General features: G+C 61.3%; 58 protein-coding genes (1 of these 58 cut by a window edge). 31 read left to right on the top strand and 27 right to left on the bottom strand.

Translation table 11 applies throughout. The features are described from left to right. Together AC1DJO_RS03300 and purB are read left to right on the top strand one after the other, a co-directional pair. Positions 1 to 91, top strand: partial view of a hypothetical protein gene (locus AC1DJO_RS03300; RefSeq protein ID WP_477969033.1) — the 3' portion only. 395 nt of this gene lie to the left of the window's left edge; 91 of the gene's 486 nt are visible here — the last part of the coding sequence; its start codon lies beyond the left edge, outside the window; it ends in the stop codon at positions 89 to 91. A 65-nt stretch (positions 92 to 156) separates the two neighbouring features. Then, positions 157 to 1458 carry an adenylosuccinate lyase gene (gene purB / locus AC1DJO_RS03295; RefSeq protein ID WP_112387269.1) on the top strand — a complete coding sequence of 434 codons (1302 nt, stop codon included), beginning with the start codon at positions 157 to 159 and terminating at the stop codon, positions 1456 to 1458. A gap of 29 nt (positions 1459 to 1487) precedes the next feature. Here purB and AC1DJO_RS03290 read toward each other — a convergent pair whose 3' ends face one another. Next, the gene (locus tag AC1DJO_RS03290) at positions 1488 to 2048 is read right to left on the bottom strand and encodes a low affinity iron permease family protein (RefSeq protein ID WP_477969031.1); all 561 of its coding nucleotides are present in this window, start codon (positions 2046 to 2048) and stop codon (positions 1488 to 1490) included. A 78-nt stretch (positions 2049 to 2126) separates the two neighbouring features. Next, positions 2127 to 2924: a DUF2189 domain-containing protein gene (locus AC1DJO_RS03285; RefSeq protein WP_310300008.1), complete on the bottom strand. Its 798-nt coding sequence runs from the start codon at positions 2922 to 2924 to the stop codon at positions 2127 to 2129. Positions 2925 to 3088: 164 nt separating this feature from the next. Between AC1DJO_RS03285 and AC1DJO_RS03280 the strand changes: the two genes are divergently transcribed. The 7 genes from AC1DJO_RS03280 to AC1DJO_RS03250 all read left to right on the top strand — a co-directional run bounded on the left by AC1DJO_RS03280 (position 3089) and on the right by AC1DJO_RS03250 (position 8666). Then, positions 3089 to 3643 carry an RBBP9/YdeN family alpha/beta hydrolase gene (locus AC1DJO_RS03280; protein ID WP_477969029.1) on the top strand — a complete coding sequence of 185 codons (555 nt, stop codon included), beginning with the start codon at positions 3089 to 3091 and terminating at the stop codon, positions 3641 to 3643. 122 nt (positions 3644 to 3765) lie between these two features. Then, the gene (locus AC1DJO_RS03275) at positions 3766 to 6021 is read left to right on the top strand and encodes a sensor domain-containing protein (RefSeq protein ID WP_477969229.1); all 2256 of its coding nucleotides are present in this window, start codon (positions 3766 to 3768) and stop codon (positions 6019 to 6021) included. Between the two features lie 228 nt (positions 6022 to 6249). Continuing rightward, a complete protein-coding gene (gene purC, locus AC1DJO_RS03270; RefSeq protein WP_112387266.1) occupies positions 6250 to 7014 on the top strand; it encodes a phosphoribosylaminoimidazolesuccinocarboxamide synthase in 765 nt (254 codons plus the stop codon). Between the two features lie 18 nt (positions 7015 to 7032). Further along, positions 7033 to 7275, top strand: coding sequence for a phosphoribosylformylglycinamidine synthase subunit PurS (gene purS / locus AC1DJO_RS03265; RefSeq protein ID WP_112387265.1), 243 nt, complete (start codon positions 7033 to 7035; stop codon positions 7273 to 7275). 19 nt (positions 7276 to 7294) lie between these two features. After that, complete coding sequence (locus AC1DJO_RS03260) at positions 7295 to 7552, top strand: hypothetical protein (RefSeq protein ID WP_112516161.1); 258 nt, start codon at positions 7295 to 7297, stop codon at positions 7550 to 7552. Continuing rightward, a complete protein-coding gene (gene purQ / locus AC1DJO_RS03255; RefSeq protein WP_112516160.1) occupies positions 7549 to 8220 on the top strand; it encodes a phosphoribosylformylglycinamidine synthase subunit PurQ in 672 nt (223 codons plus the stop codon). Before AC1DJO_RS03260 ends, purQ begins: the two co-directional genes overlap by 4 nt. A gap of 47 nt (positions 8221 to 8267) precedes the next feature. Next, complete coding sequence (locus tag AC1DJO_RS03250) at positions 8268 to 8666, top strand: hypothetical protein (protein ID WP_477943041.1); 399 nt, start codon at positions 8268 to 8270, stop codon at positions 8664 to 8666. On the opposite strand, the gene AC1DJO_RS03245 is transcribed toward AC1DJO_RS03250, so the two are convergent. After that, positions 8667 to 8921 (bottom strand): DUF1127 domain-containing protein, encoded by a 255-nt coding sequence (locus tag AC1DJO_RS03245; RefSeq protein WP_477969027.1) that lies wholly within the window; start codon positions 8919 to 8921, stop codon positions 8667 to 8669. Between the two features lie 81 nt (positions 8922 to 9002). Here AC1DJO_RS03245 and AC1DJO_RS03240 point away from each other — a divergent pair, with 81 nt between their 5' ends. The 5 genes from AC1DJO_RS03240 to AC1DJO_RS03220 all read left to right on the top strand — a co-directional run bounded on the left by AC1DJO_RS03240 (position 9003) and on the right by AC1DJO_RS03220 (position 15676). Continuing rightward, positions 9003 to 10421, top strand: a complete 1419-nt coding sequence (locus AC1DJO_RS03240; protein WP_310300024.1) for an aminotransferase-like domain-containing protein — start codon at positions 9003 to 9005, stop codon at positions 10419 to 10421. 131 nt (positions 10422 to 10552) lie between these two features. Continuing rightward, a complete protein-coding gene (locus AC1DJO_RS03235) occupies positions 10553 to 11128 on the top strand; it encodes an acyloxyacyl hydrolase (RefSeq protein WP_112387259.1) in 576 nt (191 codons plus the stop codon). A 127-nt stretch (positions 11129 to 11255) separates the two neighbouring features. Then, positions 11256 to 13490 carry a phosphoribosylformylglycinamidine synthase subunit PurL gene (gene purL / locus AC1DJO_RS03230; protein ID WP_477969024.1) on the top strand — a complete coding sequence of 745 codons (2235 nt, stop codon included), beginning with the start codon at positions 11256 to 11258 and terminating at the stop codon, positions 13488 to 13490. A 21-nt stretch (positions 13491 to 13511) separates the two neighbouring features. Continuing rightward, positions 13512 to 13745: a BolA/IbaG family iron-sulfur metabolism protein gene (locus AC1DJO_RS03225; protein WP_112387257.1), complete on the top strand. Its 234-nt coding sequence runs from the start codon at positions 13512 to 13514 to the stop codon at positions 13743 to 13745. A gap of 119 nt (positions 13746 to 13864) precedes the next feature. Then, on the top strand, positions 13865 to 15676 hold the full coding sequence (locus AC1DJO_RS03220; protein ID WP_112387256.1) for a hypothetical protein: 1812 nt from the start codon (positions 13865 to 13867) through the stop codon (positions 15674 to 15676). Here the strand turns inward: AC1DJO_RS03220 and AC1DJO_RS03215 are convergent. After that, positions 15673 to 16830 carry a hypothetical protein gene (locus AC1DJO_RS03215; RefSeq protein ID WP_112387255.1) on the bottom strand — a complete coding sequence of 386 codons (1158 nt, stop codon included), beginning with the start codon at positions 16828 to 16830 and terminating at the stop codon, positions 15673 to 15675. The two genes, AC1DJO_RS03220 and AC1DJO_RS03215, sit on opposite strands and share 4 nt — an antisense overlap. 157 nt (positions 16831 to 16987) lie before the next feature. Between AC1DJO_RS03215 and AC1DJO_RS03210 the strand changes: the two genes are divergently transcribed. The 4 genes from AC1DJO_RS03210 (at position 16988) to AC1DJO_RS03195 (ending at position 20369) form a co-directional block, all read left to right on the top strand. Next, positions 16988 to 17212, top strand: a complete 225-nt coding sequence (locus AC1DJO_RS03210) for a hypothetical protein (RefSeq protein WP_112539238.1) — start codon at positions 16988 to 16990, stop codon at positions 17210 to 17212. 158 nt (positions 17213 to 17370) lie between these two features. After that, on the top strand, positions 17371 to 17706 hold the full coding sequence (grxD, locus tag AC1DJO_RS03205) for a Grx4 family monothiol glutaredoxin (RefSeq protein WP_112539239.1): 336 nt from the start codon (positions 17371 to 17373) through the stop codon (positions 17704 to 17706). Positions 17707 to 17847: 141 nt separating this feature from the next. Further along, positions 17848 to 19053, top strand: coding sequence for a multidrug effflux MFS transporter (locus AC1DJO_RS03200; RefSeq protein WP_477969227.1), 1206 nt, complete (start codon positions 17848 to 17850; stop codon positions 19051 to 19053). A gap of 35 nt (positions 19054 to 19088) precedes the next feature. Continuing rightward, positions 19089 to 20369, top strand: a complete 1281-nt coding sequence (locus AC1DJO_RS03195) for a multidrug effflux MFS transporter (RefSeq protein WP_477969022.1) — start codon at positions 19089 to 19091, stop codon at positions 20367 to 20369. A 56-nt stretch (positions 20370 to 20425) separates the two neighbouring features. Here AC1DJO_RS03195 and AC1DJO_RS03190 read toward each other — a convergent pair whose 3' ends face one another. The 3 genes from AC1DJO_RS03190 to AC1DJO_RS03180 form a co-directional block, all read right to left on the bottom strand. After that, complete coding sequence (locus AC1DJO_RS03190; RefSeq protein WP_310300036.1) at positions 20426 to 20590, bottom strand: hypothetical protein; 165 nt, start codon at positions 20588 to 20590, stop codon at positions 20426 to 20428. Between the two features lie 111 nt (positions 20591 to 20701). Next, complete coding sequence (locus AC1DJO_RS03185; protein ID WP_112387250.1) at positions 20702 to 20911, bottom strand: cold-shock protein; 210 nt, start codon at positions 20909 to 20911, stop codon at positions 20702 to 20704. Positions 20912 to 21120: 209 nt separating this feature from the next. Then, a complete protein-coding gene (locus tag AC1DJO_RS03180; protein ID WP_112387249.1) occupies positions 21121 to 21357 on the bottom strand; it encodes a DUF982 domain-containing protein in 237 nt (78 codons plus the stop codon). Between the two features lie 193 nt (positions 21358 to 21550). Here AC1DJO_RS03180 and AC1DJO_RS03175 point away from each other — a divergent pair, with 193 nt between their 5' ends. Continuing rightward, positions 21551 to 21679, top strand: coding sequence for a hypothetical protein (locus tag AC1DJO_RS03175; protein WP_310300038.1), 129 nt, complete (start codon positions 21551 to 21553; stop codon positions 21677 to 21679). A gap of 115 nt (positions 21680 to 21794) precedes the next feature. On the opposite strand, the gene AC1DJO_RS03170 is transcribed toward AC1DJO_RS03175, so the two are convergent. The 5 genes from AC1DJO_RS03170 to AC1DJO_RS03150 form a co-directional block, all read right to left on the bottom strand. Further along, on the bottom strand, positions 21795 to 22619 hold the full coding sequence (locus AC1DJO_RS03170; RefSeq protein ID WP_477969020.1) for an inositol monophosphatase family protein: 825 nt from the start codon (positions 22617 to 22619) through the stop codon (positions 21795 to 21797). A 30-nt stretch (positions 22620 to 22649) separates the two neighbouring features. After that, on the bottom strand, positions 22650 to 23534 hold the full coding sequence (ttcA, locus tag AC1DJO_RS03165; RefSeq protein WP_477969018.1) for a tRNA 2-thiocytidine(32) synthetase TtcA: 885 nt from the start codon (positions 23532 to 23534) through the stop codon (positions 22650 to 22652). Positions 23535 to 23592: 58 nt separating this feature from the next. Then, the gene (locus AC1DJO_RS03160; protein WP_112387246.1) at positions 23593 to 24522 is read right to left on the bottom strand and encodes a glutaminase; all 930 of its coding nucleotides are present in this window, start codon (positions 24520 to 24522) and stop codon (positions 23593 to 23595) included. Between the two features lie 72 nt (positions 24523 to 24594). Then, positions 24595 to 25212: a 30S ribosomal protein S4 gene (gene rpsD, locus AC1DJO_RS03155; protein WP_112387245.1), complete on the bottom strand. Its 618-nt coding sequence runs from the start codon at positions 25210 to 25212 to the stop codon at positions 24595 to 24597. 199 nt (positions 25213 to 25411) lie between these two features. After that, on the bottom strand, positions 25412 to 25939 hold the full coding sequence (locus AC1DJO_RS03150) for a MarR family winged helix-turn-helix transcriptional regulator (protein WP_112516300.1): 528 nt from the start codon (positions 25937 to 25939) through the stop codon (positions 25412 to 25414). Between the two features lie 99 nt (positions 25940 to 26038). Here AC1DJO_RS03150 and AC1DJO_RS03145 point away from each other — a divergent pair, with 99 nt between their 5' ends. Beyond that, positions 26039 to 26374: a cupin domain-containing protein gene (locus AC1DJO_RS03145; protein ID WP_477969016.1), complete on the top strand. Its 336-nt coding sequence runs from the start codon at positions 26039 to 26041 to the stop codon at positions 26372 to 26374. Positions 26375 to 26380: 6 nt separating this feature from the next. On the opposite strand, the gene AC1DJO_RS03140 is transcribed toward AC1DJO_RS03145, so the two are convergent. The 6 genes from AC1DJO_RS03140 to AC1DJO_RS03115 form a co-directional block, all read right to left on the bottom strand. Continuing rightward, positions 26381 to 27895 (bottom strand): helicase HerA domain-containing protein, encoded by a 1515-nt coding sequence (locus AC1DJO_RS03140; RefSeq protein WP_477969014.1) that lies wholly within the window; start codon positions 27893 to 27895, stop codon positions 26381 to 26383. A 97-nt stretch (positions 27896 to 27992) separates the two neighbouring features. Next, positions 27993 to 29180 carry an MFS transporter gene (locus AC1DJO_RS03135; RefSeq protein WP_477969225.1) on the bottom strand — a complete coding sequence of 396 codons (1188 nt, stop codon included), beginning with the start codon at positions 29178 to 29180 and terminating at the stop codon, positions 27993 to 27995. A gap of 83 nt (positions 29181 to 29263) precedes the next feature. Continuing rightward, positions 29264 to 30067 carry a glutamate racemase gene (gene murI, locus AC1DJO_RS03130; protein ID WP_112387242.1) on the bottom strand — a complete coding sequence of 268 codons (804 nt, stop codon included), beginning with the start codon at positions 30065 to 30067 and terminating at the stop codon, positions 29264 to 29266. Further along, complete coding sequence (locus tag AC1DJO_RS03125) at positions 30048 to 30878, bottom strand: RNA methyltransferase (protein WP_112387241.1); 831 nt, start codon at positions 30876 to 30878, stop codon at positions 30048 to 30050. The genes murI and AC1DJO_RS03125 overlap by 20 nt, the downstream gene beginning before the upstream one ends. Before the next feature lie 56 nt (positions 30879 to 30934). Further along, a complete protein-coding gene (locus AC1DJO_RS03120) occupies positions 30935 to 32929 on the bottom strand; it encodes an FUSC family protein (RefSeq protein ID WP_477969012.1) in 1995 nt (664 codons plus the stop codon). A 73-nt stretch (positions 32930 to 33002) separates the two neighbouring features. Next, positions 33003 to 33527, bottom strand: a complete 525-nt coding sequence (locus tag AC1DJO_RS03115) for a hypothetical protein (RefSeq protein ID WP_477969010.1) — start codon at positions 33525 to 33527, stop codon at positions 33003 to 33005. 189 nt (positions 33528 to 33716) lie between these two features. On the opposite strand from AC1DJO_RS03115, the gene AC1DJO_RS03110 reads away from it, so the two are divergent. The 3 genes from AC1DJO_RS03110 (at position 33717) to AC1DJO_RS03100 (ending at position 36177) form a co-directional block, all read left to right on the top strand. Continuing rightward, entirely contained in the window at positions 33717 to 34931 is a 1215-nt protein-coding gene (locus AC1DJO_RS03110; protein WP_477969008.1) for an NADP-dependent isocitrate dehydrogenase, read from the top strand. 75 nt (positions 34932 to 35006) lie between these two features. Next, a complete protein-coding gene (locus tag AC1DJO_RS03105) occupies positions 35007 to 35450 on the top strand; it encodes an N-acetyltransferase family protein (RefSeq protein WP_477969006.1) in 444 nt (147 codons plus the stop codon). An 88-nt stretch (positions 35451 to 35538) separates the two neighbouring features. Continuing rightward, entirely contained in the window at positions 35539 to 36177 is a 639-nt protein-coding gene (locus tag AC1DJO_RS03100; protein WP_477946954.1) for a glutathione S-transferase family protein, read from the top strand. Here AC1DJO_RS03100 and AC1DJO_RS03095 read toward each other — a convergent pair. The 3 genes from AC1DJO_RS03095 to recA all read right to left on the bottom strand — a co-directional run bounded on the left by AC1DJO_RS03095 (position 36169) and on the right by recA (position 41063). Then, on the bottom strand, positions 36169 to 37020 hold the full coding sequence (locus tag AC1DJO_RS03095; protein ID WP_477969004.1) for an AraC family transcriptional regulator: 852 nt from the start codon (positions 37018 to 37020) through the stop codon (positions 36169 to 36171). The genes AC1DJO_RS03100 and AC1DJO_RS03095 overlap by 9 nt on opposite strands. A 133-nt stretch (positions 37021 to 37153) precedes the next feature. Continuing rightward, a complete protein-coding gene (gene alaS / locus AC1DJO_RS03090; protein ID WP_477969002.1) occupies positions 37154 to 39817 on the bottom strand; it encodes an alanine--tRNA ligase in 2664 nt (887 codons plus the stop codon). A gap of 160 nt (positions 39818 to 39977) precedes the next feature. Beyond that, positions 39978 to 41063: a recombinase RecA gene (gene recA, locus AC1DJO_RS03085; RefSeq protein WP_112387234.1), complete on the bottom strand. Its 1086-nt coding sequence runs from the start codon at positions 41061 to 41063 to the stop codon at positions 39978 to 39980. Between the two features lie 241 nt (positions 41064 to 41304). Between recA and AC1DJO_RS03080 the strand changes: the two genes are divergently transcribed. Together AC1DJO_RS03080 and AC1DJO_RS03075 are read left to right on the top strand one after the other, a co-directional pair. Then, a complete protein-coding gene (locus tag AC1DJO_RS03080; RefSeq protein ID WP_477969000.1) occupies positions 41305 to 42249 on the top strand; it encodes a carbohydrate kinase family protein in 945 nt (314 codons plus the stop codon). 30 nt (positions 42250 to 42279) lie between these two features. Continuing rightward, positions 42280 to 43206: a pseudouridine-5'-phosphate glycosidase gene (locus AC1DJO_RS03075; RefSeq protein WP_477968998.1), complete on the top strand. Its 927-nt coding sequence runs from the start codon at positions 42280 to 42282 to the stop codon at positions 43204 to 43206. A 36-nt stretch (positions 43207 to 43242) separates the two neighbouring features. On the opposite strand, the gene cckA is transcribed toward AC1DJO_RS03075, so the two are convergent. After that, a complete protein-coding gene (cckA, locus tag AC1DJO_RS03070) occupies positions 43243 to 45849 on the bottom strand; it encodes a cell cycle histidine kinase CckA (RefSeq protein WP_112539254.1) in 2607 nt (868 codons plus the stop codon). 277 nt (positions 45850 to 46126) lie between these two features. Between cckA and AC1DJO_RS03065 the strand changes: the two genes are divergently transcribed. Continuing rightward, positions 46127 to 47245: a flagellar biosynthetic protein FliO gene (locus AC1DJO_RS03065; protein ID WP_477968996.1), complete on the top strand. Its 1119-nt coding sequence runs from the start codon at positions 46127 to 46129 to the stop codon at positions 47243 to 47245. A gap of 76 nt (positions 47246 to 47321) precedes the next feature. Here AC1DJO_RS03065 and dksA read toward each other — a convergent pair whose 3' ends face one another. After that, complete coding sequence (gene dksA, locus AC1DJO_RS03060) at positions 47322 to 47741, bottom strand: RNA polymerase-binding protein DksA (protein ID WP_112387229.1); 420 nt, start codon at positions 47739 to 47741, stop codon at positions 47322 to 47324. 275 nt (positions 47742 to 48016) lie between these two features. Between dksA and AC1DJO_RS03055 the strand changes: the two genes are divergently transcribed. The 4 genes from AC1DJO_RS03055 to AC1DJO_RS03040 all read left to right on the top strand — a co-directional run bounded on the left by AC1DJO_RS03055 (position 48017) and on the right by AC1DJO_RS03040 (position 51903). Beyond that, positions 48017 to 48511, top strand: coding sequence for a SixA phosphatase family protein (locus tag AC1DJO_RS03055; RefSeq protein WP_477968995.1), 495 nt, complete (start codon positions 48017 to 48019; stop codon positions 48509 to 48511). Between the two features lie 76 nt (positions 48512 to 48587). Beyond that, the gene (locus AC1DJO_RS03050; protein WP_477968993.1) at positions 48588 to 50063 is read left to right on the top strand and encodes a YcjX family GTP-binding protein; all 1476 of its coding nucleotides are present in this window, start codon (positions 48588 to 48590) and stop codon (positions 50061 to 50063) included. Further along, positions 50060 to 51142 (top strand): YcjF family protein, encoded by a 1083-nt coding sequence (locus tag AC1DJO_RS03045; RefSeq protein WP_477968991.1) that lies wholly within the window; start codon positions 50060 to 50062, stop codon positions 51140 to 51142. The genes AC1DJO_RS03050 and AC1DJO_RS03045 overlap by 4 nt, the downstream gene beginning before the upstream one ends. 212 nt (positions 51143 to 51354) lie before the next feature. Beyond that, the gene (locus AC1DJO_RS03040) at positions 51355 to 51903 is read left to right on the top strand and encodes a hypothetical protein (protein WP_112387226.1); all 549 of its coding nucleotides are present in this window, start codon (positions 51355 to 51357) and stop codon (positions 51901 to 51903) included. A gap of 53 nt (positions 51904 to 51956) precedes the next feature. On the opposite strand, the gene folK is transcribed toward AC1DJO_RS03040, so the two are convergent. The 3 genes from folK to folP are packed head-to-tail and all read right to left on the bottom strand — an operon-like array spanning position 51957 to position 53702. Further along, the gene (gene folK / locus AC1DJO_RS03035; RefSeq protein WP_477968989.1) at positions 51957 to 52475 is read right to left on the bottom strand and encodes a 2-amino-4-hydroxy-6-hydroxymethyldihydropteridine diphosphokinase; all 519 of its coding nucleotides are present in this window, start codon (positions 52473 to 52475) and stop codon (positions 51957 to 51959) included. Then, the gene (gene folB, locus AC1DJO_RS03030; RefSeq protein ID WP_112387225.1) at positions 52465 to 52836 is read right to left on the bottom strand and encodes a dihydroneopterin aldolase; all 372 of its coding nucleotides are present in this window, start codon (positions 52834 to 52836) and stop codon (positions 52465 to 52467) included. The genes folK and folB overlap by 11 nt, the downstream gene beginning before the upstream one ends. After that, positions 52833 to 53702 (bottom strand): dihydropteroate synthase, encoded by an 870-nt coding sequence (folP, locus tag AC1DJO_RS03025; RefSeq protein ID WP_477968988.1) that lies wholly within the window; start codon positions 53700 to 53702, stop codon positions 52833 to 52835. The genes folB and folP overlap by 4 nt, the downstream gene beginning before the upstream one ends. A gap of 100 nt (positions 53703 to 53802) precedes the next feature. On the opposite strand from folP, the gene AC1DJO_RS03020 reads away from it, so the two are divergent. Continuing rightward, a complete protein-coding gene (locus tag AC1DJO_RS03020) occupies positions 53803 to 54429 on the top strand; it encodes a DUF922 domain-containing Zn-dependent protease (RefSeq protein WP_477968987.1) in 627 nt (208 codons plus the stop codon). A gap of 285 nt (positions 54430 to 54714) precedes the next feature. On the opposite strand, the gene AC1DJO_RS03015 is transcribed toward AC1DJO_RS03020, so the two are convergent. Beyond that, a complete protein-coding gene (locus tag AC1DJO_RS03015) occupies positions 54715 to 55035 on the bottom strand; it encodes a 2Fe-2S iron-sulfur cluster-binding protein (protein ID WP_112387222.1) in 321 nt (106 codons plus the stop codon). Positions 55036 to 55166: the final 131 nt, after the last annotated feature.

The raw sequence follows: 55166 nt of genomic DNA, 5'->3' as shown, positions 1-55166 counted from the left end.
GTTCTCGGTGCTCGGCGTCCGGCTGTTCCTGCCCTTCGGCCTGATCTGCCTACTCGCCACCAGTTTCGCGCTGGCGAAACGCATGCGTTGAGATTGCCGCCCGTCTTTGCTACAGGGGCGCCAGCAAGTTTTGTCTACCAACGAAAGCAGTGAGCCATGATCCCGCGTTACTCCCGCCCAGAGATGGTCGCCATCTGGTCGCCCGAAACCAAGTTCCGCATCTGGTTCGAGATCGAAGCCTTCGCCTGCGATGCGCTCGCCGAACTCGGCGTCATCCCCAAGGACGCGGCGAAGACCATCTGGGAAAAGGGCAACGCGGCGGTATTCGACGTCGCGCGCATCGACGAGATCGAAGCCGTCACCAAGCATGACGTCATCGCCTTCCTGACCCATCTGGCGGAGTTCGTCGGCCCTGACAGCCGTTTCGTGCATCAGGGCATGACGTCGTCCGACGTGCTGGACACGACTTTCAACGTCCAGCTCGTCCGCGCCGCCGACATCCTGCTTGCCGGTGTCGATCGCGTGCTGGCCGCCCTGAAGACCCGCGCTTTCGAGCACAAGGACACGGTCCGCATCGGCCGCAGCCACGGCATCCATGCCGAGCCGACGACGATGGGCCTGACGCTTGCCCGCTTCTATGCCGAGATGGACCGCAACCGCGCCCGCCTCGTCGCTGCCCGCGCCGAAATCGCCACCGGTGCGATCTCGGGTGCCGTCGGCACCTTCGCCAATATCGACCCGCGCGTCGAAGAACATGTCTGCGCCAAGCTCGGCCTGACGCCGGAGCCGGTCTCGACGCAGGTCATTCCGCGCGACCGCCACGCGATGTTCTTCGCCACGCTCGGCGTCATCGCCTCGTCGATCGAAAACATCGCCATCGAATTCCGCCACATGCAGCGCACCGAAGTTCTGGAAGCCGAAGAGTTTTTCTCGCCGGGCCAGAAGGGCTCGTCGGCCATGCCGCACAAGCGCAACCCGGTCCTGACCGAAAACCTGACCGGCCTCTCGCGCCTCGTGCGCATGTCGGTCGTCCCGGCGATGGAAAACGTTGCCCTCTGGCACGAGCGCGATATCAGCCATTCGAGTGTCGAGCGCGCCATCGGCCCGGATACGACGATCACCCTGGATTTTGCCCTCAACCGCCTTGCCGGCGTCGTTGAGAAACTGGTTATCTATCCTGAGAATATGGAAAAGAACCTCAACAAGTTCCGCGGACTTGTTCACTCGCAGCGCGTTCTGCTTGCCCTTACGCAAGCTGGCGTCTCCCGCGAAGACGCTTACCGCCTGGTACAGCGCAACGCCATGAAGGTCTGGGAACAGGGCAAGGACTTCCTCGAGGAGCTGCTCGCCGACCAGGAAGTACGCGCCGCCCTCTCCGAAGAGCAGATCCGCGAGAAGTTCGACCTCGGCTATCACACCAAGCACGTCGATACGATCTTCAAGCGCGTCTTCGGCTGATACGGACCACCTGCAATGCAAATGGCGCCTCAGGGCGCCGTTTTTACTTTCTGCTTGCGGCTCTTGGCAGCTGCCGGTTTGCGCCCGGCCGCCTTGGGAGACGCCGATCTCTTGACAGCAACACCAGCCTTCTTGTTGGCAGCGACCGCAGCCTGCTGCCGTTTCGAGCTCTTACCGCTTTTGTCTTCATCGGCAAGCTTGACCTCCCCTCCATCCTCCTGCGCGTTGCGCCTGCCCTTCGCCGCCTTGGCAACCAAGCGGTCGAGATGCTTCAGATCGTCCTCGTCGAGGTTCTCGATCCCGATGAAGCGGTTCTCGGCATGGCTGGTCAGGATTATCTCGTCGAGCTTCGCCTGGATCGCCCGCGTATCGCGCGTCTGGGCGTTCTGCAGCACGAAAACCATGAGGAAGGTGACGATGGTGGTGCCGGTGTTGATCACCAGCTGCCACGTCTCCGAATAGTCGAAAACCGGGCCAAGCCCGGCCCAGACAAGAACGGAAATGACGGCAAGAACGAAGGTGACGGGCGCGCCCGCCAACTCCGAGATCTTCGTCGCGAAATGCGCAAAGAGTTTTTTGGCACCTTCCATGCGCTGCCTCCCTCAAAGATGTCGCAAGACAACTCGGAGGAAGGTCGCAAAGTTCCGGTGACGTCCTAACCGGCCAGATCAGGCCGGCGCGACGAGCTTTCTATAGAGATGCCAGCTCGCATGTCCGAGGATCGGCATCACGAGCGCCAGTCCGGCGAACAGCGGAATGCTGCCGATGACGAGCAGCACCGCTATGATGAGCCCCCAGAAGAACACCGGCACCGGATTGGCCGCCGTTGCCCGGATCGAGGCGCCCATGGCAGCCACCAGACCGACATCGCGGTCAAGTAGCATAGGGAACGTCACGACTGTCGTCGCCAGCACGACGATGGCAAAGACGAGCCCCAGCACATTGCCCCAGAGCATCAGCTGCATGCCTTCGGGTGTTCCGAAGATCTGCGCCGAGAATGTCTCGACCGAGCGCGGGAAGACGTCGCCGAAGAGATTGCTGTAGAGTGTCTGTGCCGCAACCAGCCAGACGACAAAGAAGGCGAAGAGCAGCAGCCCGCCCGCAATGATCGAGGGCAGCGCCGGAGAATGGCGGACGTCGAGCGCATGGGTCCAGGACGTATCAAGCCCGGTTTCGCGGCGGCGGCTGATCTCATAAAGGCCGATCGCCGCGATCGGGCCGATCAGCGCGAAGCCTGAAATCAGCGGGAAGATCATCGGCAGCAAATTGGCGCTCGATGTCGCGACGGCCAGAAACACACCGGCGACCGGATACATCAGACACAGGAAGACATAGTGAGACGGCTTTTCGCGAAAATCGTCCAGTCCGCGCTTCAGCGCGTCGAAGACGTCTGCAATGCTGATCTTGTTGATGGCGGGATGCGCATAGGCTTCGCCTGCTCCCGTCATGACATGGAATGCCGTCATGGCTTTCTCCTCCGTGAGCCGTACACCGGCGGCGGAAGAAGCATCGGCTTTGAAGGGCCGACACGAAATCCGCAACCGGCAATGGCCAAACCATAACAAATTTTGCCGCCTTTGTCCCGTCTTCCCTTGACAGACGGGTCAAGCTTTCTCACATCGGCGGCATCATGAAGGTTTCAGACGCAGATATTCTCATCATCCCCGGTTACACCAATTCCGGCCCCGATCACTGGCAGAGCCGCTGGGAAGCAAAGCTCAGCACGGCGCGCCGTGTCGAACAGGCGGAATGGTCGAAGCCGGTTCGCGACGATTGGGCCGCCCGCATCGCCGAGGAGGTCAACGCCTCCACGCGCCCGGTCGTGCTCGTCGCCCACTCGCTCGGCATCCCCTCCGTGATCCATGCGATCCCGCAATTCAAGAACAGGGTGGCTGGCGCGTTTCTGGTCGCTCCCCCGGATGTCGCCAATCCGGATATCCGCCCGAAGCACCTGATGACATTCGGCCCCTATCCGCGCGATCCGCTGCCGTTCCCGACACTCACCGTCGCCAGCCGCAACGATCCGTTCGGTACCTACGAGCATGCCGACGATATCGCCGCCAGCTGGGGTTCGATGCTGATCGATGCTGGCGAGTCCGGACATATCAACGCCGAGTCCGGTCACGGTCCGTGGCCGGAGGGCACGATGGTCTTTGCGCAGTTTCTGTCGAAACTGAAGCCCTGACCACGCGGCACCCCTGAGTTTTAATAGATATTTCAGTGAACGCTACGATAATGCGCCGAGGCGAATGAATCGAGTGCGCGCATTTGAAGCGATCCAGACAAGACCATCCGGCAACCGTAGAGCTGAAGCCCGCCAAGCCGGCGGACAAGCGGCGGCTCGAAGTGCGCGATACGCCGGATCTGGCAGAACGCGAAAGCCGCTGGAACTACGCCCTGATCGGCTCGGGGCTCGGCGTCTGGGATCATAACCATCGCAACGGCACGAAATACTATTCCGAGACCTGGAAAGAAATCCGCGGCATGGGCCCGGATGAAGAAGCCAACGGCGACTATGAGGAGTGGCTGGCCCTCCTCCACCCCGATGACCGCGACTTCGTGATAAAGGCGATCGAGCGGCAGATTGCCGGCGACCCGGAATACCAGGTGTTCGAGTATCGCGAGCGGCACAAGGACGGGCATTGGGTCTGGATCGAATGCCGCGGCGCCTGCGTCGAGTGGGATGAGGACGGCAATCCTGCCCGCATCGTCGGCACCGACACCGATATCACCGCCCGCAAGCGCGCCGAGGAGATGCTGGAGCATCTCTCCCGCCGTCTCGATCTGGCGCTCGACATCACCCGCATCGGCGTCTTCGAAGCTGATCTCGAGGCCGGCACCGTCGAATGGGACGACCGGCTTCTCACCATGTACGGCCTCGAAGGCACGGCGCGCATCCAGCCCGGCGAAGCCTGGGAACAGATGCTGCATCCCGATGACCGGACCACTGCACTCGCCAAGCTGGACGAGAGCCTCGACAAGGACCAGGGCCTGTTGCACGAGTTCCGCATCATCAGGGCCGACGGCCTCGAGCGCGTCATTCGCGCCCGCTCCGCTTTCTTCGTCGATGCCGAAGGCAAGCGCAAGCTGATCGGCGCCAATTGGGACGTCACGGAAGAGGTTAAGCTCCGCAACGATCTGCAGAATGCCAAGAACCTCGCCGAGGCGCGCAACCAGGAACTCGAAGCCGCCAAGGAAAGCATCGAGCATCTCGCCCTCCACGACTATCTGACCGGCCTGCCGAACCGCCGCTATCTCGACCGGACGCTCGAAGAGCGCGCCGAGGAATGCCGCAAGGGCAGTTTGACGCTTGCAGTGCTGCATATCGATCTCGACCGCTTCAAGCAGATCAACGACACGCTTGGCCACCGCGCCGGCGACGCGATGCTGAAACACGCTGCAAAAGTCCTGAAGGACTGCGTCCGCGCAACCGATTTCGTCGCGCGTATCGGCGGCGATGAATTCGTCGTTCTCTGCGCCATCGACAGCGGCACGAAGAAGCTGTCGAATATGGCCGCCCGCATCATCCGCGAGCTTTCCAAGCCGATCCGCTACGAAGGCCATGAATGCCGCTTCGGCGCCAGCATTGGCATAGCCGCTGACAGCGGCGCCGATCTGGACGCCAAGCAGCTCCTGCTGAACGCCGATATCGCCCTCTACCGCGCCAAGGGTGCCGGCCGGAACCGGCATGAATTCTTCTCCAAGGATGCCCGCCGCAGCATCATCGCCGCCAAACGGCTCGCAGACGAAATCCTGCAGGGCCTTGAACGCCACGAATTCGTACCCGTCTACCAGCTGCAGTTCCATGCCGGCACGCTCGAAGTCGCCGGCGTCGAGACCTTGGCGCGGTGGCAGCATCCCGAACACGGACTGATGGCGCCTGACCGCTTCCTGAAGATCGCTGAGGATCTCGACGTCGTCTCGACGATCGACGGGCTCATTCTCGAACATGCCCTCGCCGACCGCGCCGTTTGGGCAAAGGACGGATTCCTTGCGCCGAAAATCTCGGTCAACGTCTCGTCCAGCCGTCTCAACGATCCGGCGCTCGGCAAGAAACTGCGCGCCCTCAAGGTTGCTCCAGGCACGCTCTCCTTCGAGCTGCTGGAATCGATCTCGCTCGATGACTGCGACGACGCCGTGATCGCCAACCTCCGGCATTTCCGCAGGCTCGGCATCGATATCGAGATCGACGATTTCGGAACCGGTCACGCCTCGATCGTCAGCCTTCTGAAGCTCAGCCCGAGGACGCTGAAAATCGACCGCGAGCTGATCCGCATGCTGCCGCAATCGGCCGAACAGCGCAAACTGGTGCGCTCGATCATCGATATCGGCCGTTCGCTGAATATCCTGGTGACGGCCGAAGGCGTCGAGACCATGGATCACGTCCGCATTCTCGCTGATCTCGGCTGCGACGTGCTGCAGGGCTACGCGCTTGCCCGGCCAATGCCCGCAGCGCAAATTCCGGCCTATGTCCAGGCGGCAAGCTGGCGCCATCAGGAAGGCGGAGCGCGGGCGCTGCAAAGCGGCCTTAGCCGCGAGATCAAGCGCAACGCCACCAAATAAGCCTGCATAACCGGCGCGTCCCACGGCTTTGATTTCCAACAGTCATCAAAATTCTGTAGGCTGATATCCGCAATATCTTCGATTCTCTCAGACCGCATCCCTATATCTTGGGAATCCGGGGAAGGAGTTACTGGCGCATTGTGAAAGTGACTCTTTTCCTTTATGGGGACGCCACGAGATCGATCCACTGCGCTATCCCAAGAGCGCCAAGACAGAGAAAAGCTTAAAATGAACCGTCGCCGCCGTATCTACGAGGGCAAGGCCAAGATTCTATATGAGGGACCGGAGCCGGGTACGTTGATCCAGTTCTTCAAGGATGACGCCACCGCCTTCAACAAGAAGAAACACGAAGTTATCGACGGCAAGGGCGTTCTCAACAACCGCATTTGCGAGTTCATCTTCAACCATCTGAACAAGATCGGCATCCCGACGCATTTCATTCGCCGCCTCAACATGCGCGAGCAGTTGATCCGTGAAGTCGAGATGATTCCGCTCGAGATCGTCGTGCGCAACGTTGCGGCCGGTTCGCTGGCCAAGCGCCTCGGCATCGAGGAGGGCGTCGTCCTTCCACGCTCGATCATCGAATTCTATTACAAGTCCGATGCGCTCGATGACCCGATGGTTTCGGAAGAGCACATCACCGCGTTCGGCTGGGCCAACCCCGCTGAACTCGACGACATCATGGCGCTTGCCATCCGCGTCAACGACTTCATGACCGGCCTCTTCCTTGGCGTCGGCATCCAGCTCGTCGATTTCAAGATCGAGTGCGGCCGCCTCTTCGAAGGCGACATGATGCGCATCATACTCGCCGACGAAATCTCGCCGGACAGCTGCCGTCTGTGGGACATTGAAACGCAGGAAAAGATGGACAAGGACCGCTTCCGCCGCGATATGGGCGGCTTGCTGGAAGCCTATTCCGAAGTCGCACGGCGCCTCGGCATCATCAATGAAAACGAGCCCGTGCGCGGCACCGGGCCTGTATTGGTCAAGTAAGTCAGGGAAGACAGGCAAGTGATCAAAGCTCGTGTAACCGTCACGCTCAAGAATGGCGTCCTCGACCCGCAGGGCAAGGCAATCGAAGGCGCTCTTGGCGGCCTTGGATTCGCTGGTATCGGCAATGTCCGCCAAGGCAAGGTGTTCGACCTGCAACTCGAAGGTGCGGACAAGGCCAAGGCCGAATCCGACCTGAAAGCGATGTGCGAAAAACTCCTCGCCAACACCGTTATCGAGAATTATACTATTTCTCTCGACTGAAGGTTGCGGAGAATGCGCGATGGCTGAGCTGACGCAAGAATTGCTGTTTGAAGTCTTGAGAAAGATTCAAGCAGAGATCGCCACCTTCAAGGAAGGGCAGCGCGATGTGCGTCAGGAAATCATCGGCCTCCGAAATTACATGCATGTGATGCAAGGCGACATCAACAATATGCGCGGGACGATGGGGCAGGTTCTCGATCGTCTTGATCGCATTGAAAATCGCCTAGAACTTCGAGAACTCGCAGAAGCACAAGCAAGGTTTGAACCGCACCCATGAAGTCCGCCGTCGTTCAGCTCCCTGGTCTCAATCGCGATCGTGACATGATCGCTGCGCTCACCAAGATCTCCGGTCACGCGCCGGTAACGGTGTGGCAGACAGAAACCCAGATTCCGGATGTCGATCTGATCGTCATTCCGGGCGGCTTCTCCTACGGGGATTACCTGCGCTGCGGCGCCATTGCTGCCCGCATGCCGGTGATGCAGGCGATCATCGAGAAGGCCAAGCAGGGCACCAAGGTTCTGGGCGTCTGCAACGGCTTTCAGATTCTCGTCGAAGCGGGCCTCCTGCCCGGCGCGCTGATGCGCAACGCCTCGCTGAAATTCGTCTGCCGCGAAGTCAAGCTTGAGGTCGTCAACGCCGATACCGACTTCAGCCGCGCCTATGCCAAGGGCCAGATCATCCGCTCGCCCGTTGCCCATCACGACGGCAACTATTTCGCCGACGCCGAGACGCTGGCGAAGATCGAAGGCAACGGCCAGGTGGTCTTCCGCTATGCCGAAGGCACGAACCCGAACGGCTCGATCAACGACATCGCCGGCGTGATGAACGAGAGCGGCAATGTTCTCGGCATGATGCCGCATCCGGAAAACCTGATCGAAGCAGCTCATGGCGGCTCCGACGGGCGCGGTCTCTTCGCTTCGGCGCTCGACGTAATCGCCGCTTAACCTTCGCCGGATATCAGGTGGGTCTAAACCACCACGGGAGACCACCGATGCGCATTGCGACCACCTTCACGGCTGCCGCCGCTCTTGCTGTCATCGGAATGCTGGCTGCGTCCTGCCAGTCCAAGGCGCCTCCCGTCAGCGCAAACCGCGACGCGCTCTCCACCATGGAACGCGTCGCTGTCGGTGCCAATAATTGCTGGTTCAAGTCGGGCGATGCATCCTTCGCCACCTACCGCCTGGCACCGGAACTCAATTCCTTTTCCGGCCGCCCGCGCATTCTGGTCGTGCACAAGAACAGCCCGGCCGGACTGCCGCATCTCGTCGTGCAGGCCGAAGGCAACCCTGCCAAGCTGCAGGCCTTCGGCCCCATGATGTCGCAGCCGGTCTCTGCCCGCATTGCCGCCGACGTCAATCGCTGGTCGTCAGGCAGCAAGGCCTGCAGCTGATCAGTCCCAGAAGGTGGATTTTCCGACTTCACGTGCGGCGTGCGATTGCGATAGCCCGATATCCTTGAGCTGATCGGCTGTGAGTTCGCGCAGGGCACGTCTTCCCTCGCGCTTCTCGTGCCAGACGAGAAATCCATTCCACATGCGCTGGAGCCAAGATTGACCAGTCGTCTCGACCCGGGGAACGATCACGTGCGGACCATTGACCGACACAATCGGCACAATATCACCCTTGATCTGCTGTACTATCGACATCGCCGCTCTCCTGTCATCTTACCTGGCGGTAATGTCTCATAATGTTGACAGGGCGACGGTGACAATCTATTCATTGTCACCATGACAAATTGGCTCCCTGATCTCTCACGCGGCTCCGGTCCGGTCTATATGCGGCTGGCTGATAGCATCGAATCCGCCATTGCCAGCGGCGCCCTGCCCGCCGGCGGCAAGCTTCCGCCACAACGCAATCTCGCCTACGATATCGGGGTGACAATCGGCACGATCGGCCGGGCCTACGCCTTGGTGCATGAACGCGGACTGGTTGCCGGAGAAGTGGGACGCGGGACCTACGTTCTCGATCGCACGCAGGTGGCGCCCAACGAACAGGCCGATCCGCTGACGCTATCGCTTGGCGGTACGCGTGCCATCGATGCGCCGCCAAACAAGATCCGCTTCGACACGACAGCAGCGCCAGACCTTGGCCAGGGCAAGATCGTTGGCGGCATTCTCGGTGAGATCGGCGAACAGCACATGGCCGAGGTCTCGTCCTACTCGCGGCACTTCCCCGCGAACTGGTTCACTGCCGGACGCCTATGGCTTGCGCGCAACGGCTGGACGCCGGATGCCGAAAACATCGTGCCGACGCTTGGCGTCCATGCTGCCGCGATCGCCGTGATCTCCGCGATGTCTGCGCCCGGTGACAAGATCGTTTTCGAAAACCTGAGCTACACGCAGGTCAGCCGCAGCGCCCGCATTCTCGGCCGCCGCACCATCATCGTCGATTCCGACGAGCACGGCGTCATCCCCGACGATTTCGAGCGCGTCTGCCATCAGCAGCACCCGAAGATCGCCTTCCTGATGCCGACTGCCCATAATCCGACGCTCGCAACCATGCCCGCCGCGCGCCGCGTGGCCATCGCCGACATTGCCCGCCGCCACGGTGTCTGGCTGATCGAGGACGATCTCTATGGCGGCATGACCGGAGACGATGCACCGTTGCTGGCCTCACTGGCGCCCGAGCGCACCTTCCTCGTCAACGGCTTGTCGAAGTCGGTCGCAGCCGGGGTTCGCGGCGGCTGGGTCGCCTGCCCGCCGCATTTCGCCCAGCGTATCAAGGTCACCCACAAGATGATAACCGGCGGCCTGCCCTTCATTCTGGCGGAGACCGCGGCCCGTCTTGTCGAGAGCGGCGAAGCGGAGCGTATTCGCGCCGCCTGCGTCAAGGAGCTGGCATCGCGCCAGGCCGTTGTCAGGGAACACCTCGGCGGCTTCGACTTCGTGTCGCATCCGCATGTGCCTTTCCTCTGGCTGAAGCTTCCGGAACCCTGGCTCTCGGGCACATTCAAGAATGCCGCCTATCAGGAAGGCGTCCTTGTTGATGACGAGGACGAGTTCAAGGCGGCCCGCTCGGAGCGCGTGTTCCACCGTGTCCGCGTTGCCTTCTCATCGCCGGGCGGCAGCGCCGAGCTTGCCAAGGGAATGATGATCCTCCGCCGCCTGCTGGAAAGCGGCGTCTCGTCCTATGACAGCGAAGTGTGACCTGTTGCATTTCCGCGCCAGCGCAATGCCGAACCCTGTCATATTTTAGGGGCCTCTTTACCGGCGCCTCACGCTGAGTTCCAATCGGTCATCAGCCGTTGCTGTGATTCGATGGGCGCGAGGGACAGCCTATGGACGCTTGTATCCGTAAAGTGGCGTTGCGTTTCCTGTCAGCATCTGCAGCCGCCATTCTCATTGCCGGATCAGCGAGCCTCCCCGCCCATGCGCAGGATCAGATATTCGACGAACTGCGCTTCGGCGCCTCGGCCTCCATCCAGGGCGGCAGCGAACATGAGGACGGCGTCTTCCCTGAATTGACGCTGTTCTTCGATCCGTTTGGCCACGACGAGGCCACCGGCCTGCAGAAACTGGCCCGCCCGCGCATCCATTTGGGAACGTCGATCGGCACATCCGGATCGGCAACACAGGTCTTCACCGGCTTTTCCTGGACCGCCGACTTTTCGGAAAAGGTCTTCGCCGAAGCGGGTTTCGGCGGCGTCATCCACACGGGTGAACTGGATGAGAACGACGACGGCCCGGCGCTTGGCTGCCGTGTGCTGTTTCACGAATATATCGGCGCCGGCTACCGTTTCGACAATCACTGGAATGTCATGGCCCAGATCGCCCACTCCTCGCATGCCAATCTCTGCGACGGCCCGAACAACGGCATGACGCGCGCCGGCCTGCAGCTGGGCTACAAATTCTAGGCACTTGCCGCTTCGAAAGGCGCTCCGTCCCGTCTTTGTTGACGGCGGGCATTTTCCTGTCGCGCGCCGCGCCAACTTGGGTTAAAGACACCCCAAAACGCGCAACGGCAGGGACTTTCGAGAGCTCATGACCATATCCAATACCCGCCCGATCACCCCCGAACTCATCGCCAGCCACGGCCTGAAGCCGGATGAATATCAGCGGATTCTGGATCTGATCGGCCGCGAGCCGACTTTCACCGAGCTCGGCATCTTTTCGGCCATGTGGAACGAGCACTGCTCCTACAAGTCTTCGAAGAAGTGGCTGCGCACCCTGCCGACCAAGGGACCGCGCGTCATCCAGGGTCCGGGCGAAAATGCCGGTGTCGTCGATATCGATGACGGCGACTGCGTCGTCTTCAAGATGGAAAGCCATAACCACCCGTCCTACATCGAGCCCTACCAGGGTGCGGCGACGGGCGTCGGTGGCATTCTGCGCGACGTCTTCACCATGGGCGCCCGCCCGATTGCGGCGATGAACGCGCTGCGCTTCGGCGAGCCGAGCCACCCGAAGACCCGCCACCTCGTCTCCGGCGTCGTCGCCGGTGTCGGCGGCTACGGCAATTCCTTCGGCGTCCCCACTGTCGGCGGTGAAGTCGAATTCGATGCCCGCTACAACGGCAACATCCTCGTCAACGCTTTCGCTGCAGGCCTTGCAAAGTCGAATGCCATCTTCCTGTCGGAAGCCAAAGGCGTCGGCCTTCCCGTCGTCTATCTCGGCGCCAAGACCGGCCGTGACGGCGTTGGCGGTGCCACCATGGCATCGGCCGAATTCGACGAGTCGATCGAAGAAAAGCGCCCGACCGTTCAGGTCGGCGACCCCTTCACCGAGAAGTGCCTGCTGGAAGCCTGCCTCGAGCTGATGAAAACAGGCGCCGTCATCGCCATCCAGGACATGGGTGCCGCCGGCCTCACCTGCTCGGCCGTCGAAATGGGCGCCAAGGGCGATCTCGGCATCCTGCTCGACCTCGACACGGTTCCCGTCCGCGAAGAGCAGATGACCGCCTATGAAATGATGCTGTCTGAAAGCCAGGAGCGCATGCTCATGGTTCTCGAACCGTCGAAGGAAGAGGTCGCCAAGGCGATCTTCGTCAAGTGGGGCCTCGATTTCGCCATCGTCGGCAAGACCACCGACGATCTGCGCTTCCGTTGCGTCCACCAGGGCGAGGAAGTCGCGAACCTGCCGATCAAGGATCTCGGCGATCAGGCTCCGGAATACGACCGCCCATGGCGCGAATCCGGCAAGCGCGCGCCGCTCCCGGCCGAACTCATCGAAGCACCCGCCGATTACAACAAGGCCCTGCTCGACCTCGTCGGCTCCGCCAATCAGTCGAGCCGCCGCTGGGTCTACGAGCAGTATGACACGCTGATCCAGGGCAACTCGCTGCAGCTGCCGGGCGGCGACGCCGGTGTCGTCCGCGTCGAGGGCCATCCGACCAAGGCGCTCGCCTTCTCCTCGGACGTCACGCCGCGCTATGTCGAGGCCGATCCGTTCGAAGGCGGCAAGCAGGCTGTTGCCGAATGCTGGCGCAACATCACCGCCACCGGCGCCGAGCCGCTGGCTGCGACCGACAACCTGAACTTCGGCAATCCGGAAAAGCCCGAAATCATGGGCCAGCTGGTCGAATCCATCAAGGGCATCGGCGAAGCCTGCCGCGCACTCGACTTCCCGATCGTCTCGGGCAATGTCTCGCTCTACAACGAGACCAACGGCGTCGCCATCCTGCCGACCCCGACCATTGCCGGCGTTGGCCTGCTGCCCGACTGGAAGTCCATGGCCCGTATCGGCAGCGCCACCGAAGGCGACCAGCTGATCCTGATCGGCACCGACGGCAGCCATCTCGGCTCATCGATCTACCTGCGCGACATCATCGGCAGCACCGATGGTCCGGCGCCGGAGGTCGATCTCTTTGCAGAGCGCCGCAACGGCGACTTCGTCCGCTCCGCGATCCGCAACGGCCAGGTTTCCGCCTGCCACGATATTTCGTCTGGCGGCCTGGCACTGGCGCTTGCCGAAATGGCAATGTCGTCGGGCAAGGGCCTCAATGTCACGCTGTCAGAGGGCAAGGGTGCCGCCCATGCCCTGCTCTTCGGCGAAGACCAGGCCCGCTATGTGATCGCGGTCAAGGCCGATGTCGCAAACTTCGTTTGTGCTAATGCCGAAGGTGCCGGCATACCGTTCCGCCGCCTTGGTTCTGTTTCCGGTGAGAACCTTGTTATCGACGATCTGATCTCGCTGCCCATTCAGCAATTGCGCAATGCCCATGAATCGTGGTTCCCTGAATTCATGGACGGCGGCAACGCGCTTGCCGCTGCCGAATGATGCGCAAGGAGTAAATCGATCATGCCCATGAAACCCGGCGACATCGAAGACATGATCAAGTCCGGGATCCCCGGTGCCAAGGTGACGATCCGTGATCTGGCGGGTGACGGCGACCACTACGCTGCCGAAGTCGTTGCTGAAGCCTTCCGCGGCAAGAGCCGCGTGCAGCAGCACCAGATGGTCTACGAGGCGCTGAAAGGCAATATGGGTGGCATCTTGCATGCCCTGGCGCTTCAGACCTCGGCGCCGGAATAAGACAGATGGATGCCCGGCCAAGCCGGGCATTTTCTTTTTCGGCCCCTTCCGCGCCCTAGCGCAATTTTAATCGTCTGCCGTCCATAATTCCCCCGCACACGAGAGCGGCGGATATTGGCATGACTTCTGGTTTCCCGGGCATTGCAGCTGAGGCAGAGAGTAGCGACCGTTCTTCTTCCTGGCTGAGAGTATTTGCGATCATCGCGCCGCTCAGCCTGATCATCGCCCTCCTGGATCTGGCCGACGGTCAGGCGTTTCTCGGCGATATCGACGACAAGATGCGGGAACTTCAGATCCGTCATCTTTTCCTCGGTGGCGGACACTGGTTTGATCTCGGTCTGCCGGTGATCGCAACGCCGGAGCCCTACACATCGCCCTGGTCGCGGCTGATCGACCTCCCCTTTGTGACGATTGCCTATCTGCTCTCGCCGGCATTAGGACCGGAGCACGCGCTCCAGATCGCATTCCATATCTGGCCGCCAGTGATGCTCGTCGGGTTCAGCGCTCTGACGGCCATGTTCTTCTCCCGGCAGATGCGCAGCGGCGTCGTCATCAGCTATCCGATCCTCGTCGTCAGTATCGTTTTTATGACCTATGCGATCTGGGAGTTCGTTCCCACGCGCATAGACCATCACAACATGCAGATCCTGGGCTTGCTGATGATCGGTGTCGGCCTGGAGCGCTGGAGCCGAGGCGGTGGAATTCTGATGGGCATCGGGACGATGATCTGCATCATCGTCGGCCTTGAGGGTCTGCCGCTGATCGCCGTCGCATTCCTGGGGCTGGTGGGCTGCTTCATCTTTCAGATCGCCGAATCCCGGGATGTTCTTCTCGGCGCGGCAGCCACGATCCTGCTGTTGACGTTGCCCGCAGCCTTCGCATTCATCGGACCTGCGGCAATACGATCGACACAATGCGATTCCTTCTCAGCTCCCTATATCGTTCTGGCGCTCGGCTGCTCATCGATCTTGCTGATCGGCGGTTTAGTGCTGCATCGGCAGACAGCACCGATCAAGATTGCTGCCCTTACAGCAATGGGCGGCGCATTCTTGGGCGTGACCGCCTACATCTTCCCGAGATGTCTATCCGGCCCCTACTGGATGATCGATCCGCTGTCGCGTCACGACTGGCTTGACCGCGTTCCGCAGGAATTCAGTTTTATCTACTATTTCCAGCATCCGCAGTTCACGATCCTGATGATGCTTGGCGTACTCGTGTGTATCGCCATTGCGGCACTACCGGCCATTCTTCAAGCCGCCCGGCGAGGAAATGCCGGTCTTGTCATCGTCTTTGCAATTGCCGTCGCCAGTCTCGCGATAACACTGCTGCAGACCCGAAACATCAGATTTACCTTCGCCTTCGTACCGCTTTTTCTGCCGTACGCACTGCAAATAGTGACCGCTCCCGAGAGCTTTGGGCCAAACGGCAAGGAGGCTCAGCGCCTCGTCGGCGCCGCTTTGGCATCGGTCATCGCGATCGCGCTGTTACTCCGTCTGGTTTTCCCGCCCCAGGAACAGAGCTACGACGCGATCGACTACATGGCCTACAGCGAGTGTGAGGGCCAGGATTTCTCGGTTCTGTCATCTGTCGCGCCGGGCAAGATCGCCGTTCCGGCCGGGCTTTCGCTTCCGCTTGCGTTCGCCTTGCCTCCGGGTTTCTCGGTCGCAGCGCTTCCATTTCACCGTGCGTCGCCCGGGATGAAGCGCATGTTCGAACTTTTCACGTCGGCAGACAGCGAAATCCGAAGAGAAGCAGCCGCTCCTTTTGACTATGTCGCCGTCTGTGCGTTTCCGCTACCGGTCGACGCCAGCCAAGCGCCGGTCTATGCTGCGCTTGCGCAAGGCGGCTCCTGGCCGGGACTGATCCAGATCAACAATCCATCGGCATCGGATTTCAAGTTGTTCCGCATCGATCACCAACTTTTCCGTTAGCTGATCTCTGCTAGCCCCGACTTCAACGCCCCATCAGCCATCACCGTTCCCGCCAGCGGCCCAGAAGTCAGCAGCGTGAAATCGAAGGACGCCTGCAAATCAGGGCCAAGCACGTATTGCCGGTGCACCCGCAGGAAATCGAGCTTGATCTTCTTGTAGTGCTCGGGCGTCAGCATCTGTTTGACGCGGATGAACAGCATCTTTGCCTGCGGCGCATCACCGTGACCGGAAACGGCGACGACCGGAACCTTGTAGAAATGGATCGCGTCCGTCAGACACTGAACGTCGAGCCAGAAGACCGCGGGATTTCGGGCAATGGCGCCGACGCGCGACCGCAACAGGGTGGCAGACTTCAGCAACGCACATTGCAGCACCGCGGAGCCAAGCGAGGCAAAAACGACGCGCTTGCCATGGAGCAGACCCGGCTCGCGCTCGAGCAGCATCCCGAGAACATGCGCAGCCACGCTTGAGCCCATGCTGTGCGATGAGATGACATATTCGTCCGCCTCTTCCGCAAGAGCCGCACGCGCGGCCAGAGCACAGCGCTCCAGAAAGTCCTGGAATTGCGGCCTGTTCATGTGCCCGAGCCCGACGGCCATCTCCCAATCGGCAAACAGGTGCAGCGTATGGAACCGTTCCGTGAACGGCAGAAACACGAAGGCAAAGAAGATGCCGGCAAGCGGCAGACTCCAGACCAGATGCCATGCGGCAAAACCGGCGCCAACGGGCAGAAGCGCGATGGCGGCAGTCAGCAGCATGCCGAGCATCATCAGCAGAAAGGGAAAGATGAAGAACAGGCCGAAACGCCAGGCGTGGCGGAAATAGCCCGTCATTGCGCCATCGGCGATAATCCTCGCTGCCGCGGCAAATCCATCCGCCATCCGCCGCGCCAAAGGCTTATTGCGAAGCGACTGGACGAGTTCGTCGTGGTCGAAGATGTGGATCGTGTTTTCGGTCTGCCAAGCCGGCGCATTGGCATGAACGGTAAAGCGCAGAGGATAATCGGATGTTTCCGCGTCTCCCGTCTCGACCGCGTAATTCCACGCCGCAGCACTCTGCTTGGCGGAGCGCTCGTAGCGCGCCCGCTGCGCGCGTCCATCCAGCGGCTCGAAGCCCGGGAAATGCAGGACCACCCGCTTCCTGATCAGTTCCATCACTATCTTTCCGGCAAGCCCCCATGGCGCCATCGGCCGCCGCCTTGCACGCCAAATAAGGCGGAAAAAGCACGAACGGACGCGAACTCCGCTTGCTAACCTAAAACATCCGGAATTCAATAGCCGAGGAACCGGTTTGTGTCGCAGGGGGTATTGGATGGCCGATCTTATCAAGGAACTTGTCAACGGCGTGGTCGAAAGCGTTCTCAAGGAAATCCTGAAGAAGACCAGCGGAAGCAACACGACGAAGCGCACGAAACGTCAGACGCGCTCGGCAACCACTGGCCGGTTCAAGAAGGCTGCCGCCCCGCGCAAGACCGCCAAGAAACAGGTCAGCAAGCGCCGCACCGCAGCCGTCCGCACCAAGCAGCGCAGCCGCTGAAGACAGCGGCGTAACGAAAGCGCAACAACATTACCTAGCATGCTTACGATTGGTCTTTTTTTGGCATTGACTGCTGGAATTTGATCGGGCGCATGCTATCTAAAGCAAACGATTGAAACGGTGGGCCTTTAACCCGCCTGTTGAAAGGATTAAGTCCCATGAGCGGCATCAACGAATTCATCGCCAACGAAATCAAGAGCAACGACGTGGTCCTTTTCATGAAGGGCACGCCGCAGTTTCCCCAGTGTGGTTTCTCCGGCCAGGTCGTCCAGATTCTCGATTACATCGGCGTCGACTACAAGGGCATCAACGTGCTCGCCGATTCGGAAATCCGCCAGGGCATCAAGGATTACTCCAACTGGCCGACGATCCCTCAGCTTTACGTGAAGGGTGAGTTCATCGGCGGCTGCGACATCGTCCGGGAAATGTTCCAGGCGGGCGAATTGCAGCAGCATCTGCAGGAAAACGGCGTCGCGGTTCGCGCCGCCTCCTGACCGGGCACCGGGCGTCCGTCCGGTTTCCAAACCTGATTTGATTTGAGTCCGAGGCGCTGTGCTGAACAGCGCCTTGGCCTGTTTATGGGAATTTCTAAAGTGACGGACACCTCTCCCACCGTTGCCGCGGGTCGAACACCTATGGGCAAGCGAGAGTTCATCTTTCTGGCTGCCTTCATGATGGCCGTCAATTCTCTCGCCATCGACGTCATGCTTCCCGCCCTCCAGCAGATCGGCGCCAATCTTGGGGTCGAAAGCGAAAATCACCGCCAGTTCGTCGTCTCAGCCTATCTCTTCGGCTTTGGTCTGGCGCAGCTGTTCTTCGGCCCGATATCGGACCGTTTCGGCCGCCGCAAACCGCTCTTCGTGGGCCTCGTCATCTATATCTGTTCCGCCTTCGGCATTGCGCTGATCCCGTCCTTTGGCGGCCTGCTGGTGCTTCGCTTCATCCAGGGCATCGGCGCTGCGGCCACCCGCGTCATCACCATATCGATCGTCCGCGACATCTATGGCGGCCGCCAGATGGCCGAAGTGATGTCTCTGATCTCGATGACTTTCATGATCGTGCCGGTGATCGCACCGGGCACCGGCCAGCTCGTCATGCTGTTTTCCACCTGGCACATGATCTTCGTCTTCATCGGCGCGATGGCGACACTGATCCTGATCTGGGCCTATAACCGGCTGCCGGAAACGCTGGCGCCCGCCAATGTCCGCCCGTTCACCGCAAAATCCGTTATCGGCGGCTTCAAGCTGGTGCTCACCAATCGCAGCGCCCTTTGCTACACGCTGGCGACCACCGTCGTCTTCGGCGCGCTGTTCGGCTTCATCAACTCGGCGCAGCAGGTGTATGTAGGCATCTATGATCTCGGGGTCTACTTCCCGTTCGCCTTTGCCGGCGTTGCGATCTTCATGTCGTTCTCATCGTTCCTGAATTCGCGTCTCGTCGGCCGCTTCGGCATGCGGCGGCTGTCGCATGCCTCGCTCGTCGGCTTCATCATCGTCAACACCATCTGGCTGCTGGTGCAGCTTTATGGTCCGCAGCCAACGCCCTTCCCGGTCTTTATCTGTCTGTTCGGGCTGGCGATGTTCCAGTTCGGCTGGATCGGCTCGAACTTCAATTCGCTGGCGATGGAGCCGCTCGGCCATGTCGCCGGTACCGCATCATCGGTTCTCGGCTTCACCAGCACCATCGGCGGTGCAGCTATCGGTGCGGCCATCGGCCAGGCATTCAACGGCACGGCGCTGCCGATGGTTATCGGCTATTTCACCGTCGCCTTCATCGGTCTCGGCTTCGTGCTGATTGCCGAAAAGGGACGGCTTTTCCAGCCTCACAATCCGGCTGTCTAGGCAGCCGGACAGCATTTTCTTTGGGGGACTTCATTATGGCGGCGGATCATACGACGCACATCGAAAACCAGGGCTCGGCCCGCATCGGCATGGGCTTTGCCGAATTCGTCATCACCATCGCGATCATGACCGCGAGCGTTGCGATGGCGATCGACAGCATGCTGCCGGCGTTGCCGGCCATCGGCCATTCGCTCAACGTCACTAATACCAACGACGCCCAGCTGGTCATCGCCGTGTTCTTCTTCGGCTTCGGTGTGTCGCAGATCCTGTTCGGCAGCCTCTGCGATGCCTTCGGCCGCCGCAACATCCTGCTTGGCGGTCTCGCCGTCTACGTGCTTGCGATGTTCGGCGCGGCCGCGACCTCGAGCTTCGAAATGCTGCTCGTCATGCGTTTCGTCCAGGGTATTGGCGGTGCAGCGGTGCGCATCACCAGCATGGCGATCGTCCGTGACTGCTTCGGTGGCCGCGAAATGGCACGCGTGATGTCCTTCGTGATGATCGTCTTCATGATCGTGCCGATCGTCGCCCCGTCGGTCGGCCAGCTGATCATCAGCTATGCCAACTGGCACTGGATCTTTATACTGCTCGGTCTCGTCGGCTCGATCCTTTTCATATGGGCAGCCGCCCGGCTGAAGGAATCGCTGCCGCGCGAGGAGCGCATACCGCTCTCGTTTGCCGCCGTCGGCAATGGCTTCAAGACCGTTTTGACCAACCGCATTACCTGCGGCTACATGATCGGTCTCACGATGTTCACCGGCGTCATCAGCGCCTATGTCATCTCCGTCCAGCAGGTATTCGGCGAGGTCTATGGCCTCGGCGACTGGCTGCCGATCGCGTTTGCGGCGACCGCCGGTGGCATCGCCGTCGCCAACTTTGCCAACGGCTTTTTTGTCCGCACCTTCGGCATGCGCCGCATTTCCCATGCAGCGGTGCTTCTCTTTACCGTCATCTCTGCTTTCGGCTTCGTCATGGCGCTCGGAGGCACAGTCAATTTCGCGCTCGACTACGCCCTCTTCACGGTGCTGCTAATGCTGTTTGCGGTGATCGCCACCAATTTCACGGCAATCAGCCTTGAGCCGATGGGCAATCTGGCCGGCACGGCAACAGCGATCACGGGCTTCGTGTCGACGACTTTCGGTGCCCTTCTCGGCGGCGGCGTCGGCCAGCTATTCAATGGCACAGTCCAGCCGCTCTTCGCAGGCTTTGCCGTCTTCGGTGCGATCAGCGTTGCCGCAACGCTCTGGGCCGAAAAAGGCAAGCTCTTCACCCATCCCGGCGACAGCCCGCAGCTCGATCCTGGTACTGCGCACTTCTAATAAAAAAAGCCCGCCGGATTGGCGGGCTTTTTTGATTGCGGCACTGATGGCGAAGCTTATCGCTTGCCCATCGGCTTGCGGCTCTTGTCGCCCTTTACCGACGATGTCTTTGCATCGTAGGCCTGACCGAAATTCGTGCCGCCGAGATGGCCGCCGCCGCTGGTGTTGGCAACCTGGCGTTCGGCTCTGCGAAGAAGCAAGTCTGCATTTGTCTTTTTCATCATGGCTCTCAATATTGGATCAATGAAAAAAGGCTGGGCGAAAACCCAGCCTCCCGATCGTCTGAAGACCAGTGCCAGTACATCCGTGGTCAAAGGTCGAAGACGGTAGTGTTATGCAGTCGCGAGGTTCTCTGCAGCATTCTTGCCGCTGCGATTATCGCGCACGACGTCGAAAGTGATCTTCTGACCTTCAACGAGGTTGCTCATGCCCGACCGTTCGACGGCCGAGATATGAACGAAGATGTCAGGCGAGCCGTCGCTCGGCTGAATGAAGCCGAAGCCCTTGGCGGAATTGAAAAACTTGACGATTCCATTGTTCATGACGATTTCCTTTCAATCGCATTGATATTACCGCCCGGCGCACGCCGTCGGTGTGTGATCGATTTGAGAGGAAAGATTAGCTCGGGCGCTCGAAGCGCAAAAACGAAGCTCAACAGGCAAGTTCGATGCGCCGGTATATAGACCTCAATTGTGCTCGCATAAAGGCAGAGCGTGATTTGGCGAAAACTATTGCGTGTGGAGCGCCAAAATCACCCAATGAGGTGCGCTTCTGTAGCGGCCACCAGAAATTTCTTCCGGGCCTCGCCGGCATCCGCCAAACCATTGAAGGCGTCGAGACAGGTAACCTCCGCACGATACAGTGCAGGTCCTTCCTTCAACGGCCACTCCGTCACCATCAGGCGGTAGGCGTCATGAACAGTCTTGACGACTCGGTAACGCCCACCGAGCCTGATACGCACTGGAGAAAATGCAGGGATGCTCTTCATGACATCAACCTCACGCAAAACATGCGACTCAACAAATCACCTTGCGAGTCGTTCCGGACCAACGCGCCCATGCCAATCACGGTTCAAGACCGTTTCGGCATGGGATTGATGACGTTTCGTTCATCTGGCGTTCATATTCCTTGCTGCCATCGCTCTTTGGGGTTACTCTTTAAGGGCAACGTTGGAGCAAGAGATGATCAAGACCACCGTCGCGGCGTCCGTATTTGCCGCTTATGCGTTTGCGATGTTCGCAATCGCCTCCCTTCCACAGAACCTGCCGGCAGTGCCGGTCGACCAAATCACCACGAGTTCGACGAACTGACCAAACGAAAAACCCCGCTCGATAAGCGGGGCCGTTTCGTGATCAAAATGCTTGGGAGGAAATATGCTTTCCCTCCTATATATCGAGCATGGATCGAGGCTTTCGGCCTCGCCACTTAAACGGTGAAAACTTCTCTCCGCAACAACTCCCAGGACGCTTTGTCCGGCGCGATCAGCAATCCGCCATCGACGTGATGCGGCAGATAATGCGTGCCGTCGAAACGCGCCGCATGGGCTCCGGCTTCCTGAGAGATCAGCGTCCCTGCCAGATGGTCCCACGGCATCAGCTTGTTGTACGAGAGATAGTGCACGTGCCCGGATGCAAAGGCGCGATATTCATGCGCGGCGCAACGGTAGTTGGCGAGAAAGCGCACCTTGGCCAGATTTCCGAGGATTTCAGCGCGCTTTTCCTTGGCGAAGAAACCGGTCGAGGCCATGCCGACCATCTGGTCAAGTTCGACAGGCTCAGCAACCTTCAGCCGCTCCGTGTCACCATCCGGCCGCTTCAACCAGGCGCCGCCACCCTTCTCCGCCAGAACCCAATCGTCACCCATCGGATCGTAGATGATCCCCGCAACGGTTTCGCCCTTCGACACCACCGATGCCATGACGCCGAAAGCCGGAATGCCGGACGCGAAATTGAAAGTCCCATCGACGGGATCGACGATGATCGCCAGATCGGCACCTTTCAAGCGCTCGAGCAGTGCCGGATCGGCAGCGACCGATTCCTCACCAACGAACAAAGCGTCAGGCCAAAGTTTGGCAGCCTCGGCCTTGATCATCCGCTCGGCCTGCTCATCGGCCTCTGTTACCAGATCGGTCGCCTCACTCTTGGCGCGCACATCGCCGGCGCTAAGCCTGCGGAAACGCGGCAATATTTCGGCCTTCGCCGCCCGCCGAAGAAGATCGGAAAGCGTCGTGATATCAATTGTCGAGGTCATGATAAGTCCCTGTTTGAGCGTTCCGCCCAGTTACTCGCTCTTCGGTGACGGTTCCGTGACCATCAGGCTCGAAAAATCGAAGAGCTTCGGATCGAGAAGATGCGACGGGTTCACATGCGAGAGTGCGCGCAGCATCGTGTCCTTGCGGCCAGGCATCCGCCGTTCGATATCGGCAAGCATGTCCTTCATCGCATTACGCTGCAGACCGTCTTGCGAGCCGCAGAGATCGCACGGAATGATCGGGAACTGCATCGCCGCCGCAAACTTCGCCATGTCATCCTCAGCGCAATAGGCAAGCGGCCGGAGAACCATCAGGTTGCCTTCGTCGTTGAGCAGCTTCGCTGGCATCGATGCAAGCCGCCCGCCGTGGAAGAAATTCATGAAGAAGGTCTCGAGAATATCCTCGCGGTGGTGGCCGAGAACCAGCGCATCACAGCCCTCTTCCTTGGCAATACGGTAGAGATTGCCGCGGCGCAGGCGCGAACAGAGCGAACAGTAGGTGGCCCCCTCCGGCACCTTCTCCTTCACGATCGAATAGGTATCGCGATATTCGATCCGGTGCTTGACGCCGATGCTTTTCAGGTATTCCGGCAGAATATGTTTCGGGAAGTTTGGCTGGCCCTGGTCGAGATTGCAGGCGATCAGTTCGACAGGCAGCAGCCCGCGCCATTGCAGGTCGAGCAGCAGCGCCAATAGGCCGTAGCTGTCCTTGCCGCCGGACACGCCGATCAGCCAGCGCTTCTGGCCCTTGAGCATATCGAAATCGTCGAAGGCTTGGCGCATCTGGCGCAGCAGACGCTTGCGCAGCTTGTTGAACGAAACCGAACGCGGCGCATCGGCAAACAGCGCATGGCCGATCCCACCTTCGTCTGCGGTTTCATCGAGTGCATCGGCAATGGTGGCTGCGATATTCATCGTTTCTTCCAGATCGTCAGGCTTTGCCTTTAGCAGAAAGCCCGTGGCATACACAGCGTCAATCGCCGAAAATGGACCAGCCGGTGCGCGCCGCCAGCATCTCCAGCGCCACGGCGCCGAGCTGCGAGTTGCCGACCTTGTTCAGCCCCGGAGACCAGACGGCGATCGAGGCCACGCCCGGCGCCACCGCAAAGATCCCGCCGCCGACACCGCTCTTGCCAGGCAGGCCGACATGATAGGCGAAGTCCCCGGATCCATCATAGTGGCCGCACATCAGCATCATCGCGTTGATACGCCGCGCCCGTTTCGGCGAAACCACCGAATGGCCGGTCACCGGATTGCTGCCGCGGGCCGCCAGGAACAGGCCGGCACGGGCGAGCTGCTCGCAGGTCATCGACAGCGCGCATTGATGGAAATAGACGCCGAGCACATGCTCGACCGGATGATCGATATTCTTGTAGGCGCGCATGAAATTGGCGAGCGCGAAATTGCGGTAGCCGGTCTGCGTTTCCGAGCGTGCCACTTTCTCGTCGATCGTCACCGATTCGTCGTCGGCGAGGTAGCGGACGAAGCGCAGCAGCTCGCCGATCGCCTCGCGCGGGGCATGTCCCGCCATAACGACATCGGTAACGGCGATGGCACCGGCATTGATGAAGGGATTGCGCGGGATGCCGCCCTCATGCTCCAGCTGGACGATGGAATTGAAGGCTGAACCTGATGGCTCGCGGCCGACGCGCTTCCACAGGCTCTCGCCCACCTTGCCGAGCGCCAGCGTCAGCATGAAGACCTTGGAAATGCTCTGGATCGAGAAAGGCACCGCCGCATCGCCGACGCTGTAGACCTTGCCGTCGACGGTGGAGATCGTCATGCCGAACTGGTTCGGATCGATCTTGGCCAGCTCCGGAATATAATCCGCAACCTTGCCCTCGCCGATCCGCGGCGTCAGTTCCTTGTAGATGCTGTCGAGGACTGCCTGCAAATCCACCATGACTTCTCTCCAGAGAACAAAAAAGCCGCCCTGTAAGGCGGCTTTTCCGTATGCGAAAACGCCTCGCGTTGATTAACGCGAATAGAATTCGACCACCAGATGCGGCTCCATGACGACCGCGTACGGCACGTCGGAGAGCGTCGGGACGCGAGCGAAGGTCGCAACCATCTTGTTGTGATCAACTTCGATGTAGTCAGGAACGTCACGCTCAGCGAGAGAGACGGATTCCAGAACCGTTACGAGCTGCTTCGACTTCTGACGAACTTCGATGACGTCGCCGGCCTTGCAACGGTAAGAACCGATGTTGACGCGAACGCCGTTCACAGTCACGTGGCCGTGGTTGACGAACTGACGTGCAGCGAAGACGGTCGGAACGAACTTGGCGCGATAAACGATCGCATCCAGGCGCGACTCCAGCAGACCGATGAGGTTTTCAGAAGTGTCGCCCTTGCGGCGGTCGGCTTCAGCGAAGATTGCGCGGAACTGCTTCTCACGCAGGTCACCGTAGTAACCCTTCAGCTTCTGCTTGGCGCGCAGCTGCACACCGAAGTCCGAAAGCTTGCCCTTGCGGCGCTGACCGTGCTGGCCCGGGCCGTATTCGCGGCGGTTCACCGGGGACTTAGGACGGCCCCAGATGTTTTCGCCCATACGGCGGTCAATTTTGTACTTAGACGATTCGCGCTTGCTCATCGTATTTCCTTTCAGAGTGTTAGAACGGTCTGTTGCCAGATCGCTCGAAGGAAACACGCCCTCCTTTGGCCCCCTTTTGGGAGGCCCGACAGGATTTTCCGGTTACGCGAACTGGAAAGATCCACGGGACATGTCAAATGAAACACGGGACATTGCTGCCCCGTGCTGGCGCGGTCTTTAGGGATAAGTCACGGGATTGTCAAACGGAATTTGGCTCCGCCGCGTCTGCGCCAGCCGCCTCGATCGAACCGGCAAGCTTGCGCAGCAGACCGGCAAGCGCCCTCCGCTCACCCTCGTCGAGCACATCCAGATGACGGAGCTCGCGGGCCATGTCTTCGCGGAACGCAGCCTCGGCACGAGCGATACCCGTTTCCGTCAGCGCCACCTCGAAGCTGCGCTTGTCCTGCTCCGACCGCCGCCGCTCGATCAGCCCCGCCTTTTCCAGCCTGTCCAGCCTGTGCGTCAGCCCCCCGGACGAGATCATCAGCAGGCGATAGAGATCGGTGGGAATCATCCGGTAGGGCGGCCCTGCCCTGCGGATCGTCGAAATCACATCGAATTCGCCGCGATCAAGACCGAACTCCGCGAAGGTCGCCTCGATCGACGGCCGCACAAGATTGGAGAGCCGGTAGATGCGCCCGAGAATGCTCATCGGCACCGTATCGAGATCGGGCAGTTCCTCGGCCCAAAGCGCGCGCAGCCGGTCAACGTGGTCTTCCGTCGTCATCAACAGCTCCAATTTATCTTGACGAGAAGATAAATTGGATTATCTTCTCACTAAGATACTTAGATAGCGAAGTCCGGCGCACGATCCAAGGAGGAAATCATGTTCCACGTCATCTCGCGCGAAGATCAGAACCAGTTCCCCAATCGCACCATCCTCTTTGAAGGCGGAAATTTCGGCGCACCCGTCTCGGTCTTCCTGATCGACAGCGAACCCGGCCAGGGGCCGGCACTCCACACGCACCCCTACACGGAAATGTGGATCGTCCGCTCCGGCCAGGCGCGCTTCACGGTTGGCAACGAAACGCTCGACCCCAATCCCGGCGACATCGTCGTCGTCAACCCCGAGACGCCGCACCGCTTCAAGAATATCGGCACGACGCGGCTCGAGCTCACCTGCATCCATGCAAGCCCCGAGATCATTCAGACTTGGGTTTGAGCGAGATTATTCCGCGGCACTCTTCAGCGCATCATCGTCTGGCGCGTCCGCCGAGCCCGGGGCCGTCTCGGCCTGCAGATCGGGGAATGCGACAATGCGCTTGCCGGTGAAGTCGGTGTGGACGACGATCAGGCCCTGTTCCTCAAAATAACCGAGAAGGCGGCGGGCACGGCGGGCGGAGTGGGTACCGTAGGCGCGGGCGATCCGGGCATCCGACGGGCATTGCTCGCCGCCGATTGCGGCCTTCGCCATCATCAGGAACACGCCCTGCAGGTCGTCGGTGACGCCGTTTGAAAGCGAGAGCGCCGTCGCCCAGGCTTCGCCTGACGCCATCTCGGCATCGACGCCGGAGCGCGACACCGCAACGCGGCGGCGGAATTCCGGCAGCGGCATCGGTGGACCAGGCACGCGGCGCATGCGCAGCCGCACCAGGAACTCCTGATAGAGCACCGAATCCGTGCGGAAACCCGAGGCCGGATCGTCGAGAATTTCGGCAAGGACCGCCGAGAGGCGCTCTTCGCGCTCGTCTGCCGAGAGCTCCGGCTGGCTGCTACGCGGCTCGGATGGTGCCGGCGTCGCTGCTGGTGCCGAGCGAGCCAGTTCGGCAAGGATATCGGTGGTCGGGCGTGGTGCGGGCGGAGCGCGGCGAACGAGCGGCCGCTGAAACTCTTCGGGGTCGGGTGTGAAGATCAGGTCTTCGACATCCTGCGGAGCATCCGGCAGCGGCATCAGCTTCGGGCTCGACGAGCGCGCCGACGTCTCGACATTGCCGATCTGGATCGGCAGCGGGCGGCGCGACAATGCCGGACCGAGCGCCACGAAGTTTCCGCGCTTCAGGTCGCGGAACATTTCCGCCTGGCGCCGGTCCATGCCGAGAAGATCGGCGGCGCGGGCCATGTCGATATCGAGGAAGGTACGGCCCATCAGGAAGTTGGAGGCTTCGGCGGCAACATTCTTGGCAAGCTTTGCCAGACGCTGCGTAGCGATGACTCCGGCCAGGCCGCGTTTACGGCCACGGCACATCAGGTTGGTCATCGCGCCCAGCGACATCTTGCGCGCATCTTCCGAAACATCGCCACCGACCGATGGCGCGAACATCTGCGCTTCGTCGACAACGACGAGAACCGGATACCAATATTCGCGGTCGGCATCGAACATGCCGTTGAGGAAGGCAGCGGCAGCGCGCATCTGCTGCTCGATATCGAGCCCTTCCAGCGTCAGGACGCAGGAGACACGGTGCTGACGGATGCGGTTGGCGATACCGGCAAGCTCGGCCTCCGTCCGCTCGCCATCGACGACGATATGGCCGAAGCGGTCGCTCAGCGTCACGAAGTCACCTTCGGGGTCAATGATGACCTGCTGAACCCATTGAGCAGATTGCTCCAGCAGCCGACGCAGCAGATGTGATTTTCCGGAGCCGGAATTGCCCTGCACCAGCAAACGGGTTGCCAGCAGCTCCTCGATATCGAGTGTCGCCGGGCTGCTGCCGGACGCCGTTCCCATATCGATGCCAACCTGCAAGTCGAATTCCTTTTAAGATCTGTCCGCCGTCTCTAGCAGATTCGCCGCTGTCTTTGTTACCCGTCTCTGATGGAAACCCACAGAAAGACTGCAGGCTTCAGACAGCCTCGCGTTCCACAAGACGGCTCTGCGCATCGCCGCTGCGTGGCGTCAGCATCCGGGTGAAGATCAGGCTGACGGAAAGCGGCACGATCAGCACCGCAAGCCCTGCCCTCAGTCCCCAATATTCGCCGATGAAGCCAATGATCGGCGGACCGATCAGGAAGCCGAGAAGTGCGACGAGGGACAGGATCGCAAGACTCGCGGCCGCCGGCCGGTCGGTCAGCGCTGCAGCCGCCGTAACCGCAAGCGGAAAGCCGACCGAGACGCCGACGCCAACAGCCGCAAATCCGATCAGCGCCAGGGGAGCTGCCGGTGCCAGCAGGATGATCGCCATCCCAGCAAGCGAAGCGGTGCCGCAGGCCCGTGCGATCGCCACCGCGCCGAAGCGGCCTTTCAGATAGTCGCCGCTGAACCGCCCGGCGGCCACCATGCATGCGAAGACCGAATAGCCCAGCCCCATCTGCGCTCCCTCTGAGCCAAAAACATCACGCAGATAGACCGCCGACCAATCGGCGATCGCTCCCTCGGTCATGGTCACGCCGAAGACGAAGGCACAGACACCAAGCAGCGCCAGTCCCGGAAGCTTGAAGCCGCTCTTCACCGCAGTCTCCGCTTGGTGACTTTCCGGCAGTTTCGGCAATCGGGTGCTGACGATGAGCGCGATCGGCAGCACGATCACCGATATCGCCAGGATCGACCAATGCGGCGCAGCGCCGATGGCGATCGCGCCAACGCCGAGCAGACTGCCAAACATGATGCCGAGGCTCCAGAAGCCATGCGACCGGCTCATGATGATCAGCCCGGTGACTTTCTCCGTCAGGTCGGCCTCGACATTCATGCCGAGCTCGACGGTCGACAACGCAACGCCGAGGATCATCAACGAGAAGAACAGCAATGTGACGGTCGGCGCAAAAGCCGGCAGCGAGACAACAGCCAGGAAGAAGACGAAGCCATAGATAATCGCCGCCCGTCCGCCGATGCGCGACACGACGCGTCCCGCAAAAGAGAGCGTCAGCAGCGTGCCGACAGGCAGGCCAAGCAGGGCGATCGCCAAATCGGCGGTGCCGAGCTGCAGCTTCGCCTGAATGTCGGGAATCCGGGGCAGCCAGGCGCCGAAGGCGATCGGCTGCAGGAAAAAGATCAGCATGACAAGTCGTTGAAGCGGCACGGCGCATTCCTTCATTCTCAGGCACGGAAGGCGCCGCACCTGATTCCCCGGCAGCGAGTCTGCGTCATCACCAGAGCGAAAGAAAGCGTTGAAACGACTTAGCGGGTGCTGAGACCGAAGCCCTGCATCAGCCGTGTCGTTGCAAAATCCGGGTTGCCCGACGTGAAGACCGCAAAATCGAAATTGTCAGGATGAACCGCATCCGCAACCTCAGGCACGAGGCTGCGGGCACGGCGCGCAATCGCCTCAGCCGGATCCAGCCAGTCCACGGGCCACGGCGCTAGTCGCCGGAAAAGATTGGCCATGAACGGATAATGCGTGCAGGCGAGCACGACGATATCAGTCTTGCGCCCGTCCTTCTCGACGAAACACTGCTCGATCTCGCTCATCACCGCGGCGTCCGATACGGTCTCGCCGCGGATATAGGCCTCGGCCATCCGCGCCAGATTTTCCGATCCGACCAGACGGACATGGCATTGCTGCGCGAAGGACTGGATGAGGTCGCGCGTATAGGCGCGCTTGACGGTGCCAGGCGTTGCCAGCACCGAAACCAGCCCGGAACGTGTCCGCTCGGCCGCCGGTTTGATCGCAGGCACCGTTCCGACGAAGGTCATCTGCGGAAACGCAGCGCGCAGATCGGCGCCGACAAGCGTGAAGGCCGTATTGCAGGCGATGATGCAGACTTCAGGATCATGCTCTTCGAGCAGCCTGGCAAACAGGCTGACGACACGCTCCTTCAGCGCCTGCTCCTCCCAGCCGCCATAGGGAAAGCCGGCGTCGTCAGCGATATAGATGAAGCCGCGCTCCGGCATCAGCACGCGCGCTTCGCGCAGCACGGTCAGCCCGCCGATACCGGAATCGAAAACCAGGACCGGTTTCAGCTCATTCCCCGCTGCTGTCATCTTTCGGCCGTTCCTTGGTCTTTTCGGGAGCCCGGCTGCCGCGCGGATATTGCCGCGAGAACCGGTCGAGGGAGGAGATTACGCCGCGCAGCACGCTGATTTCCTGCTCGGTGAAGGCGCGGCGCGACAAAACTGCGCGCAGATTGTCCACCATTTTGGGCTTTTTCGCGGGCGGGTGGAAATAATTGCGCGCATCAAGCGCCTCCTCCAACTGGTCGAAGAAGCCGAACAGCTGCTCTTTGGTCGATGGCGTCTGCTCCATGGCCTGGAAGCGCACCTCGCCCAGATCGTCCATCCCGGACTTCATCCACTCGTAGGACATCAAAAGCACCGCCTGGGCGATGTTGAGCGAGGCGAATGCCGGATTGACCGGAAAGGTGACGATCTCGTCCGCCAGCGCCACTTCCTCGTTGCTGAGGCCCCAGCGTTCGCGCCCGAAGAGAATGCCGACACCCTCCCCGGCGCGAAATCTCGTCCGCAGCGTCTCGGCGGCAACCACGGGCGAACGCACCGGCTTGAAACCGTCCCGCTCGCGCGCCGTCGTCGCATAGACGAAGTTGAGGTCGGCGATCGCCTCCTCCAGCGTGTCGTAGACCTTCGTGCCGGCGATGACGTGATCGGCCTTCGAAGCGGTCGCTTGCGCCCTCTCGTTCGGCCAGCCGTCGCGTGGGTTGACGAGCCGCAGCTCCGCAAGGCCGAAATTGGCCATGGCGCGTGCCACCATGCCGATATTCTCGCCCATCTGCGGTTCGACCAGAATGATCGCCGGTCCTTCGGTCAGAAGTTCCCGCTCGCTGTTTGTGCCTGCCATGAATGCCGTCCTTGCTTTCGAGCCGGAATAACCTTGCGCGCGGCAAACGGCAAGACTTATGCGGCCGGATAGAGCCGGTCGAGGACGCCGCCGACCATCTCCACGCCGAGCCGCGCGCCGCTCATGGAGATCGGCAGATGACGGGCGGCCGAGGCGGCCGACTGGCGCTCGACGAAGAAACACTCCGAACCGCGCGGCGCCACCGCCGAGAGCCGCGTCCGAGCGGCCGCCAGCGCCGCCCTCACCTTTTCACGGTCCGCATCGCTCAGACCCTCGCCATAGGAGCTAGCGACGATCCTGGCCCAATAGGTGCCCGACAGAAAGATCGCCAGCGTCTGCCGGATCCGGCCGGGACGTGTCACCACCGACCAGGCCGACCCGAGAGGCCGTGCGGCGACGGTGACATCGCGATAGGCACCATCGAGCGTCTGAGAAAGCGAGATGAGCTCGTAGCGCGGCTTGCCGTCGAGGATCGCCGAGAGCAGCGCATCGAGCGCGTCGAACCATTTCTGAAGTGCGGCATCCAGTGCGCCACGGGTGCGCGCCGGGAAAACCAGGAAGGCGACCGCCGTCCCGGCCAACGTGCCGATCAACGTCTCCTCGATGCGCAGCGCCAGCAGATCGACAGTCAACGCGCCGGTCATCCCGTAAACGAGACAGAGCACGATCGACACGAAGAAGGTCATCGTCGCATAGGAAATCTGCAGGAAGTAGAAGGCCAGGAAGATGCAGACCACCGCGACGGGGATGGCGATCGCGTCATGGCCGGTCAGCAGCGTCGCAAGCCCGAGACCCACGACAATGCCGAACAGCGTGCCGAGCGACCGCTGCAGCGCCTTCATCGCCGTGTCGCCGCGGGAATTGGTATTGGTGAAGACCAGAAACGAGGCGAGCACCGCCCAGAACCATCGCTCGCGCGACAGCATCAGCCCGAAGCTCATGGCCAGCGCGGCGGCGAGCGTGATCTGCAAGGCGGATTTGATCAAAGGATTGGCAAAGGAAAAGTCGATCGCCGCAGCGGTCGGCTCGTCATCGGCGGGCTCCACACCGGCGAACGCGGTCATCTGCGCCTGCGCGATCGTCTCTACAAGGTGACGTCTGGCGTCACCGAGCCAGAAAAGCGCCCGCCTCGTCTCGGCAGCCGGGTCGGAAGATGCGTCGTCCTGTTGAGCAAGGCTTCCTTGCTTGCCTTCGATGACGGCATGAACGAGCGCGAAATCCGGCAGGCTCTGCTGGCTGAGCACGATGGCGCTTTCGGCGGCGAGATGCAGATCGAAGAGGTGGATCGCCAGCTCTGCGGCCGGATCCTCACCCTTGTCGAAGACGCCACCGGCTGGCCGCGGGATGAAGCTCTCCGCCATCAGCACCACTTCCTTCAGCCGATCTTCCAGCTGGCGCAGTTCCTGACGGTCCTGTTCACCGACCTGTCCGTCCGAAGCAAGCGCTGCCAGCTTGAAGAGGATCTGGTTGACCCTGCCCCGCACGCTTTCCAGTGATCGCAGCAGATCGCGCCGCCAGTTATCCGGCAGCAGTATCGCGCGGACGACATGGCCAGTCAGCGCCGAAACGACGGGACCGACCGCGATCAGCGGCAACTCGCCGATGTCTGGATGGAAATAGGCCCCCATGAAATAGGAGGTAAAGGCAAACATGCCGATGGCAAACCCGCGCGGACCGAAGACGCGCGCCGAGGCCGCAAGGCAGATCACCACCAGAAAGACCAGATCGGTCAGCACCCGATGATCTTCCAGCGCCGCGGCGATTGCCACGACGGCAAGACTGGCCAGGCATCCAAGCAGCCGCGTGATCAGCTGGCGCGAATTGCCCTTGTCGCGCACGGCGACGCCACCCTCGATCGACAGTACTATGCCGAGACCGTAGGAGGCAGTCGGTAGCGGCACAGCAAAGAGATGGATCGCAAACAGGATCGCAAACGAGATGACGATCGTCAGCGTCACCCGCGATGCCATGCGAAAGCGCGACAGCGCCGGGTCGTTGGCAAGCAGCCAGTCACGAAGATCGAAGCCCGAAAACAACCGATGAACCCTCATCCGGCGCAGTCACGAAACATGCCCTCTCCGGACATACCGCCAAATCGGGCAAAATCAAACGCCGGGCCGGCCCTCACTGGCCCTTGGCGATCTCGTCCATCGTCGCCTTCAGCGAACTGGTAGCCTTGGTCTCGGGATCCTCGAGCATGATGTCGTCGATGACGGCCTTGCCGCCTTCCGTGGCCATCTCGAAGCGCACGGTGGAAACCGCCTGTGCCTCTTCGCCCTCGCCGCATGCCATCTTCCGGAACGACGCCACGACCTCATCCTGACCATTGGCCGTCTTCTGCGGCGTCAGTTTCAGATCTTCCAACGGGCAGGCATCCTGCCCGTTGACGATGACGTCGTAATCGAAGGGTGAGATGCCGTCGTCCACGGCAGGATGCTTTGCCGCCTCCCGGTACTTGGCGGCGAAATCCTTGCTGTAGCGCGTGTCGAGTTTGCCGGGGTCGAAGATGTCGACCCATTCGATATCGTCGCCCGACCAGTTATTGACCGTGGCGTCCATGACCTCCTGAACCGGCGCCGGGATTTCGGCAGCTTTTGCAAGGGTCGGAAGACCGGCGAATACGGTAAGCAGCAAGGCAATCGTCTTCATGATGAAATGTCCGTTAACGAAGCAATTGCCGCGGACACTAATCAAATCCGCGGACTTGGCAATGGCCCCAAAATGCTCTTTCCGGGGTGCTTGCGGCTTTGCGTTCCAAGCACACAATGCTATAGCGCTCGGGATTTCAAAAATCACCCGCCACGGGACCCAGTCCCCACCAGCTTACGAGGCAGATACATGAAAAAGATCAAGGTCGCTAACCCCGTCGCCGATCTCGACGGCGATGAAATGACGCGTATCATCTGGCAGCTTATCAAGGACAAGCTGATCCATCCGTATCTCGACCTCGATATCGATTACTTTGACCTTTCTGTCGAAAACCGCGACGCCACCAACGACCAGGTGACCGTAGACGCCGCCAACGCCATCAAGAAGCACGGCGTCGGCATCAAGTGCGCGACGATCACGCCTGACGAAGACCGCGTCAAGGAATTCAATCTCAAGCAGATGTGGAAGAGCCCGAACGGCACGATCCGCAACATCCTCGGCGGCGTGATCTTCCGCGAGCCGATCATCTGCCAGAACGTTCCGCGTCTCGTCCCGGGCTGGACCAAGCCGATCGTCGTCGGCCGTCACGCTTTCGGCGACCAGTACAAGGCGACCGATTTCAAATTCCCGGGCAAGGGCAAGCTCTCGATCAAGTTCGTCGGTGAAGACGGCGCAGTCATCGAGAAGGACGTTTTCGACGCTCCCGGCGCCGGCGTTGCCATGGCTATGTACAACCTCGACGAGTCGATCCGCGAATTCGCCCGCGCGTCGATGAACTACGGCATCATGCGCGGCTGGCCGGTCTACCTGTCGACCAAGAACACCATCCTGAAGGCCTATGACGGGCGCTTCAAGGACATCTTCGAAGAGGTCTACCAGGCCGAATTCAAGGCCAAGTTCGTCGAGCTCGGCATCACCTACGAGCACCGCCTGATCGACGACATGGTCGCCTCGGCGCTGAAGTGGTCCGGCGGTTACGTCTGGGCGTGCAAGAACTACGACGGCGACGTCCAGTCCGACACGGTCGCCCAGGGCTTCGGCTCGCTCGGCCTGATGACCTCGGTCCTGCTCTCGCCGGACGGCCGCACGGTCGAAGCGGAAGCCGCACATGGCACGGTGACCCGCCACTACCGCCAGCACCAGAAGGGCCAGGAAACCTCGACGAACTCGATCGCCTCGATCTTCGCCTGGACCCGCGGCCTCGCACACCGCGCCAAGCTCGACGACAATGCGGAACTCGCAAAGTTCGCGGCAACGCTCGAAAAGGTCTGCGTCGACACCGTCGAAGCTGGCTTCATGACCAAGGACTTGGCGCTGCTCATCGGCCCGGATCAGCCATGGCTGTCGACGACCGCCTTCCTCGACAAGATCGACGAGAACCTCAAGACGGCCACGGGCGCCTGAGGCGGCCAGAACCAGAGAACAGCAGAACGGCGGGATCTTCCCGCCGTTTTCATTTCAACAACAAGGGAACAGCACATGACGACGATCCGCCTGCTTGAGCCATCCGACCGCTCGCAATGGGAGCCCTTGTGGAAGGGCTATCAGACCTTTTACGACGTCGTCATTCCGCCTGAGACCACCGAACTGACCTGGGCGCGCTTCCACGCTGCAAACGAGCCGATGCATGCCTTCGGCGCTTTCGATGACGACGGCAAGCTGAAGGGCATCGTCCACGCCATCTTCCATCGCTCCACCTGGCTGCCGAAATGGACCTGCTACCTGCAGGATCTCTATGTCGAGGCAGACCAGCGCGGTCTTGGAACCGGTGCCGCACTGATCGAGCGCGTTGCCGATCTTGCCCGCGAACAGGGCGCCGGCCGGCTCTACTGGATGACGCACGAGACCAACGAGCGCGCCCGCCGCCTCTACGATCAGATCGCCGAACGCTCCGGCTTCATCCAGTACCGAAAGCCGCTCTGACTGCTGACAGAAATTGGCAGCATCCTCCCCTAGACATTGCCGCGTCACTGGCCTGCGCCAGATATCAGCAATCGATGAGGAGACAATGATGACCGAAGAGCTGGTGTTCTACACAAACCCGATGTCGCGCGGCCGGATCGCCCGCTGGATGCTGGAGGAAACCGGTGTTCCCTACCGCACCGAGATCAAGACCTTCGACGGTACGATCAAGGGAACGGACTACCTCTCGGTCAATCCGATGGGCAAGGTCCCGGCGATCTCGCATCGCGGCACCATCGTCACCGAATGCGCTGCGATCTGCGCCTATCTCGCCGACACGTTTCCGGAGAAGGAGCTGGCGCCGCGCCCCAAAGAGCGCGGCGCCTATTACCGCTGGATGTTCTTCGCCGCCGGTCCGCTGGAATCGGTCGTCACCATCCGTATGCTCGGCTTCGTCACCCCTGCCGACAAGGCCCGAAGCGTCGGATATGGCAGCTTCGGCGATGTCATGGACACGCTGGAAAAAGCCGTGACCGACAACCCCTATATCGCCGGCGACCGCTTCACGGCCGCCGATGTCTATGTCGGCTCGCATATCGGCTGGGGCCTGAATTTCGGTTCGCTCGAGCAGCGGCCGGCCTTTGCCGACTATCTCGGCCGTGTCGCCAACCGGGATGCCTACCGCCGGGCCAACGCACTGGATGATGAAGCGATGCAGGACATGCAGCTCAAGGCCCACTCACACTAGCGGCATGTAGATATCCGTCAGCAGCCCGGTCGGCGCCGTGTCGCGCGGGTTGTTGAGATATTCCTCGAACATCAGCCCGTCACGCAGCTGCCGGCCGGAAACCGGCAGCCATTCGGCATAGAGCCACTGATAGGCCTTGTGCATGTCGGCATAGGGACCCTTGTGGCGCAGCACCGCATACTCGCCGCCGCTGAGAGACTGCCGCACGAAAGGCGGCTCGGCGGCGACGGTCTCATCAGCGCTGACGCAGGCAACCGACCGCAGTCTTTCAGCCGGAACAATATCGGGATCGTCAAAATAGACACCGATCATCCGCATGCCGGGTGACGCCAGCCCACGGGCATAGAGCGTTCCGAACAGCGTCTCGAACGCCTTGCTGATCTGCATGTAGGAACCGGTATGCGGCACGCCGATCAATTCGATCGGCTCAATGGTTTTCAATGTCACGTCAAACATGGCTGTCGCCTTTCCTGAAATCGAGGGTTCGAAGACTGTATGGCTTCCCTCTTTCCGGTAGCGCGCCGGCGGCATGCCGTAGACCGACTTAAAGATGCGGTTGAAGGATTGGAGATTGGGATAGCCCGATCGCTTGGCAATCTCGCTGATATCAAGACCTGTACGGACGATATCGCCCGCCGCGCGATGCAGCCGCAGCCGCTTGACGGTGGCCGCCAGCGTCTCGCCGTAGATCGCCCGGTAGATCCTGTGCCAGTGATAGCTCGACATGCAGGCGATATCGGCCAGCCGCTCCATATCCAGCTCCTCGCCGAGGTGGTCGTGGATATAGGCCGAAACCCGCCTCAGGCGGTTTTCATAGAGAGACCAAGCCGTTTGCCCGTTCATGTCAGACCTCATGCAAATCGATCACCAGCAGACAACCATAGTCCGGTTTGACAAATCCTGCGGAGTTCGGGCGTAAAACAAAAAAAGGCGGAGACCGAAGTCTCCGCCTTTCACTATCACCATCCGGTGACGATCAACCAGCAAGCGCTGCCGCAACGGCTTCGATCGCCTCATCAGCCTTCGATCCATCCGGACCGCCGGCCTGAGCCATATCGGGACGGCCGCCGCCGCCCTTGCCGCCGAGTGCTGCAGAAGCGATGCGCACCAGATCGACGGCGCTGAAGCGGCCGACGAGGTCTTCCGTGACAGCAACCACGGCGCTGGCCTTGCCGTCGTCGGAAACGCCGATCAGTGTCACGACGCCGGAGCCGAGGCTGGCCTTGCCGTCGTCGGCAATGCCCTTCAGATCCTTCGGATCGACACCGGTAATGGCCTTGCCGAGGAACTTGACGCCGGCGATCTCGCGGGCCGCGTCATTGGCGGAACCGCCCTGGCCGCCACCCATGGCGAGCTTGCGCTTGGCATCGGCCAGTTCGCGTTCCAGCTTGCGGCGCTCGTCCATCAGCGCTTCGACGCGCGAAACCACATCGCCTGCCTGCACCTTGAGGGCCGACGCCAGCGTCTTCACGCGGTCGTCCTGTTCCGCCAGATAGACACGGGCCGCTTCACCGGTGACTGCCTCGAGGCGGCGCACGCCGGAGCTGACGGCGCTGTCGCCGAGAATGCGCACCAGCCCGATATCACCGGTGGCAGACACATGCGTGCCCCCGCAGAGCTCGATCGAATAAGGCTTGCCGGTCTTGGCGCCATGCAGGCCTTGGCCCATGGCCACGACACGCACTTCGTCACCGTATTTCTCGCCGAACAGCGCCATGGCGCCCTCGGCACGGGCATCGTCGACGCTCATCAGACGCGTCGTCACCGGCGAGTTCTGCAGAATGATTTCGTTGGCCATATCCTCGACCACCTTCAGCTCTTCTGAAGACATCGGCTTCGGATGCGACACGTCGAAACGCAGGCGATCCGGTGTCACCAGCGAGCCCTTCTGGGCAACATGGTGGCCGAGCACTTCGCGCAGCGCCTCATGCAACAGATGCGTTGCCGAATGGTTGGCGCGGATCTGCGAGCGGCGGGCGTGATCGACGGTCATCGCAACCGCGTCGCCGGTCTTGATCGTGCCTTCGACGACTGTGCCGATATGCACGAACAGCCCTTCGCCGCGCTTCTGCGTATCGGTGATCTCGATCTTGGCGTTGTCGGAAGAGATGATGCCGGCATCGCCGACCTGACCGCCGGATTCGCCGTAGAACGGCGTCTGGTTGACGACGATCTGCACCTTCTCGCCGCTGACGGCCTGCGGAGCAGAGGCGCCATCCTTGACGATCACCTGGACGACGCCCTCGGCGCTTTCCGTGGCATAGCCGAGGAATTCGGTTGCCCCATGCGCCTCACGCAGCTCGAACCAGATGGTTTCGGTCGCCTTGTCGCCGGAGCCGGCCCAATGCGAACGGGCCTCGGCCTTCTGGCGCTCCATGGCATCGGTGAAGCCGGCGAGATCGACGTTGATTTCGCGGGCGCGCAGGGCATCCTGCGTCAGGTCGAGCGGGAATCCGTAGGTGTCGTAGAGCTTGAAGGCCGTCTCGCCGTCGAGCATGTCGCCCTTGCCGAGCGTAGTCGTGGCTTCCGACAGCAGCGACAGGCCGCGCTTCAGCGTCGTGCGGAACTTGGTTTCCTCGAGCTTCAGCGTTTCGGTGATCAGCGCTTCGGCGCGCACCAGTTCAGGATAGGCGCGGCCCATCTGCTGGATCAGCGCCGGCAGCAGCTTCCACATCAGTGGTTCGCGCGCGCCAAGCAACTCGGCATGGCGCATGGCGCGGCGCATGATGCGGCGAAGCACGTAGCCACGGCCTTCCGCTGACGGCAGAACGCCGTCGGCGATCAGGAACGCCGAAGAACGCAGATGATCGGCGATGACCCGGTGGCTGGCGCGCTGGTCGCCTTCAGCCTTGACGCCGGTTGCCTCCTCGGAGGCCTCGATCAGCGCGCGGAACAGATCGATATCGTAATTGTCATGCTTGCCCTGCAGCAGCGCCGCGACGCGCTCCAGGCCCATGCCGGTGTCGATCGACGGGCGGGGCAGATCGACGCGCTCTTCCTTGGTGATCTGCTCGTACTGCATGAAGACGAGGTTCCAGATCTCGATGAAGCGGTCGCCGTCTTCCTCCGGCGAGCCGGGAGGGCCGCCCCAGATATGATCGCCGTGATCGTAGAAGATTTCCGAGCACGGACCGCAGGGACCGGTATCGCCCATCGCCCAGAAATTGTCGCTGGTCGGAATGCGGATGATCCGGTCCTCCGACAGACCGGCGATCTTCTTCCAGAGACCGAAGGCTTCGTCGTCGGTGTGATAGACGGTGACCAGCAGGCGCTTGGCGTCGATGCCGAATTCCTTGGTGATCAGGTTCCAGGCAAGCTCGATCGCCCGTTCCTTGAAATAATCGCCGAAGGAGAAGTTGCCGAGCATCTCGAAGAAGGTGTGGTGGCGCGCGGTGTAACCGACATTGTCGAGGTCGTTATGCTTGCCGCCGGCGCGCACGCATTTCTGCGCCGTCGTCGCCGTCGAATAAGGGCGCTTTTCAAGACCGGTAAAGACGTTCTTGAACTGCACCATGCCGGCATTGGTGAACATCAGCGTCGGGTCGTTGCGCGGCACGAGCGGGCTCGACGGAACGACTTCGTGGCCGTTGGTCTTGAAATAGTCGAGGAAGGTCGACCGGATATCATTCACACCGCTCATGCTATGCCCTTCAATGCTGCCCACGGCAGGTCAAATCTTAAATCCAGTGGCTTTTATCGTCCGCATTAACCACTGTCCAGCAGGCAAACCCGCCTGCAAAACGAAACGGCCGCATTCCTTGCGAAATGCGGCCGTTTCGAACTCATAACTGCGCTGACGATCAGGGTTCGCCGTCACCATCGCCGTCATTGGCATCGGGACCGCCGTTCTGCAGCTTCTCTGCAAGCAGGCCGGCATTCTGGCGGATCGAAGTCTCGATCTCGCGCATCGTATCCGGATTGTCGCGCAGGAAAATCTTGGCGTTCTCACGCCCCTGCCCGAGCCGCTGGCTGTTATAGGAGAACCAGGCACCTGACTTCTCGACGATGCCTGCCTTGACGCCGAGATCGACCAATTCGCCGGTCTTAGATACGCCTTCGCCATACATGATGTCGAATTCGACCTGCTTGAAGGGAGGCGCCATCTTGTTCTTGACGACCTTGACGCGCGTCTGGTTGCCGATCACCTCTTCACGCTCCTTGACCGCGCCGATACGGCGAATGTCGAGGCGAACCGAGGCGTAGAATTTCAGCGCGTTGCCGCCCGTCGTCGTTTCCGGAGAACCGAACATCACGCCGATCTTCATGCGGATCTGGTTGATGAAGATGACCATGGTCTTCGACTTCGAGATCGATGCGGTCAGCTTGCGCAATGCCTGGCTCATCAAACGGGCCTGAAGACCCGGCAGGCTGTCGCCCATCTCGCCTTCGATTTCCGCGCGCGGCGTCAGTGCAGCGACCGAGTCGACGACGAGAACATCGACGGCGCCGGAACGAACCAGCGTATCGGTGATTTCAAGCGCCTGTTCGCCGGTATCCGGCTGCGAGATGAGCAGATTGTGCAGATCGACGCCGAGCTTGCGGGCATAGACCGGGTCGAGCGCATGTTCGGCATCGACGAAGGCGCAGATGCCGCCCTTCTTCTGGGCTTCTGCAATGGTCTGCAGCGCCAATGTCGTCTTGCCGGAGCTTTCCGGTCCGTAAATCTCGATGATGCGGCCCTTGGGAAGACCGCCAATGCCGAGTGCGATATCCAGTCCGAGAGAGCCCGTCGAAACAGTCTCGATCTCGACCACGCTCTCATTCGAGCCGAGCTTCATGATAGAGCCCTTGCCGAACGACCGCTCGATCTGAGAGAGTGCCGCTTCAAGTGCCTTGCTTTTGTCCACCGATTTGTCCTCTACAAGCCGCAATGTATTCTGTGACATTCGATCCACCTTTAGGTTATTGAAGCCGCTCTAGCAATGTTGCCGCCGATGCCGATTTTGTACGCGATTTGTTCTCATTGTGCAAGTGGCGTTCAAATGATTGAAACGAAAAGGTAAATCAGTACGTGTTCTACATTTGTTTTATTGATGTGGCGCAAGAGCTTAGCAGCGTGACACGGCCTGACGGCGAGCTGCAGCGGATGGCTCGATTCGGCGAAATCGCCCCCTCCGGAGCTCACGCATGAAGCGCAAGATTCTCGTGCTTGGCGGCGCCCATATCGACCGGCGCGGACGCATATCCGGCGACACCGCGCCGGGCTCCAGCAATCCGGGATCCTGGTTCGAGGAAGCCGGCGGCGGCGGCTTCAATGCGGCGCGCAATCTAGCACGCCTCGGCTTCGACGTGACGATGATTTCACCGCGCGGCGGTGATCCGACCGGCGAGATGGTGACGGAGGCGGCCTATGCCGCCGGCGTCAACGACCGCCCGTTCGTGTTCCTCGACCGCAAGACGCCGAGTTACACCGCAATCATCGAGCGCGACGGCAATCTCGTCATCGCGCTCGCCGATATGGACCTCTACCGCTATTTCTCGCCCCGCCGCCTCGCCATCCGCGCGGTGCGCGAAGCCTTTGCCGCCAACGATCTGATCCTCTTTGACGCCAATCTGCCGGAAGACACGATCGCGGCCATCGTCACCCGGGCAAACAGCCTCGGAAAACCGGTGGCGGCGATTGCCATCTCGCCAGCCAAGGTGATCAAGCTGAAGGCCTGCGCCGAAGGCATCGACTTCCTGTTCCTCAACGAGGCAGAAGCCACGGCTCTCGCCGGAGCGCGCCCTGATGATGCGGCAGACTGGGTGTCGCTGCTCGGTGACACCGGATTGAAGGGCGGCGTCGTCACCCGCGGACAGCGCGAACTGATCGCCTTTGCCGGCAAGCAGTCGATCGCGCTGCAGCCGCCCGCGGTCGATAGCGTGGCCGACGTCACAGGCGCCGGGGATTCGCTTGCCGCCGGGGTCCTATCCGCATTCATGCACGGTTTGCCGCTGGAGGAAGCCGTGCGCCATGGCGCTGCGGCGGCAGCCGTCACCGTCCAATCGCCGCTTGCCGTCAGCGAAAAACTGACGCCGGAACTGCTCCGCGACACGCTGGCCCTTGTTCCGGCCGCCAGAATTCTGCATTGAAGCGCGCTTATCGATGAACTGGAAACGACAATGACGAAACCGATCTCCCCTCTGCTGCCGATCTCCTATTCGAAGGAAGTTGCCGCTGCCAAGCAGCGCGGCGCACCGCTGGTCGCGCTGGAATCGACCATCATCACTCATGGCATGCCCTATCCGGGCAATATCGAGATGGCCCGCAGCGTCGAGGCGATCATTCGCGAACAGGGCGCCATTCCGGCGACCATCGCGGTCATGCACGGCGTCCTGCATATCGGCCTCGAGCCGGAAGAGCTTGAAAGGCTCGCCAAGGAAAAGGACGTGATGAAGGTGTCGCGCGCCGACCTCGCCTTCTCGATCGCCGAGCGCCGCACCGGTGCTACGACCGTGGCTGCAACGATGATTGCGGCCGCGCGTGCCGGCATCAAGGTCTTCGCCACCGGCGGCATCGGCGGCGTGCATCGCGGCGCCGAGGAGAGCTTCGACATTTCGGCCGACCTGCAGGAGCTTGCCCGCACCGGCGTCATCGTCGTCTGCGCCGGCGCCAAGGCGATCCTCGACATTCCGAAAACGCTGGAAGTGCTGGAAACCTCCGGCGTTCCCGTCGTCACCTATGAGAACGAAGAATTCCCGGCCTTCTGGTCGCGCTCCTCGGGCCTCAAGAGCCCGCTGACCCTGAACAGCCCGGCGGCGATCGCCAATTTCCAGACGACCCGCGAGCAGCTCGGCATCGACGGCGGCATGCTGATCGCCAATCCGGTTCCGGAAGCCGACGAGATTCCGCGCGAGGAGATGGAAATCTATATCAAGCGCGCGCTCGACAGCGCCGAGCGCGACGAAATCACCGGCAAGGCGGTCACGCCCTACCTGCTCAGCACCATCTTCGACCTGACCGACGGCCAGAGCCTGAAGACCAATATTGCGCTGGTAGAAAACAACGCGCGCCTGGCAGCCGAAATCGCCGTGGCGCTGGACGCCTGAATGAATTGAAAATCCGGGAGGCGGAAACGCCTCCCGTCATTTGCTGTCGAGCGTTTCCTTGACGACGACGGCCAGCTGCTTCAGCGAGAACGGCTTCGGCAGGAAGCCGAATTTAGAGCCCTCCGGCAGGTTGCGCGCAAACGCATCCTCGGCATAACCGGACACAAAGACAAACTTCATATCCGGATATGTCTTGCGCAGCTCGCGTAGCAGGCTTGGCCCGTCCATCTCCGGCATGACGACGTCGGAAACGACGATATCCACCTTGCCGTCGAGCTCTTCCAGAATATCAAGCGCCTCGATGCCCGATCCCGCCTCGTGAACAGTGTAGCCACGGGTCTCCAGCATGCGCTTGCCGCCGCGGCGTACCGCCTCCTCATCCTCGACAAGCAGGATCACCGCGTTGCCGGTCAGGTCTTCCGGCTGCTCCGGCTGCACCGCGACAGGCATCTGCACGACATTGCTCGCACCGACACCATCTGCGCCACCTTCGGCTGCTATGACCGGCTCGACGATATGGCGCGGCAGAAACACCCGGAAGGTCGTTCCCTTGCCGACTTCTGATTCCGGCTGGATATAGCCGCCGGATTGCTTGACGATGCCATAGACCATCGCCAGCCCGAGGCCTGTCCCCTTGCCCACTTCCTTTGTGGTGAAGAACGGCTCGAAAATCTTGTCCATGATCTCGGGCGCAATACCGGTACCGGTATCCTTGACCTCGACCAGAACCATGTCTTCGTTCGGCATGTAGGAATAGTTGAAAGCCGCGACTTCATCCGCCGTCACGTTGCGTGTCCGCACCGTCAACTTGCCGCCCTCGGGCATGGCGTCGCGGGCGTTGACGCAAAGGTTGATCAGCACCTGTTCGAACTGCGAGAGGTCGGTTTTGACCGGCCAGAGATCGCGGCCATATTCCACATCGAGCTTGACGTTGGTGCCCGACAGCAACCTATCGACCAGCATGCGCAGATCGCCGACGACATCCGTCAGGTTCAGCACCGACGGCCGCATCGTCTGCTTGCGCGAGAAAGCCAGCAGCTGGCGCACCAGCACCGCCGCGCGGTTCGCGTTGCGCTTGATTTCCATCAGATCGGCGAAGCTCGCATCGGCCGGCCTCGCCTGCAGCAGCAGGTGGTCGGAGGATAGCAGGATCGCCGTCAGCACGTTGTTGAAGTCATGTGCGATACCGCCCGCCAGGGTGCCGACGGCATTCATCTTCTGCGTCTGCGCCATCTGTGCCTCGAGCGCCTTCTGCTCGGTCACCTCGACGGCATAGACGATCGCCGCCTCTTCCGGCGCCTCATCGCTCTGGTCGATGACGGCATTGATATAGAAGCGGAAATGGCGCGCATCGTCGTCAGGCGTGCGGGAATCGATCGGCGGAATGTCGCCCTGCCGGTCCTTGGCGGCGTCGAGCGCGCCCTGCAGCCGTTCGCGGTCGCTTTGCTGGACGATGGCTTCTAGCCGTGCGCCATTGTCGACGTCATCGCGGGATACGAGGCCGGAGAACAGCTTCAGGAACGGCGCATTGGTACGCAGGATCCGGCCTTCGCCATCGACGGAGGCGATCGCCATCGGCGTATTGTTGAAGAAGCGGGTAAAGCGCATGACCGCGGCAGAGGCGGATTGCTCGTTCTCGGTGCCCGGCTCGCGCCGCAGCACGATCGTCCGGCTTTCGCCCGGCGCACCGTCGCGCATCGACGTGACGCTATGGACGATCTGCACCGGCAGGCTCTGGCCGTTCGACTTCTTCAGATCGAGATCCAGCGTATCGGTTTTCTTCAGACCTGGCTCCGCCTGGACGGACTGGATCAATGCCAGCCCCTCGCCCGCCACCACGTCGCCGATGGTCATCGAGCCCGGAATGAATTTCGTCAGGTCGAGACCAAGCCATTCGGCCAGCGTCGCGTTGAGATAGAAAATCTCGCCCTTGCGTCCGGCGGAAAAGAAGCCGGCCGGTGCATGGTCGAGATAGTCGATGGCGTTCTGCAATTCCTTGAAGAACCGCTCCTGATCGTCGCGCTCCGAGGTGATGTCGCTGATCTGCCAGATATGCAGCGGCTTGCTGCCGCTCTCCTCGGTCTTCAGCGTCCGCGCCTTCAGGCGGTACCAGTGCGCCCCGGAACCATTCGGCGATGGCCCGAGCGCCCGCAGCAGCCGGAACTCTTCCTGCCCCTCGCGGCCCTCGCGCAGCCCGTTCGACAGACGGTAGAGCGCCTCATTGGACTCGCGGTGACGCGACAGCAGCGCTTCCAGCGTCTGCACCTCGGTTGCCTTGCGCGCGCCGGTCAGCTTTCCATAGGCGCCGTTGGCATAGATGATCCGGCCCTTGTCGTCCGTGATCAGCGACCCATCCGGGTGGCTGTTGAGAAACGAGCGGGCCAGACTGTCGGACTGGCGCTGCGGCATCACTTCTATGAAGCCGATCACCGAAGACACCAGAAAGAAGATGCCGACCATCGCCAGCACGCCGAGAACGCCGAGTACCATCTCGTTGTCGAGCGAACTCTTGAACACGACAAAGGCGGCGGCCGCCGCAATCAGCACCAGCGCCAGGAGGAGGATGCGGATAGCCGTGCCGGAACGTCCTCCTCGATCCACGATCGGGGAATTGTAGTCGTCAGCCTGACGCGGTGTCGTCATCTAGTCCTCGCATGCGCCGATCCGGCATGGCGCTTTGTCACCGGAAGACAAAGCAGGAATCAGGCGTTCGTTCCTTCTTAGCAATTTGTAGGCCTTGCAAAAACAGTGCCGTACCGCCGGAACGCTTGAATTCACAAGGAACAGCGCCAGTTTCGCAAGCCATCGGGCTTCTGAGGCGATCTTCTCGCACGGGCGTGACTGGACAAGCACACAGCCTATTGCCTAAGGAACTGAAAAGCCTTCATGATGCGGCCTGCGTATAGGGGAGTTTAAGATCATGTTTGACAGCGTAGTGAGCGACTACGGCAGCCGTTTCCTCCTAGCAGCAGGCGGCGTCGGCCTTGGCCTGGTCGTCCTGATCGGCGTACTCTGGCTGATGCGCAACCGCGCACCCTCGCCTTTCGTGCGCGGCGGCAAGAACCGCCAGCCGCGTCTGCAGGTTCTGGACGCCGCTGCCGTCGACACCCGCCGCCGCCTCGTGCTGGTGCGCCGCGACGACGTCGAGCACTTGATCATGATCGGCGGCCCCAGCGATATCGTCATCGAAAGCCGCATCCTGCCTGAGGGCGCCGAACAGGCGAAACCGTCATCGGAGCTGCGCCCGGCGCCGGTTGCACCACCGGCAGCTCCCGTAATCGAACGGCGCCCGGCCGTGGCCGAACGACCTGCACTCCGCGCCGTCCCCGAACAGCGGCCGGAGCCCCGGGTTGAACCGAAGCCGGAACCGGTGGCGATCTTCGAAGAGGAAGAGGCCGAGCCCTACATTTCTGCCCCTGCCCCTGCCCCTGCGCCCGCTCCGGCACCTTTCATCGAGCCGCGCCGCCCGCAACCCATCGCCCCCGCCGCCGCAGCACCCGTCTTCGCTCCTGCTCCCCCTGCACCGGCTCCCACTCCGGCTATCACCGTTCCTCCGGTCATTGCCGCGGCAGAAAACCGTGTCCCGCCGCCGATCACCATCCGCCCAATGGAGCAGCCGCAACCGGCACCGTCGCTCGAAACCACCAATGCCGCCGATATCCTGGATGCCGCTCGCGCCCGGGTCCTGCCACAACAGACGCGTATCGAACCCGAAGTGCTGACGCCGCCGGCACAAAGCCTGCCGACGGTTTCGGAGGGCCATCCGGTGGTGACCGCCGATGCGGGAGCGCCGCTACAACAGCCGAAAGGCGATTTTCAGCGCATTCTCGAAGAAGAGATGAACACCACGCTGGCCGCCGAACGCGTCGTCCAGCCGGTGCAATCCATTCAGAGCACGCCGATCCGCACCATTGCGCCGCAGCCGGTCAACCTGCAGCGCCGTGACCCGGAAGCACCGCCGGTCACCGGCGCCGATGCCGAGTTGCAGAAGGAAGTGGCGCGCATCTTCGGCGAGATGAGCGTCAACCGAGACAAATAGCCGGTCAGCCAGACCGCCAAAACGAAAAAGGCACCGCAATGCGGTGCCTTTTATTTTATGCCTGCTCCCAGGACGCTTATTCGTCGCGGTAAACCTTCTCGCGGCGCTCGTGGCGTTCCTGCGCTTCGATCGACAGTGTCGCGATCGGGCGGGCGTCGAGGCGCTTAAGGCCGATCGGCTCGCCGGTTTCCTCGCAGTAGCCGTAAGTGCCTTCCTCGATCCGCTGCAGGGCAGCATCGATCTTGGAGATCAGTTTTCTCTGACGGTCGCGCGCCCGAAGTTCGATGGCGCGGTCTGTTTCGGAAGATGCCCGATCCGCGAGGTCGGGGTGGTTGGCGCTTTCTTCAGCGAGATGATCCAATGTCTCGCGCGCTTCTCTAAGGATGTCATTTCGCCATGCGACCAGCTTCGTGCGGAAGTATGCTCGCTGGTTTACGTTCATGAACTCCTCGTCTTCCGAGGGAACGTAGCTGCTAAGATCGATCTTCTCACTCAACGCGATTCTCCTGAAGAACATCTCATGTGGCGGGCTGTATATCTCATGCGCCAATATCGATTCAAGCCAAATACGACATGTAAACAGATTTTTAAATCTGTCATATTTTTAGGCTAACAGTCTATTTTCTCACCACTATTCCAGATTCGCTTTCTCACCCCGCCTTCAACAAGCCGTGTAGGCCCAGCGCTTTTGCACCACCACGGCACGTCACCGGTTGACGCCGGCAATACCCGGCGGCTACTGAAAAGGCTCCTTCGCACGTGGATTTTTCTATGGCCGCAACCTTGCATACGCCTTCGCGAATCTACCTGTTGCGGCATGCTGAAGCCGCCTGGGCGCAGCCCGGAGAACGCGATTTCGACCGCGCGCTGAGCGAAAAGGGATACGGCGATGCCGAGATCCTCGCCGACCGCGCAGCGGACAAGGACTATCGTCCGGACATTATCCTGAGCTCGACGGCGAAACGCTGCCGCCAGACGGCCGATGCCGTCCACCGCGCCATGGGGCTATCGCTGGAGCTGCGCTATATCGACGAACTCTATAACGCTGCCCCCAATGTCTATCTCGAACTCCTCGATACCCAGGAAGCCAATGCGGTGATGCTCGTCGGCCATAATCCGACGATCGAGCAGACGCTGGAAGCGCTGATCGGCCACGAACAGCTGCTGCGCGCCCTGCCCGGCGGTTTTCCCGCAGGCGGCCTTGCGGTTCTGGATTTCGACGCCGCGGCCGCCGCCTGGAAGCTGCGTGAATTTCTGAGCGGCTGATGCCATTGCGTGCCGGTTCTTTTTCCGGCGGCCTCGCCATCCTATATGCTTGAGCAATGACAACCGGGACACCGCCTTGCCGCCAAGCTTGACCTCCTTCGCTGACGATGCCCGCATCGCTCTCGACAATCTCACCGACCGTGCCGCGGGTCTGGTCAATCCGACCGTCCGTCTCGGCGTCACCGGTCTTTCCCGTTCCGGCAAGACGGTCTTCATCTCTTCCCTCGTCCATAACCTCCTGCATGGCGGCCGCCTGCCGCTGTTCGAACCGGTGCAATCGGGCCGCGTTTCGGCGATACGCCTCGAAGAGCAGCCTGATGACGGCGTTCCGCGCTTTCAGTACGAAGATCACATCCGCGCGCTGGTGAAGGATCGCGTCTGGCCGGATTCCACCCGCGCCATCTCAGAACTGCGGGTCACCATCGACTATCAGAGCGCCAGCGGCTGGAACCGCATGTTTTCGCCAGGGCGCCTGTCGATCGATATCGTCGACTATCCGGGCGAATGGCTGCTCGACCTGCCGCTGCTCGCCAAGGATTTCCGCACCTTCAGCGAGGATACGCTGGCGCTCGCCCGCACCGGCATCCGCGCCGAACTCTCGAAGACCTGGCTTGAGCTCACGCAAGCAGCAGACATCCACGCGGCCGCAGACGAAATGCAGGCCCGCGACCTCGCGAGTTCCTTTGCTGCGTATCTGAAGGCCTGCAAGGCCGACGAACGCTCGCTCTCGACCCTGCCGCCCGGCCGTTTCCTGCTGCCAGGCGATCTCGACGGCTCACCGGCGCTGACCTTTGCGCCGCTGCTCCTATCCGCGGACGGCAGAGCTGAAAAAGGTTCGCTCTGGGCGATGATGGAGCGGCGCTACGAGGCCTACAAATCGGTCGTCGTCAAACCGTTCTTCCGCGAGCACTTTGCCCGTCTCGACCGCCAGATCGTGCTTGTCGATGCGCTGCAGGCAATCAACCGCGGCCCCGAAGCCGTGCAGGATCTCGAACGGGCGTTGACAGACGTGCTGGCCTGCTTCCGCCCGGGAACCAACTCGCTCCTCTCCTCGCTTCTCGGCCGCCGTATTGACCGGGTGCTGGTCGCCGCCACCAAGGCCGACCACCTGCATCACGAAAGCCACGACCGGCTCGACGCCCTGACGCGGCGCCTCGTCGAACGCGCCGTCCACCGCATCGGCATGGCCGGCGCGGGCATAGACGTCATGGCGCTTGCCTCGGTGCGCGCCACCCGCGAGGCGACCGTCAGGCGCGACGGACACGACCTGCCTGTGATCGTGGGCACGCCGATCGATGGCGAGACGATCGGCGGCGAGCGTTTCGATGGCATCCGCAAGACTGCTATCTTCCCCGGAGACCTGCCCGAGAACCCCGAAAGCCTGTTCGCAGCCATTGAATCCAATGCGGGAGATATCCACCTCCCGGATGTCAACGTCGTCCGCTTCAGGCCGCCACAGCTCGAGGAAACCGGTGGCGGCATCAAGCTCTCGGTGCCGCATATCCGCCTCGACCGCGCCATGCAGTTCCTGTTTGGAGACCGTCTCGCATGAGCAAGTCCAATCCAGAAAATGCCGCTGGCAACACGCGCAAGCCCGCAGCCTTCGTTTACGAAGACGAGCCTCGACCGCTGGAAACGGCTGTGCCGGCCCAGCGCCGCAAGCCGTCCAGCTTCGAGGCCGACGTCGTCCTGACACCGGATGAGGATGATCCCTTCATCAACCCCGACAAGGATGCTGCGCCGCTTCCGGTCGCAATGCCGCGCAGACGCCGCACATCCTTCGCGAAAATCGCCGGAGCGGCGTTCGGCGTGCTTTTGTCGCTCGCCTTCGGTCTCTGGACCGACAGCCTGATCCGCGACCTCTTTTCCCGCGCCGACTGGCTGGGCTACGCCGCCCTTACCGCGCTTGCGATCGGCATCCTTGCCGTGATCGGTATCGTCATCCGCGAGACCGCGGGCATGATGCGGCTCGCCGCCGTCCAGACGATCAAGGCCGAGGCCGAGGCGGCCATTCTGGAAACCAGGCCGGCCAAGGCGCGCAGTCTCGTCAACCGGCTGGCGGCAATGCTTTCGGCAAAGCCCGAGACAGCCAAGGGCCGCGCCACGCTGAAGGCCTCCGAAAACGACATCATCGACGCCCCGCATCTGGTGGCGCTTGCCGAACGCGAGCTGCTCGGACCGCTCGACCGTCAGGCGCGTGCATTGATCGTCAATTCCTCGAAGCGCGTCTCGATCGTCACCGCTGTCAGCCCGCGCGCCATCGTTGACCTCCTCTACGTGCTCTATGAGGCGTCGCGGTTGATCCGCGCCATGGCGGAGCTCTATGGCGGGCGGCCGGGCACGCTTGGCATGGTCAGGCTGATGCGCGACGTCCTTGCCCATCTCGCGGTCACCGGCTCGATCGCCGTCGGCGACAGTCTGGTGCAGCAGGTTCTCGGCCATGGACTGGCGTCGAAGCTGTCAGCGCGCCTTGGCGAAGGTGTCATCAACGGCCTGATGACCGCCCGCATCGGAATCGCCGCCATGGATCTCTGCCGCCCGCTGGCATTTCACGCCCTGAAGCGGCCGGGAATCAGCGATTTCATCGGCGATCTCACGCCTTCGATATCGGGCCGCGACCAGCAGAAGTGATCCTCACGGGTTTTTCTCAGCTTTCTCGTCTGACGCAACGGAAGCAATCAGGAAACCTATATTTTTCATAGGCGTAGTTACGCAGCTTGAAGGCTGTCCAGACGCCGAAAATGCTGGTTTTCCAGAGCCTTTCGCCAGCCCGGAAACCAACCGTTAACCATTATTCGGCAAAACTCCAAGGCAGTAGCGGGTAGGTGTGCCAAGGAAAATCCATGTATTTGCGCAAGCTTCTTTTCGTCTGCGGCCTGGCCGCCGTGGCTCTGTCGCCAATGGCTGACGTCACTCCTGCAGCAACCGCTGCGACACGCGATAAGGCCTTCTTCGAATCGGTGGCCGGATCCTGGCGTGGACCGGGCGAAATCGTCGCCGGCAAATACAAGGGCACGAAGTTCACCTGCAACCTGGTCGGCTCCTCGGTTACAGATGGCACCGGTATAAAGCTCGACGGCTCCTGCCGCGTCGGCGTCTTCAAACAGCCGATGACCGCGACGATCACCCAGTCGGGCAGCAGCTACAAGGGACAGTTCCTGGATGGCGCCGCAGGCAAGGGTCTGGACGTTGTATCCGGTACCGTTACCCCGGATACCGTCGTCGTTGGTCTCAACCGCTCGAAGCTGAATGGCGCGATGATTGCCCGCATCCGCGACGACAAGACGATGAATGTCACCGTCTCGGTCAAGGTCGAAGACCGCATGATCCCGGTGATCGGCCTCACCCTCACCCGTCAGCTGGACGAGATGACGGTCGGCTCGGTCCAGTAAGACAGATCATCCTCAGGACACACCCAGGCGGCGGATTTTCCGCCGCTTTCGTTTCAAGGCTTCCGCCACCACTCGAAGCTGGCATCAGCGATTTCGATGCCCTGCACATCGGCAGTAGCGAGCCAATCCCGAACCGTCCGCCCCTTCACCAGAAGATCTCCCGCGAAATCAGCAAGCGGCATCAGCACGAAGCCGCGATCCGTCATGCGTGGATGCGGTAGCTCCAGCCGCGGCGCTTCCTGCTCGACACCTTCGTAGGTCAGGACGTCGATATCCAGCGTGCGCGGCCCCCAGCGCTCGATCCGCTCGCGCTTCATCTCCCGCTCGATCTCAAGACAGACATCGAGCAGTGCCTCCGGCGCCAGCGTCGTCTCGACCCCGGCGCAGGCATTGAAGAAGAAGGATTGATCGGTCTTTCCCCAGGGCGGCGTCCTGTAAAGCCTGGACACCGCAGTCAGCTGGCAATCGTCCCGCGCATCGAGGTGCTGCAGTGCCGAGGCCATAGAGCGCACGGGATCGCCGATATTGCCGCCGAGACCGAGCGTGGCCGCCTTGAAAGGATCAGTGTGCAAAGTGTTCGACGCTCACCTGAACGAAATCAAGCACGCCTGGAACCGGCGCACTCGGCTTGCGCACCGTGATCTTCGCCCGGGTGATCTGGTGAAAGCGCTCACAGAGCCCCTTGGCGATATCGAGCGCCAGCGCCTCGATCAGATAGCGCCGCTTGCCGACGACGATCTCCTCGATGACGGTGAAGGCGATACCGTAATTGACGGTATCCTCGATCGAGTCGCTTTCCAGCGCCTTTCCGGCAGTCACATCGAGTTCGGCATCGACAAAGAACCGCTGCCCGAGGAACTCTTCCTCGTCATGCACGCCGTGGCGCGCGAAGAACGCACAGTTCTGCATCAGGATCGTGTATTTCATAGTCATTGGCCCCGGCGTCCTTCGTAATTTCGGCGTGCCGTCAGCATAGCATCGGCAACAGCCAGCGCATCCCTGTTGATTGCGACATTGTGGACCCGGAAAACCGCAGCCCCCGCCAACCTGAGCAGCGCGCTGCTGGCCGCCGTCGCCGCGTCGCGATCCGCGGCATCCCGGCCGGTCGCCGCGCCGATGAAGCGCTTGCGCGAGGTCCCGGCGAGCAGCGGAAAGCCGAAGCGCGACAGCTCCGCAAACCGCGCCATCAACTCGAAATTCTCGTCCGCCGTTTCCTTGGCAAAACCGAATCCCGGATCGAGAACGATCTGCTCATTGGCAATCCCCGCCTCACCTGCCAGCGCTAGAGACCGTTCCAGGAAAACTGCTTGGTCAGCGACCATGTCGGGCAGCTTATCGCGCTCACGGCCCGTATGCATGATGCACACACCGGCGTTCGCCTTCGCAACGACGCCAGGCATCGCCGGATCCTTCTGCAGCCCGAACACATCGTTGACGATATGGGCGCCTGCTTGGATGGCGAGCCTTGCGGTCTCCGCCCGGTAGGTATCGATGGAAATCAACGCCTCAGTCTTGCCGCGCAGCGCCTCGATGACGGGCAGCACGCGCCGCTGTTCTTCAGCCGCATCGACCTTGGCGGCACCCGGCCGCGTCGACTCGCCGCCGATGTCGATGATCTCGGCACCTTCCGCCACCGCCGCCAGCGCGTGCGCGACGGCTGCATCGGCGTGATCGTACTTCCCGCCATCGGAAAACGAGTCCGGCGTCACGTTGACGATCGCCATGATCACGCTCGTTGCGCCTAGCGTCAATTCGCGGTCATGGGCGACCCGCCATCGGCTGACCTGAAGCTCACTCACCGGCGTTTATCCTATTGATAATAAAAAATCCTGCGCCTATTGCGCTCGCGGTGGCTATGCCCCAAGCTCCGCCAAACTTCAACATGGGTCACCGTCTAGAATGCCTTCCGCATCGCCGAATATGCGTCTTCTCCTTGCTTTTTCCATGACGATTGCCCTTTGCACCTCAGCGTCGGCCGAAGTGGTCGCCACGAAGAGCTATTCCTATTTCGACATCCGCGGCAGAACCGCCGACGAACTCGACCAGCAGCTCAGCACCCGCGGCCCGACCGCAAACGGCTCATCCGCCCGCCACCCCGGCGCCACCAAGATCCGCTTCGGCGGAGAAGCCACCTATATCCAGCACGACGGACGCTGCAAGGTCGGCAGCGCCAAGGTCACCGTCCATACTCAGATCATCCTGCCGCGCTGGCGTAACCGCAAGGGCGCGACGAAGGACCTGTCGATGATCTGGGATGCGCTATCGAGCGATATCAAGCGCCACGAAGAGCGCCACGCCGAAATCGCCAGAACACAGGCACGCGCCATGGAGCGCGGCATTCTTGCGCTTCCCGCACAGCGCAACTGCGAGGCAATGCAGGAGTTGGTATCGGAAGAATCCACTCGCGGCATAGACGAGCACGACCGCCTTCAGGCGCGCTTCGACAAGGTCGAGGCGGTCAATTTCCAGAATCGGATGATGCGACTGCTCAACAACCGACTCAAATCATCCGGCGGCAAAAACTAGCGCATTTGCGGGCAAGATACGACGCAAGATCGTTAGCTGCACAACGAAACCTGTGCGAAACTTGCGTCCTCCCCAGCCTCTCAATGGTGAAAATTAGCGATAGGCGACTCAACTGAGGCGCGCTAATATGAACACATTCGAAAGTTCAGGACTGAACTACCTGATCTTTCCGTCGCTGGGTTCTCCTGGCGCGTTCCAAGCCGCGGACGGTCCTCCCTCGTCCGATGGTTATGCGCCCGCCTCGCCTCGCTCGTCATCCGGCGCGCGAGGCTTTTTTTGGCGAGATCAGGCCTGGCGTTCGGGTACGTGAACCGTCAGCCCATCCAGCACAGCCTTCATGCGGATCTGACAGGAAAGGCGCGAAGTCGGGCGGACGTCGAAGGCAAAGTCCAGCATGTCTTCTTCCATCGCTTCGGGCGGGCCGACGCGTTCGACCCATTCTTCGTCGATATAGACATGACAGGTAGCGCAGGCGCAGGCGCCGCCGCATTCGGCTTCGATGCCCGGGACGGAGTTGCGCACGGCATTTTCCATGACGGTGGAACCCTGATCGACGTCAAGGTCAAAGCGCGTGCCGTCGAAGGCGACAATGGTCAGTTTGGGCATTGTGATTTCCGGTAACCGTATTGAGGGAGGATCAGAATTTTTCTTCCAACAAATCTGCGAGGCAGTCAACATCGACAGCCCCGGCAGTGTCATCCCATACTTAAAAGCGACAGGCTTGCTTGATTGCGGCA

It is taken from the genome of Rhizobium sp. 05N430, assembly GCF_056396985.1.
This window is presented reverse-complemented; position numbering and strand designations above follow the sequence as displayed.

Bases quoted from the DNA above. Each gene is read 5' to 3' on its own strand.
- AC1DJO_RS03135 (WP_477969225.1), bottom strand. From the start codon at position 29,180: ATGAAGGAATGCGCCGTGCCGCTTCAACGACTTGTCATGCTGATCTTT.
- AC1DJO_RS03125 (WP_112387241.1), bottom strand. From the start codon at position 30,878: ATGGCAGGCACAAACAGCGAGCGGGAACTTCTGACCGAAGGACCGGCG.
- AC1DJO_RS03290 (WP_477969031.1), bottom strand. From the start codon at position 2,048: ATGGAAGGTGCCAAAAAACTCTTTGCGCATTTCGCGACGAAGATCTCG.
- AC1DJO_RS03245 (WP_477969027.1), bottom strand. From the start codon at position 8,921: ATGTCGATAGTACAGCAGATCAAGGGTGATATTGTGCCGATTGTGTCG.
- AC1DJO_RS03220 (WP_112387256.1), top strand. From the start codon at position 13,865: ATGACTTCTGGTTTCCCGGGCATTGCAGCTGAGGCAGAGAGTAGCGAC.
- purQ (WP_112516160.1), top strand. From the start codon at position 7,549: ATGAAGTCCGCCGTCGTTCAGCTCCCTGGTCTCAATCGCGATCGTGAC.
- purC (WP_112387266.1), top strand. From the start codon at position 6,250: ATGAACCGTCGCCGCCGTATCTACGAGGGCAAGGCCAAGATTCTATAT.
- AC1DJO_RS03195 (WP_477969022.1), top strand. From the start codon at position 19,089: ATGGCGGCGGATCATACGACGCACATCGAAAACCAGGGCTCGGCCCGC.
- AC1DJO_RS03020 (WP_477968987.1), top strand. From the start codon at position 53,803: ATGCCTTCCGCATCGCCGAATATGCGTCTTCTCCTTGCTTTTTCCATG.
- AC1DJO_RS03160 (WP_112387246.1), bottom strand. From the start codon at position 24,522: ATGGTGGATTTGCAGGCAGTCCTCGACAGCATCTACAAGGAACTGACG.
- AC1DJO_RS03260 (WP_112516161.1), top strand. From the start codon at position 7,295: ATGGCTGAGCTGACGCAAGAATTGCTGTTTGAAGTCTTGAGAAAGATT.
- AC1DJO_RS03185 (WP_112387250.1), bottom strand. From the start codon at position 20,911: ATGAACAATGGAATCGTCAAGTTTTTCAATTCCGCCAAGGGCTTCGGC.
- AC1DJO_RS03105 (WP_477969006.1), top strand. From the start codon at position 35,007: ATGACGACGATCCGCCTGCTTGAGCCATCCGACCGCTCGCAATGGGAG.
- folB (WP_112387225.1), bottom strand. From the start codon at position 52,836: ATGACTATGAAATACACGATCCTGATGCAGAACTGTGCGTTCTTCGCG.
- AC1DJO_RS03095 (WP_477969004.1), bottom strand. From the start codon at position 37,020: ATGAACGGGCAAACGGCTTGGTCTCTCTATGAAAACCGCCTGAGGCGG.
- AC1DJO_RS03080 (WP_477969000.1), top strand. From the start codon at position 41,305: ATGAAGCGCAAGATTCTCGTGCTTGGCGGCGCCCATATCGACCGGCGC.
- ttcA (WP_477969018.1), bottom strand. From the start codon at position 23,534: ATGAATATCGCAGCCACCATTGCCGATGCACTCGATGAAACCGCAGAC.
- AC1DJO_RS03150 (WP_112516300.1), bottom strand. From the start codon at position 25,939: ATGACGACGGAAGACCACGTTGACCGGCTGCGCGCGCTTTGGGCCGAG.
- AC1DJO_RS03120 (WP_477969012.1), bottom strand. From the start codon at position 32,929: ATGAGGGTTCATCGGTTGTTTTCGGGCTTCGATCTTCGTGACTGGCTG.
- AC1DJO_RS03250 (WP_477943041.1), top strand. From the start codon at position 8,268: ATGCGCATTGCGACCACCTTCACGGCTGCCGCCGCTCTTGCTGTCATC.
- AC1DJO_RS03210 (WP_112539238.1), top strand. From the start codon at position 16,988: ATGGCCGATCTTATCAAGGAACTTGTCAACGGCGTGGTCGAAAGCGTT.
- AC1DJO_RS03040 (WP_112387226.1), top strand. From the start codon at position 51,355: ATGTATTTGCGCAAGCTTCTTTTCGTCTGCGGCCTGGCCGCCGTGGCT.
- grxD (WP_112539239.1), top strand. From the start codon at position 17,371: ATGAGCGGCATCAACGAATTCATCGCCAACGAAATCAAGAGCAACGAC.
- AC1DJO_RS03045 (WP_477968991.1), top strand. From the start codon at position 50,060: ATGAGCAAGTCCAATCCAGAAAATGCCGCTGGCAACACGCGCAAGCCC.
- AC1DJO_RS03225 (WP_112387257.1), top strand. From the start codon at position 13,512: ATGCCCATGAAACCCGGCGACATCGAAGACATGATCAAGTCCGGGATC.
- AC1DJO_RS03110 (WP_477969008.1), top strand. From the start codon at position 33,717: ATGAAAAAGATCAAGGTCGCTAACCCCGTCGCCGATCTCGACGGCGAT.
- AC1DJO_RS03175 (WP_310300038.1), top strand. From the start codon at position 21,551: ATGATCAAGACCACCGTCGCGGCGTCCGTATTTGCCGCTTATGCGTTT.
- AC1DJO_RS03180 (WP_112387249.1), bottom strand. From the start codon at position 21,357: ATGAAGAGCATCCCTGCATTTTCTCCAGTGCGTATCAGGCTCGGTGGG.
- AC1DJO_RS03015 (WP_112387222.1), bottom strand. From the start codon at position 55,035: ATGCCCAAACTGACCATTGTCGCCTTCGACGGCACGCGCTTTGACCTT.
- recA (WP_112387234.1), bottom strand. From the start codon at position 41,063: ATGTCACAGAATACATTGCGGCTTGTAGAGGACAAATCGGTGGACAAA.
- alaS (WP_477969002.1), bottom strand. From the start codon at position 39,817: ATGAGCGGTGTGAATGATATCCGGTCGACCTTCCTCGACTATTTCAAG.
- AC1DJO_RS03065 (WP_477968996.1), top strand. From the start codon at position 46,127: ATGTTTGACAGCGTAGTGAGCGACTACGGCAGCCGTTTCCTCCTAGCA.
- AC1DJO_RS03145 (WP_477969016.1), top strand. From the start codon at position 26,039: ATGTTCCACGTCATCTCGCGCGAAGATCAGAACCAGTTCCCCAATCGC.
- murI (WP_112387242.1), bottom strand. From the start codon at position 30,067: ATGACAGCAGCGGGGAATGAGCTGAAACCGGTCCTGGTTTTCGATTCC.
- AC1DJO_RS03240 (WP_310300024.1), top strand. From the start codon at position 9,003: ATGACAAATTGGCTCCCTGATCTCTCACGCGGCTCCGGTCCGGTCTAT.
- cckA (WP_112539254.1), bottom strand. From the start codon at position 45,849: ATGACGACACCGCGTCAGGCTGACGACTACAATTCCCCGATCGTGGAT.
- rpsD (WP_112387245.1), bottom strand. From the start codon at position 25,212: ATGAGCAAGCGCGAATCGTCTAAGTACAAAATTGACCGCCGTATGGGC.
- AC1DJO_RS03055 (WP_477968995.1), top strand. From the start codon at position 48,017: ATGGCCGCAACCTTGCATACGCCTTCGCGAATCTACCTGTTGCGGCAT.
- AC1DJO_RS03200 (WP_477969227.1), top strand. From the start codon at position 17,848: ATGGGCAAGCGAGAGTTCATCTTTCTGGCTGCCTTCATGATGGCCGTC.
- purB (WP_112387269.1), top strand. From the start codon at position 157: ATGATCCCGCGTTACTCCCGCCCAGAGATGGTCGCCATCTGGTCGCCC.
- purL (WP_477969024.1), top strand. From the start codon at position 11,256: ATGACCATATCCAATACCCGCCCGATCACCCCCGAACTCATCGCCAGC.
- AC1DJO_RS03285 (WP_310300008.1), bottom strand. From the start codon at position 2,924: ATGACGGCATTCCATGTCATGACGGGAGCAGGCGAAGCCTATGCGCAT.
- AC1DJO_RS03215 (WP_112387255.1), bottom strand. From the start codon at position 16,830: ATGGAACTGATCAGGAAGCGGGTGGTCCTGCATTTCCCGGGCTTCGAG.
- AC1DJO_RS03115 (WP_477969010.1), bottom strand. From the start codon at position 33,527: ATGAAGACGATTGCCTTGCTGCTTACCGTATTCGCCGGTCTTCCGACC.
- AC1DJO_RS03100 (WP_477946954.1), top strand. From the start codon at position 35,539: ATGACCGAAGAGCTGGTGTTCTACACAAACCCGATGTCGCGCGGCCGG.
- AC1DJO_RS03280 (WP_477969029.1), top strand. From the start codon at position 3,089: ATGAAGGTTTCAGACGCAGATATTCTCATCATCCCCGGTTACACCAAT.
- AC1DJO_RS03075 (WP_477968998.1), top strand. From the start codon at position 42,280: ATGACGAAACCGATCTCCCCTCTGCTGCCGATCTCCTATTCGAAGGAA.
- AC1DJO_RS03170 (WP_477969020.1), bottom strand. From the start codon at position 22,619: ATGACCTCGACAATTGATATCACGACGCTTTCCGATCTTCTTCGGCGG.
- AC1DJO_RS03190 (WP_310300036.1), bottom strand. From the start codon at position 20,590: ATGAAAAAGACAAATGCAGACTTGCTTCTTCGCAGAGCCGAACGCCAG.
- AC1DJO_RS03235 (WP_112387259.1), top strand. From the start codon at position 10,553: ATGGACGCTTGTATCCGTAAAGTGGCGTTGCGTTTCCTGTCAGCATCT.